This is a genomic window from Vagococcus silagei, from assembly GCF_004795745.1.
In the GTDB taxonomy this organism is placed as follows: Bacteria; Bacillota; Bacilli; order Lactobacillales; family Vagococcaceae; genus Vagococcus; species Vagococcus silagei.
The window spans coordinates 1-55,857 of record NZ_SDGV01000023.1 but is presented as its reverse complement, the minus strand read 5'-3'; the positions used below and the strand labels follow the sequence as shown (position 1 = coordinate 55,857).

Sequence of the window (55,857 nt, the reverse complement as noted above, 5' to 3'; positions counted from 1 at the left end):
TATTGACTCAAATCCAAATAAAAAAAGCACACCACAAGCAACTGTGACAATGGAAATAATGAAGAACGCAAATATTAAACTTATTCTTTTAGTCAATTTAATCATGCTTTATTCCTCCTTTAGCTTTCGAAGGAATCAAAAATTCATCATAAGTTAAATCAATTACACCATTCTCTTTTTCTTGTTGTAATTGAACGCCTAATTCTTCAGCAATTTCTTTTTGTTCATAATTATTTTTTTCAATTATATCTTTTACTTTATCTAACTTGTAATACGCAACTCTTCCTAATCGGTAAGATAATGTTTCTGGTAAATAATGTGCAAAATACAGTGCTTGTTTTTTACAATCTGAAATTAAAATAAAATCTTTAGCTACTGTCGAATATGTTTTTGATGGTGAATACTTTGTTCCCACAATATTTCCTGTGACGCTATGCTTTAGATAGTAGTTCTCTACTTGCATAAGTCTAAACGTATCCACTTCTCTTTTAATATCAGCTTTTAAAAGCTCATCAAAAGAGTATTCACCATTTACAATCGGCATCATATTCTTTTTGTCATCAACCATCATTTCAGTGACACGATAAAAATCAGATTCGCTACTCTCATCCTTTTCAATCACTGCAAATCCAACTGATTGTGCCTTTTCATGCACATATACTAATATTTCATGACTAAAATCATCTAAAGATAATTCGTTAGTCCTTACTTCGTTTTCACGTTTTTCTTCTGCTTCGCGATAAGTCATTTTCTTAACGCCATCACCAATCCAAATCCCCGCAACTAAAAAGGTAACTGCGATTATTAATATAATCATCAGCAATGTTTTTAGTTTAATTCTCCCCTTTTTTTTCAAGCTTGATCCTCCTTACTTTTTGTACAGAATTAATTATAGCGAGTGTTCATAGTGAATGCCATTCCAAAATACCGTACTATAGTATAAAAAAATCACTTTTAAAACGCCAAAAAATTAACGTTTTAAAAGTGACTCATTTCTTTAAATTATTTTGGCTCAATATTATATATTATTAAAGATATGGATTTCCATATTTTTCACAATATGCGTAGTAACCAAAGCGATACATATAGATTGTTTTCTCAATATTATCCGCAGTATCAAATTCAACAGCAGATAAAACTAATTCTGTAAAATCAAGTGCCGCTGTTCCATTTGCTGTAATCAAATTCTTATCTCGGATAGCTTGTACTTCAACAAATTCCTCACTATTCTGATACATAGTGAAATCTTGCCAAAGATAAACAGAATTACCAGTGTGTTTATATTGCGCTAGCAAGCCATTTTTTGCTAGAAAATCTACTGCACCACAAATAGCACCAACCGTAACGTTTTGACTCAAAAATTCATTAATTTTATCGACAAGTACTTGGTTTTCGAGATGCCACGCATTTCCCCCAATCATCACAAACAAATCAATATTGGCTGGTATCTCACTTAAGAGGTAATCAACTTTTGTTCTCAGGCCACCAATTGACTTGATTTCTTTTTTTAAGGAAGCTGTCTTAACTTCCCATGCAGGGTTTTGATTGAGTTGCGACATTAAGTAAGCACCTTCCCAATCCGCGTAATTCTCTAAGATAAAGATAATTGCAGTCTTCATAGTAACTCCTTCTACTAAATTATTTAAAATCATAATCCAATGTTAATTACATCCCATTTTCACATGGTTGATAAGTACCTGTTCCAATCATTCCGGCAAAATCACCAGTTTCGGTAATAATTTCGACAGATGCATGATAATTTGAATCTATAAAACTTCCAAAATCACGGTAGGTAAAACTACCCTTTCGTCCTTGGCACTCACCTGTGAAGACTGCAAAGCCTTCAAACTGACTTTCAGAGGCATGTATGTCTTCTTTATTATATGAAAAGTAGTGAATCGTATACGCCGCGTGAATCTCTCCTTCAAAACCACCCGTCATTTGATAAACTGTTTTAGCTTGAGCTAATTTTTCTTGATAGACAAATTGTTCTTGCCAGTCTACGACGTTAAAATTCCTTTTTTTCATTCCCAATACCTCACTTTCTATAATTATTTTAGCAAGGTGCTGTGACTACATTATGTCATATTGGTCAATAATTTTTTGAGCTTCATTGCGAATTTCTTCTCGCAACCATGCTGGTGAAATTACTTTTACGCCACTACCAAAACTTAAAATGAGTTCAATTAACCATGGCTCTTTTGCAAATTCGCGCGAGACAACTAAATAGTTTTCTTCATCTAGAATGACTTCTTCTGAAAAAACATCAAAAACACGACTTTTTACTTCCTTTTTAAAAGATAAACAGACATGTACCATCTCAACAGAAGCCACAAGATCAGCAAAAAAGTCGTCCAATAAATCTTGAGACATAAACAAATGATTTTCAGATATAAATTTATCATCTATTACTTCTAAATTTTGAATACGACTCATTCGAAAAAGACGAGTATCTTCTCTCAATAAACAAAAACCATATAAATACCAAACATTCCCTTTACAAACAAGATTAATGGGCTCCACAAAACGTCTTGTATCATGACCTTTGTAGTCCGTATAATCAAAATGAACAATATTACATTGATCAATTGCTTTATCTAATAGATTTAACTTCTGATCTTTAGTGCTCCATTGTGTAAAATCAAAAAAATATGGTGACGGTTTTTCATTTGAAGTCATAAAAGTACTCATCTTATGTTGTAATTCTTTCAACTGGGGTCGCTTCACAGATTTTGAAAGACTACGACTAAAATCGTAAATTAGCTTCTTCTCTGCTTCCGAAAACAGCAACGAATTCAACTTATAATTTTCATCAATATAAAAGCCACCGTCTGTTCCTTGTTGCGAATAAATTGGAATTCCAGCAAGACTTAACGTATCAATATCACGATAAATCGTTCGAGTGGATACCTGATAAATCTCAGCAATTTCTTTTGCTTTGATAAATTTTTTTGATAAAAGAGCGATTAATATAAACATCAAGCGTTCAATTTTCATAATGATCCTTTCTAGACATTATCTTTTATTTCAGTGTAAAAAATTTACTTCTATCCAAAAAGAAACTAAGGCTACAATTAAATATATAACCGGAGCATACATTAACCCTAGTAATATTCAAGATTCTTTAGGCTGTTCCTTCTTGATAATTTGTCTAATCTATACGAAGCTATTGACGATTAACAATACGGGAACAACACTCGCCATAATATTTTAAATAGCAACATTGAAATACAAAAAATTGAAATATAATAACCTATTAATAGAATCAGAGACAAAATAAATACTGATTTTTAGCTATAATTAAACTTCTCTTTATATAATTATACTTAAATCTGAGAAGAATAACTAACATAATAAATTTCTTGGATTTATATCAAAAAAATCGTATCGATAGAATTTAATCCATCAACACGATTTGATATAGAACTTCTTAGAATAATAATTACCAAAAGTTTATGATTATTTTCAATACTCTAGTCATTCCAATTAAAAAAATATTTTTTAAGGTTTGTAGTTCATAGGTGAATTAAGGGGTTTGACTATCTTGTAAAGTCCAAATGATTTTACCTTGATATGTACCGCTTAAATTTCCTGCGTCTTGTTGTAATAACAAGCCAGAATTACCTGTTTTTAAATCAATTTCACTAAACAAGTTATTATTTTCTTGAGATTCAATATTAATAGCTGACGTTCCAAGTGTTTGAGGAAGCCCTGCTTTATTTTTGTAAATTACTTTTCCGTTGAATGTTTCTTTTTTTCCTTCATTTCTAGTAATTTTATTCGGCATGGTTGCTTTCAAAGTCCAAGAACTATTTTGCATTGTGCTAATGATAGAGAATAATTTATCACTTGAATCACTCAGCGGAGAAGTTGAACTTGTTTTTGTAATTGGAATTGAACCAAACTGTAAGTTTTCTGCTGTATCTTTAAATCTTAACTGACCAGAGTATTCGTAAACAATTGTAAAATCACCACTTGGAACCTTTGTTGGTGTAGGTGTAATCTCGTGACCATCTTGATAAATTTTATAATTCGTAAGAGTTGTAGTGTCGTAACCATCATAGTTTAAGTTGAATTTACCATCAAAAATAAGTTTTCTCATGACACCTTGTAAATCATCATTGATAACTTCTTCATAAGTTTGCGAATTATCAACGGGTATTTTGTTTGCTAAATCACGATAAATTGGATCATCCGTCCCTTTATAAACTTGTTTCACTCCCATTTTTGATAAGACGTATTTTAATTTAATAGTAATATCTTGTGGCGCCTTATCTGTGTTGCTTCCTTTATTATCAGTGTAATCAAAGGTAAACATACCTTCTTCAGGCTGTGATCCTTGTTGTGTGATTTTCCCTTCAAGTAAATCTTTGTAGCTTATTTCTAAGCCTGAATACCCATCAACGTAAATTGGGGATGTTTGATTGACAAGAGGTGTCCCATCACTATTTTCTAGCGTCACTTTAACAGTCTGCTTGTCTGGATAAACATAGATTGTTGTCAATACAGGCTCTGTACCAACATTCGTTTGTTTCGGCTGCGTTTTATCGCCGAGCTCACTAGCATTTGCGTAATGATACCCATCAGGAATAACGGTGTTCGTATAATATGAACTAGTCCAATCAATTTTATTAGCATAATTAGCAGGTGCTAACGCCGTACCACTCTTCTCTTGTTCTGAATTTGGAAATTCACTTTTCAATAATTGATCCGACTTCAAATCTTTGTATTGATACTGAATACCACTTGTCGGTTTTCCGTATACATAAATGTTATAGGTGTATTCTGTCCCTTCCATTGGTACAATCGCAACAGTCGCTTGACCGAACTTGTCACCGTTATCTGCCGTTGTAGTGGAGTCTCCACCACTTTGACCATCAGCAATAGCTGAACTTTTTACCTGACTGTCTATAGCCCACATATAGTTTTCTGGCATATATGTCTTTACATATTCTTCAGTTCTGAGTTGTAAGAATTGGCCAATATAGTTATCTTGTTTATTAATTGGATACTGTTTCGACCCTAATTTTTTACCATTTTGATCAATATAGTTTACTTTAATTGTTCCTGGTGCAATCGCAGTTGTTTTTAATTCGCGTGTTTTGGTATCAATAATATCCGAATCAATTTCAATTCCATTTGGTGGTGTAACTTTAGTTTTTCCACCAATTACAGTCATTTTAGCAAATTTCTGATTGCGATTTCCTGCTGGAACTGATGTCGAACTATCACTATCTTGCCAAGTACTAATTTGCGAATTATTCATTGAAAAAGTTCCAGCTCCAGTAAATAAGGCCCCGCTACTAGGTGAGCCATCCCTGCTATTTCGAGATAAGTGGAGAGATTTTGGTGAAATGAAAGTAATCGTTGATCCTACAGTTGTGTTTACAACGGTACTTGGGTTCCATTGTTCCAAATTCAAAATAGTTCCTGCATTAAACGTAATAGTAGATTTATTTGCGGCGTAGAGCGAATTATTACCAACCGTCCTAGTTGCCGTCATATTTAAACCTTGTCCAAAAGTTACCTCACGATTTTCTCTTTTGGTTCCTGAATATCGATATAAATCTAATAACATTTGAAAACCATCTTGGCTCCACGTCACATTATCACCAATAGTCATAGAATTAAATCCCCAATAAACCAACGGATAATTATTTCCGCTAGAGGAAGCAAGCTCTTTACCAATGACTGTTGCACCATCTCCTACTTTGAAAGTATGGGCAAAACCTGTATCATCATCTTTATCTGCACTTATAGACATAAAGTAAAACATTGAAAATCCTGATGTTCCTGGCGTTCGATTTAACTCAACATGAGCATTATTTGCAATATCAACCTGACCAATTTGCATCAACTCACCTTTGGCTTCAACAATAATTTTTCCTGATAAAGTAACTTGACTGTCTTCAGCATCCAAAAGACGTCGTGGTTGAGAATTTGCTGCCCCATCCATACCTTCTGGTCCTTTTAATGTAACGTTATCGATGTTAAAATTCCAATAACCATAGCCTGCATTGACTCCAGTACCACTATCAATTACACCATCAGCGTATCCTGCATAATTTCCAGATGGAATAGCAGTTTCCCAATGAATTAAATCAATATTAGTTATTGTAAAAATTTCGCCTTTTTTATTACTTTTTCCAATATTAAAGGGAGAATCTTGCATATTGACCGTATTTCCACCACCATCAATAATAACACTTGTTTCTCGCCAACCTAGATCACGTTTCGCAACTCCTTTAGGTGCAGAAAAACTACCTAGTATTTCGATGTAAGTTATTGATTGATTTGAATATGCTTTTTTTAAGCTTTCCCAGCTAATCGCAGAAGCATATGTTCCATTATTCATCGCTTCTTTTTTGTACTTTTCTAAATTGGATATTTGATCTGATACTTTAACTGTTACTGATGAAGGCGTTTTCTGCTCAGTTGGATTATTGATACTTTGTTCAAAATCCGACCGCCCTTTATCAGGATCAGTCGCTACGTTTATCCTATTTGTGACATTGTTTGCTAAATTCTCCGGAAAAATATTTGTAAAAGAATTTGATTCTGCTTGAACCGGAACTCCACAGAGTGTAATAAGCAGAAATAGAAATAGTTCTGTTAAATAATTCCTATATCGGTTCATTCCACTTCACCTTATCTCTTATATTTTTAAACAATTAACATTAGCTATTAGAAATCAAAAGAATGTTTTGTGATTATCAGATGTAAAAACAGCTAAAATCAACCATTTATTAACATAATTTTATCAAACAACTATTAATTAATCAAACCATCAATCAAAAAAACATCTTTTTTGATTGATGGTTTTCCCTTTTCGCATTCTTTGATTAGAAATATAAAACACCATTATGCGATAGCTAAAATTACTAACCCAACCAAAAAATCATTCTCCATTAACTACTTTTTTATTTAGTCGTTTAAATTTCATACTCTTATGGCAATTTATCCTCAAATTTCGTCTCATTGTTATTAAAAAAATTTTAAAATAAATTTGACTGTGGATAGGCTACACTTGACTAGACAAGACAAGGTAAATATATCCTGTCCATTCTTAATACTTGTCTTGGCAAAATAATGTCTTAATGTATGCGGACTACATCTGATATCAGTAACACCCTCTATTTCCATACTAGCATCACTGATAATCTTTGCAATAGCAACATTTGATTTAATAGTCTCACCTGATCTAGTCAATAAAAATGTATCATCTTTAATAGCAATCTACCTAGAAGTAAAGTAGGTATTCTTCATTCTGTCATACTTCAACAATTGCTCCTGTAGATATGAACTGATAAGTACGACACGCCATTTGTTGCCCTTCCCATGAAGTTTAATGTAATTATCAAAGACAAAGTCTGTTTTGATCTGTCGTAGCTCTGTGCATCGTATACCTGTATCTACGAACAACATGACAATCAACTTGTTTCTCACACCCAAATAATCAGATTTATTGTAGTATCGAATCAATTCTTTTACCTGCTTGTCTGAGAAGGTATCAATCACTTTTTGTTCTTCCTTCAACACTTTGATTTGTTTTGGATAATTCACTGGGACATACTCTTCCTCCACCAAAGCAAAAAAAAACCCTCTAGCACAAGCTAGAGGGTGTTACGTCCGATCAGTTTTAATTCCCGTAGAATAAGCTTTATTTAAATTTTAAATTATTTGTCAGCTAAGTTGTAGAAAGCTTGAACACCTTTGTATTCAGCTACTTCACCTAATTGATCTTCAATACGTAATAATTGGTTGTATTTAGCAATACGGTCAGTACGGCTAGCAGAACCAGTTTTGATTTGACCAGCGTTAGTTGCAACAGCGATGTCAGAGATTGTAGAATCTTCTGTTTCACCTGAACGGTGAGAGATAACTGCTGTGTAACCAGCTTCTTTAGCCATTTCGATAGCTTCAAAAGTTTCAGTTAAAGTACCAATTTGGTTAACTTTGATTAAAATTGAGTTAGCGATACCTTCTTCGATACCACGTTTTAATTTTTCAGTGTTAGTTACGAATAAATCGTCACCAACTAATTGGATTTTCTTACCTAATTTTTCAGTTAAGTGTTTGAATCCTTCCCAGTCGTTTTCATCTAATCCATCTTCGATTGAGATGATTGGGTATTTAGCTACTAAGTCTTCATAAAGAGCAACCATTTCTTCTGATGTTAAAGAACGGCCTTCTGAAGTTAAGTCATACATACCAGTTTCTTTGTTGTAGAATTCTGATGATGCAACGTCCATTGCTAAACGAACATCTTTACCAGGAACATATCCAGCAGCTTCGATAGCTTCGATGATTACTTCTAAAGCTTCTTCGTTAGAACCTAAGTCAGGAGCAAATCCACCTTCGTCACCAACTGAAGTATTTAAGCCTTTGCCTTTTAATACTTTAGCTAAGTTATGGAAGATTTCAGCACCCATACGGATAGCTTCTTTAAAGTTAGCAGCGCCTACAGGCATGATCATGAATTCTTGGAAGTCAACGCTGTTGTCAGCATGTGATCCACCATTAATGATGTTCATCATTGGAGTAGGGATAACTTTAGTATTGAATCCACCTAAGTAGTGATATAAAGGAATTTCTAAGAAGTCAGCAGCTGCACGAGCACAAGCAATTGACACGCCTAAGATAGCGTTAGCGCCTAGTTTACCTTTGTTTGGTGTTCCGTCTAATTCGATCATTTTTTTGTCGATTGACATTTGGTCTCTTACATCAAAACCAATGATTTCTTCAGCGATGATGTTGTTAACATTATCAACAGCTTTTAAAACACCTTTACCTAAATAACGAGATTTATCTCCATCACGTAATTCAACTGCTTCGTATTCACCAGTTGATGCTCCAGAAGGAACCATACCGCGACCAAAAGCACCGCTTTCTGTATAAACTTCTACCTCGATAGTTGGGTTTCCACGTGAGTCTAGGACTTCGCGAGCATAAACATCAGTAATAATTGACATTGTTTTTTTCTCTCCTTTAGGTTGTTGTATTTATAGCTAAAGAATGCTGCATTTTCATGAACGCACTCTATAGTTTTATTCTAACATTTTCAAATAAAGATGCAATTAAAAACACAAGTATTTCTTGTTATTTTTTAATTAGCGATTCACCAGTCATTTCGGCTGGTTTTTCAATTCCAAGTAAATCTAACATTGTTGGTGCCACATCAGCAAGACGACCACCGTCACGTAGTGTTACACCATCTTTTGTAACGATCACAGGTACTGGCACAGTTGTATGTGCAGTATGTGGGTTACCTTCTGGTGTCACCATTGTTTCAGAGTTACCATGGTCCGCAAAAATAATTGCTGAACCACCTTTTGCTAAGATTGCGTCAACCACTCGGCCTAAACATTCATCAACAGCTTCAATTGCTTTGATAGCTGCTTCTAAAATGCCAGAGTGACCTACCATATCAGGGTTAGCAAAATTTAAGATGATTGCATCTTGTTTGTCTGCTTCAATGTCTGCTACAAGTGCGTCTGTTACTTCATAAGCACTCATTTCAGGTTTTAAGTCATATGTTTCAACTTTAGGTGAATTGATTAAGATACGGCTTTCTCCTGGGAATTCTTCATTACGGCCACCATTCATAAAGAAGGTAACGTGAGGATATTTCTCAGTTTCAGCGATTCTTAATTGTTTCAAGCCTTTGTTTGAAAGGACTTCACCAATTACATTAGTCATTGGAATTGGTTTGAAGGCAACTTCAGCATCGATACTTGGATTGTAAAGTGTCATCGTTACAAATTTAACATTTTTCGGATGATTTTTACGGGCAAAATGTTCCCATTCCAAGTCTGTAAATGCATTTGATAATTGAATAGCACGGTCAGGACGGAAGTTGAAGAAAATGATAGCATCATTGTCTTTAACTGAACCAACTGGCTGGCCATCTTTTTCGATGACGATTGGTAATACAAATTCATCCATCACTTCATTTGCATAAGATGCTTTAATTGCTTCGACTGGATCTGTAGCTGAAACGCCTTCGCCGCTCACTAGAGCTTGATAAGCTTTTTCAACACGTTCCCAGCGTTTGTCACGGTCCATTGCGTAGAAACGGCCAGAAACCGTTGCAACTTCACCGTAATTAATTTTATCCATGTAAGCAACTAATTCTGTCATATATTTAACAGCGGAATCAGGTGCTACGTCACGACCATCAAGGAAAGCATGTACATGTGTATGTTTAATTCCTTTTGCTTTAGCCATATCAAGTAATGCGTATAAATGGTTTTGATGACTATGCACACCACCATCAGATAATAATCCGAATAAGTGTAAGCTTGAGTCTTTGTCGACTGAATAAGCCATTGCATTATTTAATGGTTCATTTGTTTGGAATTCGCCATCTTCAATTGCTTTGTCGATACGAGTTAAACTTTGATACACAATACGACCAGCACCAATATTAGTGTGTCCTACTTCTGAGTTACCCATTTGGCCATCAGGTAGTCCAACATCTAGTCCAGATGCTTTTAATTGATTGTGTGGAAATTGATCCCAGTAACGATCAAAATTTGGTTTGTTTGCTTGTGCTACTGCATTCCCTGTAATTTCATCACGTTTACCAAAACCATCTAAAATAATAATAGCAACAGGTGCTTTACTCATTATTTTACAGCCTCCAATAATGCTAAGAATGATTCTGCTTCTAAGCTTGCGCCTCCAACTAAGGCACCGTCAACGTTTTCTTTTGCCATGTATTCTGCGATGTTTTCTGGTTTAACAGAACCACCGTATTGGATACGTACTTTGCCAGCAACTTCATCGTTGTAAAGTTTAGCTACAGTTTGACGTACAACGCCACAAATTTCGTCAGCGATTGTTGCATCAGCTGATTTACCAGTTCCGATTGCCCAGATTGGTTCATAAGCAATCACTAAGTTTGAAACTTGTTCAGGTGTTAAATCTTTTAAGGCACCAGTGATTTGTCCTTCGATCCATTCAGCTGTTTTACCAGCTTCGTAAGTTTCTAAAGATTCACCACAACATACGATTGGTGTCATACCATTAGCAATGATTGCTTTAGCTTTTTTGTTAATGTCTTCGTCTGTTTCATGGAAATATTCACGACGTTCTGAATGGCCGATGATAACAAAGTCCATTGCTAAGTCTGCTAATGCAGCTGGAGAAGTTTCCCCAGTAAACGCTCCTGAATTTTCAAAGTAGCAGTTTTGTGCTGCAATTTTTAAGTCAGTTCCTTTAGCAACATTTTTTAAATCTGCTAAGAATAAAGTTGGAGCTCCAATCACTGAATCCACTTTATCATTTGAAGGAATCGCTGTTTTGACTGCTTCAGCAAAAGCATGAGCTTCAGAAGCTGTTTTATTTAATTTCCAGTTACCTGCAATAATTGGTTTACGCATGTTTTTATTTCTCCTTTGTTGGTGCAATTTATTTATCTGAAATAGATTCGACACCTGGTAATTTTTTACCTTCTAAGTATTCTAATGACGCACCGCCACCAGTTGAAATGTGAGTGAATTTGTCAGCAAAACCTAATTGAATAGCTGCTGCTGCAGAGTCCCCACCACCGATGATTGTTGTTGCATCGTCTAAGTTAGCGATTGCTTCACAAACTCCGATTGTTCCTTTTGCAAAAGTTGGTAATTCAAAGACACCCATTGGTCCGTTCCAAACTACTGTTTTTGCACCTTGTAATTCTTTAGTGAATAAATCTAATGTTTTAGGACCAATATCTAATCCTTCTAAATCATCAGGAATATCACCTGAAAGAATTGTAGTTGGTGCATCATTATCAAAGTCAGGCGCACATACTGTGTCGACTGGTAAGATTAATTTATCGCCAGCTTTTTCTAAAATAGTTTTAGCTAAGTCAACTTTATCCATTTCAACGATTGATTTACCAATTTCACGGCCTTGAGCCACGCTAAATGTATAAGTCATACCGCCACCGATTAAAATTTTATCAGCTTTTTCGATTAAGTTTTCGATTACGCCAATTTTATCAGACACTTTCGCGCCACCTAAAATTGCAACGAATGGACGTTTTGGTTCATCAACAGCGCCACCAATGAATTTAATTTCTTTTTCCATTAAGTAACCAGCTGCTGATGGTAAGTTAGAAGCCACGCCTACGTTAGAAGCATGTGCACGGTGAGCAGTACCAAACGCATCGTTGACAAATACGTCACCTAATGAAGCCCAGTATTTACCTAATTCTGGATCATTTTTGCTTTCTTTTTTACCATCAATGTCTTCGAAACGAGTGTTTTCAAAAACAAGGATTTCACCAGGGTCCATTTCGTCGATTGCTTTTTCTAATTCAGCGCCACGAGTTTCTGGAACAAAAGTAACTGGTTTGTTTAATAATTCAGATAAACGTTTAGCAACTGGAGCTAAAGATTTGCCTGCTTTATCTTCTTCTGTTTTGACACGGCCTAAATGTGAAAATAGAATAGCTTTTCCGCCTTCATTTAATATGTATTGAATAGTTGGCAATGCAGCAACGATACGATTATCGTTCGTAATTTCGCCATCTTTTAAAGGAACATTAAAATCCACACGAACTAATACTTTTTTACCTTTTAAATCTAAATCTTCTACAGTTTTTTTAGCCATACTAAAACCCTCCTAAGGTATTCTTTCAATTAGAAAAAGCGGAGAAGCGTGATAGCTTCCCCGCTTCGATTAGTTTAATTCAAGACTTGTAGTTAAAATTAAGCTAATTTTGCAAAATATTGTAAAGTACGGATTAATTGAGCAGTGTATGACATTTCGTTATCATACCAACAAACAGTTTTCACTAATTGTTTTCCACCAACAGTCATTACTTTAGTTTGAGTTGCATCAAATAATGATCCGTAAGAAATACCTACGATATCAGAAGAAACGATTGGATCTTCAGTATATCCGTAAGATTCGTTAGCAGCTTTAGCCATAACAGCGTTGATTTCTTCAACAGTTGTTTCTTTTTCTAAAACTGTAACTAATTCAGTTAATGAACCAGTTGCAACAGGAACACGTTGAGCAGCTCCGTCTAATTTTCCGTTTAAGTCAGGAATTACTAAACCGATTGCTTTAGCAGCACCAGTTGTGTTAGGTACAATGTTAGCTGCAGCAGCACGAGCACGACGGAAGTCGCCTTTAGCATGTGGTGCATCTAATGTATTTTGGTCTCCAGTATAAGCGTGGATAGTTGTCATTAAACCTTCAACAACACCAAAGTTTTTGTTTAATGCATCTGCCATTGGCGCAAGACAGTTAGTTGTACATGAAGCACCAGAGATAACAGTTTCTGAACCATCTAAAATTTCGTGATTTGTGTTGAATACCACAGTCTTAACGTCATTTCCACCAGGAGCAGAAAGAACAACACGTTTAGCTCCTGCTTCAATATGTTTTTCAGCTTTGTCTTTAGAGTTAAAGAATCCAGTACATTCTAAAACGATATCTACACCTAAATCTCCCCATGGTAATTCAGCTGGGTTAGCATTCGCAAAAACCTTAACGTCTTTTCCATTTACTTTAAAGAATCCATCATGAACTTCTACTTCACCATTGAAACGACCTTGAGTTGTATCGTATTTTAATAAGTGTGCTAGCATATTGCCATCTGTTAAGTCATTGATTGCTACTACTTCTAATCCTTCAACTTCTTGAATACGGCGGAATGCTAAACGTCCGATACGTCCAAATCCATTAATTGCTACTTTAACTGTCATGTGAGATTTCCTCCTTTAGAAAATCGAAACTATATTTATTTATTTTAAAGAGTCGCCTCTTTTAAAATCTGATCACAAGCACCTTCATCGGTGATTAACCAAGTTTGCGAAGGAGCGTTTTTCACGTAGGCTTGAATTGCTTTGGCCTTACTTTTGCCACCAGCAACAGCTACTACATGTTGTACTTCTTTAAGATCTTTCAATTGAAGACCAATGCGAGGTATTTTATAAACAACTTCACCCTCTGCATTAAAAAAATATCCAAATGACTCTGCTACCGCTTTTTTGTTGGTTAACATCGCCATGTCCGTATCTTTCATCCCGCGTCGTTTCGCCATATGTAAGGCACGACCGATACTGTGAATCACACAGTCCGCATTTGAGATAAGGCCTAAAACTTTTTGGACAGTAGGTTCTTGTAAGAGAATGTCATATGTTTCCGGACTCACTTGTTCTGGAACATAGAGTACTCTAAAATCACCACCGGTTTTTTCTGCCATCATGGCACAGATTGAATTGGCCTGAATATTAATCATCTCACCAATCCCACCTCTTGCAGGAACAAATAAATTGTGTCGTGCTTCAGTTTCAAGATTGTCCATGTTTTTAGCAACAGTTGCCATTGTAGTCCCACCCATTACGGCGACGACATTTTCTCTTTCAGGTAACTCTTCTTTTAAAACATCGGTTACAATTGAACCAAATTCTTCAAGCACTTTACGATCCTGATCACTATCACCAGAAACGACAATACAATGATCAATTCCTAACGTTCGAGCTAGTGTTCGCTCTTTTTTACGCATCCCAGCATGAGCATCAATAAAGGTCTCTAATCCTCGGTAAACTGATAGACCTTCGTCTGTTAAACTCATCCCACTTTTCGACGTATCTATTAGTTGGATTTGTTTTAAGTAGTCTGTTTCAGTTCGTAAAACACGCTCTGTCACATCTAACTTCAAAGCTAACGTGCGCCGACCGACCGGCTGCATCCAATAGATATTTCTTAGGATCCGAAACCTTTCCTCAACCACTTGGATGATATCAGGAGCAATACGTTCAATCATTTCAATTTCCTGACTCATTCGCTTATTTCCTCCTCGTTGGTCATTTTGTGTCCAACGTAGACTTTTTACGACCCAAGTACTTTAAAAAGTAAAGGGAATCAAACATTATTTTGTTTATCTTTTCCCTATGCCTCTATATTAGCAGTGTTGTACTTTTTTTTCAAGTGATTTCTTGAATATTTTTTCGTTTTTACATTTAATTTTCATCATAACGCTTTCTTTTAGCAGAAGATGCGATACCAAGGGCTTCACGGTACTTAGCAACCGTTCGCCTAGATAGGTTAAATGAATTTTCTTTCAATTGTTCGACGATTTTTTGGTCAGATAATGGTTTTCTTTTATTTTCATTTTCAATTATTTTCATAATTTCACGTTTGATTTCAGCAGTGGCAATTTCTTCATCTGAATGAGCCGGTTGTTTCATGCCTGTTGGGAAAAACGATTTTAACTCGTACACACCAAAAGGACACTGTAAATATTTACCATTCACACTTCGACTGACAGTTGATTCATGAACGCCCACTTCTTTAGCGATTTGTTTCATTTGTAGTGGCACCAATGGTCGCTTGGTATCAAAAAAGAAGTTCTGTTGGTGACGTAGAATCGCTTCACCAATTTTTAAAATCGTATCACCACGTTGCAAAAGGCTTTTATGTAACCACTCATACTCTTCTTTACGGTCTTTTAAATATTTTTTAACTTCATAATCATCTGCTTGTTTCATTTGTTCAAAGTAATGTTTTTGAAATGTAAGACGCGGTTGTGCTTCTTTTGTCCGTCGTAGACTGAGCTGATCTTCCTGAATCATGACCAGTAAATCTGGAATAATGAATTGCTCATCTGTTTTTGAAAAGTGCGCACCAGGGAAAGGACTTAAATGTTGGACATAATCAAAAACTATTTGAACATCACTTAATGAAATCTGATAGGCTTTGGCAATTTTCTCCCACTTACGATTTGCAAATTCATCGAAGTATTCTTCTATTATAAGATAAGCTAGATTGGGAGATGTTTCATCGCGTTCAATTTGAAGCAAAAGACATTCTTGTAGAGAACGTGCACCAACACCCGCTGGTTCTAAAATTTGAATCAAACGTAGAGCATCTAATAGTTTTGTTTCATTTGTTTGGCTAAGGCGAACAGCATCTTCAACGCTGATTGAAAGATAACCATTTGAATCTAAGTACTCGATCAAAAAAAGGGCTAAATCACGTAAGTCTGTTTGTCTATAATTCAAATGAATCTGTTGAATTAAGAAATCAAAGAGTGAGTCATCTTGATCTGGGATTTGATTCACCCAATCTACTTCACCCGATGAATCTGTCTGGTTGGATTTAGTTGTTGAAATTGAGGTGGTCTCTAAAGGTAGTTCTACTTCAATAAGAGGATTCTCTAAGGCTTTTTGTTCCAAAAAAGAAAACAAATCGACGGTGTTAAACTGTAACATCTGAATCGATTGTTGAAGTTGGGTTGTCATGACAAGTTTTTGAGTTTGTTTTTGAGTTTGAGAAATCTGCTGTCCGAATTTCATTAGCGACTCCCTTTCCGATAATGTTAACCTTGCATATTTCTAAAAATTTGTTAAAATAGTATGGTATTGCGCCCTTAGTGTAGTGGATATCACGTAAGATTCCGGTTCTTGAGACAGGGGTTCGATTCCCTTAGGGCGCGTCTTTACACTTGATTATAGCATACAATTTGTTACAAAAAACCGGCACAATACTTATTTTGTGGCGGTTTTATTTTGTTAATCGTAAATTCAAAAATCATTTACCTACTATATTCTATTTTGCTATAATATTGTAAGGGAGTTTTTGATTATGAGTAATAAAATATCTAAGCAAGCATCTTATGTCTCATTAGGATTAATTTTTGGTGCCGCTTTTGGTATTATTTTCGATAGCATTCCAATCGGAGTTGGGTTAGGTCTCTGCTTTGGTGCTACACTTGATATGCAACAAAAGGATTCTAAACTGAAAAGGAGCTGGTATTTTGCTCGCTTTTACAATTTATATTTTGTTTAATTGTTTTGTCCTATTCCTACTTTACCAAGACTACAAAGCTAAAGTTTGGAATAGACAATCTTTAGCCTTACTTTTCATATTATTTATGTCTTTACTTAGCATTAGTGTTTACATCTTTAACTAGTAGTTACCAATTCACTAAATGTACGTATCACTTATATAAAAGAAAAAGATATTTTTGGAGGAGTAATTCATGAAAAAAGTGAAATTAATTTTGATTTCAAGTATTGCTCTGCTTGCACTTGCAGGATGTAATTCAAAAAAAGAAACAACTGTTGAATCTAAAGTAAAGAAAGATGATAAAGCGACAAAAGAATCAACAACGACTTCTGCAATTGAAGATGAAAAAGATGTCTTTGTAAAAAATGCGAAAGACGCAAGCTTTGACGGTAAAATTTTGAGAGGAAATACTTATTCAGTTCGAATCACTGATCATAAGATCATCCAACCTGGTGAACCTGGAAATGACAATGGTGAAAAAACTGTCGTTGCCTTTTGGTATGATACATTGGTGGCTCCTGATTATGACAATTCCAAACCAATAAATCCAACAATTGCTTGGATGTTTAATTTTGAAGTGGTCCAAGATAACGATCCGAATGCCGTTAACAAACTTAAAGAAACTACAACACCAGATGAAAAATTCCGCGACACGATGTCTTCTGAAATAAAACTTGGAGGCACAGTTGCTAATGAATTAACAGATGATAAAAGACCAGTCAAATTAACTGCAAAAAGCCTTCTTGGAGACGAATTTGGCAGTGCTGAATTTAAAGTTAAATAATTAATCTTGCACTTAGAGTCACACATCATGTGGCTCTTTTTTCACGAACAAAACATTTGACCTTTATTGACCAACGAGTTAAACTTCATGGTAGGTACTTTATTCAATTTATGTTAAAATAGATGAAGTAAACAGCCTTATATCACTAGGAGGAAATAAATATGAACCTTATACCTACTGTCATTGAACAGTCATCTCGAGGAGAACGTGCTTATGACATTTATTCTCGACTATTAAAAGATCGCATCATTATGTTAAGTGGGCCCATTGATGATAATGTAGCAAACTCAGTGATTGCACAATTATTATTCTTAGATGCTCAAGACCCAGAAAAAGATATCTTCTTATATATAAACTCTCCAGGTGGAAGTGTTTCTGCTGGCTTAGCAATTTATGACACAATGAACTTTATTAAATCAGATATCCAAACAATTGTTCTTGGAATGGCAGCTTCAATGGGAAGTTTCCTATTATCATCTGGTACAAAAGGCAAACGTTTTGCTTTACCAAATGCTGAAATCATGATTCACCAACCATTGGGCGGCGCTCAAGGTCAAGCATCTGAAATTGAAATTGCAGCACGTCACATCTTAAATACGCGTGACCGCTTAAACAAAATTTTAGCTGATAATACTGGGCAACCACTTGAAATCATTGAAAAAGATACTGATCGTGATAACTTTATGTCTGCTGAAGAAGCAAAAGAATATGGTTTAATTGATGACGTAATGGTTAACAGCACGCGTTTACCTAAATAAGGACATGAATTGAAAGGACGTTTCAAATGACTGATATTAACACACAAAAAATTGATTTCAAAAACGGCATTATCTTAGGTCGTGATGATGCACCTGTTAAGCTCGTTGAATTTACAAATTTAAGATGTCCTTACTGTCGCCAATGGTGGCAAAAACGTCATAACTTAATTGCAGAGTATGTCGCAGCTGGTAGAGTCCAACATGTCATTAAATTATTTGATAAAGAAAAACCAAGTTTAGCTGCTGGTGACGTGATGCATCACCATGTCCCTCAAGATGAATCTGCACCGGATGTGATTTCTTCAATTTTTGAAACACAAGATGATTGGGGAAACTTAGACACTCTTGAAGACGTTGCTGATTACGCAGTAAATACTTTAGGTCTAACTTTACAAAATTACAAAGAAATGTCGACTAAAATCAAAAACGAAACACTTGAATCTGGGGTCTTCTTCATTCCAACAATGATTGTGAATGATCAAGTCTTTGATCAAAAAATCGCTCTTGAAGATTTAAAAGCTTTGCTCAATTAAACAAACCTTAAAAGCCTGTGAAAGGGATTCGCTCTTTCACAGGCTTATTTTTTTACAAACTAAACGGTGTCACAGAAGTAGCTTCTTCGGAAATAAACCGAAAGTCACAAAAATTTGAAAAGCAATTTTCGTGATTTCCTTCTTATTTCTTGAAGCTGAACAATTCTGTCACAACCTCTTATTTTTATGTTAAATCTAGACAATTAATGAATATGGAGATTCTAAGTAATTTACAATTGATGCTAAGAATTCTGCCGCTGGGGCACCATCTATTACTGCATGATCAAAGGTTAAACTTAGCGGTAATTCTTGGACTTCAACGATTTCACGGTCATCATTGAATGCTAATTTTGTTTGCGTTGCACCAACACCAAGGATACCAACTTCTGGACTATTTAAAATTGGTGTGAAGTATTCTATACCAGCGCTGCCCAAGTTTGTAATTGTGAATGTTGAACCAGAATATAAAGCACCAGGCAAGGTACCGTCAACTGCTTGAGAGGTCGTAGTACCAAAAACTTCGCCAATTTGCGTGAGTGATTTCCCTTGCACATCTTTAATAACTGGGACAACTAGACCATCATCGACTGAAACAGCAACGCCAATTGAAACAGCGTCATGTTGTGTTAAAGTTTGTAAATCATACCATGCATTCATCTCAGGATGATCTGCCAATGCTAAACTGACAGCTTTAATCAGTAATGTATTGATACTCATCGCGCGACGGTTCAATTGACCGTTTGTCTTAACTTTTAGGTCTTTTCTAAATTCAAGTAAAGCACTAATGTTAGCTTTACGATGTAATGTTAATTGCGCACTTTGGTCTAAACTTTGATGCATACGTTGTGCAATCACTTTACGCATACCGTCTAATCCTTCGCCCACTTCAACTTTTGTCACATTTGTCGCGACAGTATTAAGTGGAATAAAACGCTCGACATCTCGTTTCGTAATCCGATTATTGCCTCCTGTGCCAATGATATCCGCTAGATCATAATTTTTGTCATTCGCCATTTTGCGCGCTAAAGGTGTTGCAAAAATGCGTTCACCAACTTGACGAATTGGTTTTTCTTGTGGTTGTTCAGCTTGAGAAGTTTCAACCGCAACAACTTCAAGCTCTTCCACCGCTGCTGGGGCACTTTCGTCATTAATTTCTTCACCAGCCGCCCCAACGTATCCAATTTCTTCCTGACAAGGAATGTCCATTCCTTCTGATGCAATAATTTTTAAAAGGACACCATCAATCGGTGACTCGACGTCATGGGTTAATTTTTCTGAACTAATGGTGACGATTGCTTCACCTTTTGCAACTGTATCACCTTCTTGTTTATACCATTGATCAATTGTGCCCTCAGTCATTGTTAAGCCTAATGTCGGCATTGTTAATTTTTCTGCCATTCTTCTTCACCTACTTTTCTATTTTAAGTCATTAATTAATTCTTGCGCTTCTTTCAACACTTTATCTTTATTTGGAAGGTATAATGCTTCTAAATTACTTGCAAATGGGACCGGCGTATTTGGTGCACAGATACATTTAATTGGTCCGTCTAAATAATCAAATGCTTTGTCACCAATAACTGATGATATATCAGTCCCTGTATTGTTGTGTGGATTTGCTTCATCAATCACAATCAAGCGACCCGTTTTCTTAACAGATTGAATAATTGTTTCTTGATCCCATGGTGCTACTGTAATTAGGTCGATAACTTCAACAGAAATACCATCTTTTGCTAATTCTTTAGCAACATCCAAAGCAACATATAACATTTTACCAATCGTGACAATCGTTAAATCAGTACCTTCTTGTTTAATTTTTGCTTTACCAATTTCAACTTTATAGTATTCTTCTGGCACTTCATCTTTCATGCCATATAATGTTTTATCTTCTGAGAAAATAACGATATTATCATCTTCAATTGCTGAAAGTAATAAGCCTTTAGCATCATATGGATTTGACGGTACAACGACTTTCAAACCTGGTACAGAGCCGAACATCCCGTAATATGAACCTGAATGTTGCGCTGCAGCTGAAGCTCCTGCACCGTGACACGTTCTAACTGTCATTGGGATTTTAGCCTTGCCACCAAACATGTAACGCATTTTTGATCCTTGTGCTAATAATGTATCAAAACAAAAACCTAAAAAATCGTTAAACATTAACTCAGGTACAGGTCTTAAGCCGGTCGCTGCCGCACCAACTGACGCACCCATATATCCCATCTCTGAAATCGGTGTATCAATCACACGATCACGACCATGTTTTTCAACTAAACCTTTAGTGACGCCAAAAACGCCGCCCCAAGCTCCTTCGTCATTTAAATGTTCAACGCCTGCGCCACCCGCAATGTCTTCACCTAATAAAATGACGCGATCATCTTTCTCCATTGCTAAATCTAAACCTTCGTTAACTGCTTGCATAAATGATATTCTTCTACTCATTTTGTTCACTCCTCATTTCACTTTTAAATTAAGCATTGACATCTGCGTACAATGCTTCTGGTTCTGGTAATGGACTTTCACTCGCAAATTTAACAGCATGCTCTGTATCTTGAATCGATTGTTTTTCAATTTCATCGGCTTTTTTAGCTGTTAACCATTTATTCTTAATTGCAACTTCTCTAAATGCTGGAATATTATCGATTGCTGCTAATTCTTTTTCTGGACCATCTTGAGCTTTATATTTTTGTTCATCACCTTCAAAGTGACCATAGTTACGATAAGTCATACATTCTAAAATAGTTGGTCCCTCGCCGCGACGCGCACGATCAATTGCTTCACCAGCTGCCTCGTAAACTGCAACAAGATCTTTACCATCAACTGTCACGCCAGGAATATTATAGGCTTGACTACGTTCAGCAATTGTTTTAGAACCTGAGGCATAATTTTGTGGTGTCGCTTCACCAAAGTGATTATTTTCGCAAACAAAAACAACAGGTAAGTTCCAAATCGCAGCCATGTTGATTCCTTCATGGAAAGTTCCTTCATTTGACGCTCCGTCACCAAAGAAACAAACCGCAACATCATCTGTTTTCAAATATTTATTTCTTAAACCAGCACCGACTGCGATTGGGAAACCTCCACCAACCATACCGTTTGCCCCTAACATGCCTTTATCAATGTCGGCAATATGCATTGACCCGCCTTTACCTTTACAAAGACCAGTTGCTTTACCGAAAATTTCGGCCATCATGCCGTCTAGGTCACAACCTTTAGCGATACAGTGTCCATGTCCGCGGTGCGTACTTGTAATATAATCTTTTGCGGTTAAATGTGCACAAACACCAGTTGCGACTGCTTCTTCACCTGCATATAAATGGACGAAACCTGGAATTTCACCCGTTGTAAAAATACGATGAACCTCATCTTCAAAGTTACGAATATCGTTCATTGTTTTGTAAATCCACTCTGCTTTTTCTTTTGATATTTTTTCCATTTGTAAATCCTCCTTATGAATTGTGAGATGTGATATAATCAGACGTCTGTTCAAACTGACATCAACAATCTTCTCAAACATCTAAATCATTTCGTTTGCTAATTCACCCATCATTTCAGACAATGTTGGATGGGCAAAGGTCATTTTCTCAATCTCTGAAAGTGTTCCTTCTGACTCTTTAATTGCTAATAATGTGTGGATCATTTCGGTAGCATTTGCACCGACAATCACAACACCTAGAATTTCATCATATTGTTTGTCAGCAATAATTTTGATAAAACCTGAAGTTTCATTCCCAGAAATGGCACGTCCATTGTTACCATAGGGAATTTTTGAAACTAAAACATCTGTGGATCTTTCTTTTGCTTCAGTTTCAGTCAAACCAAAACTTGCGATTTCTGGATGTGTATAGACACATTTTGGAATCACTTCATTTTTAAGCGGTGCTTCTGCTTTACCAAACATATGACGCACTGCCTTAATCCCTTCTTTACTTGCAGCATGAGCTAACATATAAGTATCAATTAAATCACCAATCGCATATACATTTGGTATCGATGTTTGATAATGGCGATTGACCGCAACAAATTTTTGACTGTCAACTTTTTCTAAACCTAAAGCTTCCGGTAAAGTCATATTTGCTCTACGTCCAGTTACCACTAACAATTGATCAAAGACAATTTTTTCTGAAGCTAAACAAACTTCGTGTGCCTTAACTTCTTTAATCGTTGCTTTCTCAATAACCTTTACATTCATTTGATTTAATTTTTTCCGAATCAGTTGACGCGCCTCAACGTCTTCGGTTAATAAAATTTCTGGTGCAACTTCTATGACCGTCACATCAACCCCAAGTGGAGCCATTGCAAAAGCAAGTTCAATCCCAATCACGCCACCACCGATAATTGCTAATTTTTCAGGCAATTCACGTAAATCGAAAAATGTATCTGTGGTTAAATAATCAACTGTATTAATTCCTTTAATGGGTGGTACAAAAGGTGTACTACCTGTTGCAAGTAATATTTTTTCAGCCTCAAGAATCTCTCCATTTACGCAAACTTCATTGGCATTTTTTAAAGTCGCATCACCTTCGAAATAGTCAATTTGATTAGATTTAAATAAATAGTGAATCCCTTGTTGTAATTGCGTCACAACTTGATCTTTGCGATAAACTAATTTCTCAAAATCAATATGGTTCACAGTTGTGTCAATTCCAAAATGATTTGCTTCTGAAACCGTCTCTAGCCAGTCAGCATGTTTTAGATAAGCTTTTGATGGAATACACCCGACATTTAAGCAAGTACCTCCTATACTTTTTCTTTCAATGACAGCGACTTTTTTACCTAGTTTAGTTGCTTCAACAGCTGAAACATAACCACCCGGACCAGCACCAATCACGATTAAATCATAAAACTTCATTTTTTCACCTTCCTTATTTTGTGGTTCACTTTACTATTAGCAACTAGCGTGCCAACTTTAAATATCAGTGGATTGTAAAGGCTTACTTTTTTAGTTTGTACCATTCAAACGATTTCGTATCATATTGTTGCAACAATATTTAAAAATCTTTCACAGAATAAATAAATAAAAAAATATCGCTAAGAATAATCATCTTAACGATATTTTTTAATTATTTTTCAATTGTAATTTGATATTTATCAAGTTTTCGATAAAGTGTACTACGCGCAATGCCTAATTTCTCAGCAGTTTGACTTAAATGATTATTGGTTTCTTGCAAGACTAGTAGTATTTGGTCACGCTCTGACAGCTCACCAGCTTGTTGTTTGACATAAGCTTCATTTGGTTTTACTGAACCTTGATTAATTAATTCATCAATCTCATCTGATGTTGGTGCATGGTCATGATAAAACAGGTGGAGACGTTCAACAAAATTATAGAATTCTCGGATATTTCCCGGCCACTTGTAATGTGGTACCTTACGTTTAACATCACATATCCATTCTGGGTACCAACTGTTTTTCTCACAAAATGAATCAATAAACAAATCGAAATCTTCTTCGCGTTCACGTAATGGTGGTAATCGAAGGGGTAATACAAACAAACGATAAAATAAATCAGCTCTAAATTCACCCGCTAAAACTAGTTTACGTAAATCCTTATTACTTGCTGTGACAATCCGAAAATCGACATCAATAGCAGACTCACCACCAAGAGGGACAACTTTTTTCTCTTCTAAAACACGCAACAATGAGACTTGCATACGCGGTGACATACTGTCTACTTCATCTAAGAAAAGTGTGCCTTTATCCGCTTGTCTAATTTTCCCTTGGTAACCTGATTGATTTGCCCCAGTAAAAGCACCAGAAGCATATCCAAATAATTCACTCTCTAATAAGTTTTCACTTAATGCACCACAGTTAACTGAAATCAACGGGCCTTGATTTCGCGGACTATTGTAATGAATTGTTTTTGCCGATATTTCCTTCCCACTTCCCGTTTCACCACAAATATGAATCGGTAAATCAGAATTAGCTGATTTTAATAATTGTGCGAGGAAGCGACGATAATGCGCATTTCTTGAAGGCACCCCAAAAGAAGTAAACCCTGTTGATTGCACTAACTCTGGTATTTCAAAAAGGTAAGCCAAGCCGATTTTTTCAGTTCGATTAAATAGTTGTTTCACAGTATAATTTAAGCCTTTTTGAGCGATAAACTCTTCGGCAATTCTACCTAGCCAATCTTTTTCTTGTTCCTCAAAGTCATTAGAAATTGCCATGATTTTACCAGCTTCATTACATAAAATGCAAGCATGAAAAGGTTGCTTCAACACAGTTTTCATTTGAGCTGCTTGTTCATGATAGCTTTCTTCTAACAATTTGATATGAATGCTCTTGGTAATCATTTGCAAAGCTATTTGGGTATAATTTGTTTCAAAATCTTCTTCTGTTGTCGAAACATTCAAACAAGCAATCAATTGATTTTCAGCATCTAGGACTGGCGCAGAACTACAAATAAAAGGATGAGATGCTTTAGCATAATGCTCATATTTCTTAACTGTATTGGTTTGTTTTGTTCTAAGTGTAATACCGATTGCATTTGTCCCAACTGCTTTTTCAGTCCAAACACTACCTTCACTAAAGAGAATATCATTCGCTAATTCTTTTGTCTGACGATGACCATCACGCCAAATAATCGCCCCATTTTCATCTGTTAAAATGAACAGTGGACGTTTCATATAGAAAAATTCACTATATTTTTGAATTTCGTCTTGCACCATACGGATAAGTCGGGCAAGCTTTGTACGTTGTTCTTGTAATAAATAAACACTGATTCTTTCAATTCCACGATCTGAATAAGGATTTACCTCTAACTTGGAGCAATATTGCCATGAATCTAAAATATGATGAGGTACACGGACAGATTGTGTATCATGAGATTGTACAAAATTGTACCAAACGTCTTTCGTTGTCATTTTAGAATCCTCTCCTGTGTTCTTATTTTCATGCCTTGATTATAACAGTTTTTTTGGAAAAATGTAAAAAAAGACAACGATTAATATAAAATTAACGTTGTCTTCTTATAATGTTTTATTTTCAACATGACACAGAGAATTATTATTCAGCACTTATTGGTGAATTTTTTCAGGTGTAAGTTGAATTTTTAGGGGGGGGCGGATTGAGTACCGGCCGTTGTATAGACGGGGTTCCGTAGGCAGGGATTCGGCACTAAGTATATTCTGATATTCAGGCAAAAACCGTCAGATTATCACGCTCGCCTTACTGCTCAGCCCAAACCGCTCACTACACCACCTAGATTATCGGGATTTTTGGAGCAGAGGTTCGGTCTCAAGCCGAGCTTGTGAATAAATTAAAAACCAATTTACTCACAAGCTCGCCTTGCGACTCACCTCTAAACGCTCCAAAAATCACCTATCTTTACCCTAATGTTTGTGCGAATTCGTTTAGTTTTCGCATACGGTGGTTGATGCCTGATTTGGTGATTGCTCCGGAGGGTAAGGTTTCGCCTAGTTCTTTGAGGCTAATTTCTGGATATTCTAGTCTCAATTCTGCGACTTCTCTTAGTTTTTCCGGTAGCGCATCTAAACCGACTGTTCGTTCAATATGCTGAATGGCTTCTATTTGTTTTTTGGCTGCATCTGCTGTTTTGTTCATATTGGCATTTTCGCAGTTCATTAATCGATTCACTGAATTGCGTAAGTCACGAACAATTCGCACATCTTCAAATTTCAACATCGCATTCGTCGCACCAATTAAAATTAAAAAATCAGCGATTTCTTCGGCACCTTTTAAATAGGTAATATACCCATTTCTGCGTTCAGAAATACGACCATTCAAATCATACATTTGTAACATATCACATAAATCTTGACACTGATCTTCATACATTGAATAAATCTCTAAATGATAACGGCTGGTTTCCGGATTATTGACCGAACCGCCCGCTAAAAAAGCGCCTCGTAGATACGAGCGCACTTTTTGCTCATTATTTTTAATCGTATCGGAAACACGTGTATTAAACATTAAACCATCCAAAATCTCTAAATCTGTTAATACTTCTTGTGTTTCTTGTTTTAATCTTACAATGTAAACATTGTTTTTCTTTAGCTTCATTTTACGACGGACCAATAACTCACTATTCACTTGATAATGATCCTTTAACAGCGTATAAATTCTACGTGCAATCGCAGCATTTTCAGTCTGTACATTTAAAACAAATTTTCGATTGACCAGTGAAACAGCACCATTCATTCGAATTAAGGCAGCCAATTCAGCTTTTGCATGTTCACGATGAACTTCTAGCGTTGTTAATTCTTTCTTTACTTCCGAGGCAAAAGACAAGATAAGTTCCCCCTCTTCACCTAATATTTTACATCAAAAACCAATCTAAATAATTCTTCAACTACTTTATCGCCATCGTGGAAAGCTCCACCATCACGAAGTTCTAGAAAATCAGCCGAAATTACACGACAGTCTTCATCACGCAAGCCTTGGAAATCATGCGTGACTTGAATTAAGTACTCGTCAAACTTATCAGAATTCATATATTCTTGTGGCACTTCTTCCGTATTTACAAGTACTGTATCAATAAATTTTGTTTGCAAATGACGGTGAAGCACTTGAATATGGTTCGCATCCGTAAATTGCTCTGTTTCACCTTTTTGCGTCATAATATTACAAATATAAACGACTTCAGCTGCAGACTTGATGACTGCATCTCCTAATTTTGTAATCATGAGATTCGGTAAAATACTTGTATACAGACTTCCTGGTCCTAAAACAATCATATCCGCATCTTCAATAGCACGTAATACTTTGCGCGAAGGTTCTGGGCATTCGCCGTTTTCAGCATTTGTCACATAAACGTATTCAATATTTTTGCGACATTTACCAATATTAGATTCACCAGAAATCTCTGTGCCATCTTCAAATTTAGCATGCAATGTTAATGACTCCTCTGAAGCTGGATAAACATGACCATTCACATGCATAAATTTTGCAAGTAATTGAATGGCTTCATATGTACTATTTCGCATCTCAGATAACGCGGCAATTATTAAGTTTCCAATCGTATGGTTTGCTAAAAAATCGTCTTCAGCTTTAAATCGATATTGAAAAATATCTTCAACGAGTTGTGGCATGTCAGATAATGACACTAACACATTCCGCAAATCCCCGGGCGGACTCATTTTAACGCTCTCTCGTAATAAACCGCTGCTTCCCCCATCATCAGCAACGGTTACAATTGCTGTAATATCAGCGCTTTGATCACGAAGAGCTTTCAAAATTACGGGTAGACCTGTTCCTCCACCGATAACCACTATTTTAGGTTTTCGGATCCGATACGTTTTCATGATCTGTTTACCGTTTCCTTACGTTTATGCATATCACGATGGGTAATATTAGTACGATAATCTTGTTCTAATCGATGTCCTAAGCGCTCTGTTAAAGCAACTGAGCGGTGTTGGCCTCCCGTACAGCCAATTGCAATCGTTAAACTCATTTTCCCTTCTTTTTCATAACCAGGTAAAATGCATAAAATTAGATCTTCGTATTTCGTATAAAATTCTTCCGTTAAATCTGACTCCATCACGTAGTCATAAACTTCTTTATTCGTCCCATTTAAAGGGCGTAGTTCTGCAACATAGTGTGGATTTGGTAAAAAGCGGACATCCATGACAATATCAGCATCAATTGGAAGACCATATTTAAAACCAAATGACACCATCTCAACTCTAAATGATGTACTATCTGTTCTATTGAAGTTGCCCATGATTTGTTCTCTTAATTGGCGCGGCGTTAAGTTTGTCGTATCAATGACTAATTGGGATTCAGCTTTAATTGCTGCTAACATTGAGCGTTCTTTCTTAATTCCTTCAGTCACCATACCATCCATTGCTAACGGATGCGTACGACGTGTTTCCTTATAACGTGACACTAATTCTTTGTCAGAAGCATCTAAAAATAGAATTGACGTATCGACTAACTTAGTATTTTCAAGTTCAATTAACATACTTTGAATTTCCTCAAAAAAGCCACGTGAGCGTAAATCAATTACTAACGCAATTTTTGAAATTTTTCCTGATTCTTTAATCAATTCCCAAAACTTTGGGATTAATGTAGGAGGTAAGTTATCGATACAAAAATAGCCCATGTCTTCAAAACTTTGAATAGCTACAGTTTTACCCGCACCACTCATTCCAGTAATGATGACTAATTGTAAACTATCGATTTCTTTTTCTGCCATTAAAATCACTCCCTATACTTTATTCTTCAAAATATAAATTTTAAAGGTTTATGTAGATTTATTTTAAATTTATTTCTTATATTACCCCACAATTATAACATACCTGGCGTGCCGTAAGATAGTCATTTTACGGGTCTTAAATGATTATTGGTGAAAAAGACTTAAATAGCAAGCTATATTTATGTTAAAAGGCAAAATAAAAATCTATCACTCTAAAAACGTATCATTTTAAGAGTGATAGATTTATTAAATTTTATGCTTTTGGACTATTCTTAAGCACATCTTTCAAATAGTATCCAGTAAAACTTTCTTCAACTGTTGCAACTTCTTCAGGTGTGCCTATCGTGACGATTTGACCCCCACCATCGCCGCCTTCCGGTCCTAAGTCAATAATGGTATCCGCTGTTTTAATCACATCTAAATTATGTTCAATTACAAGGACAGTGTTACCTGCATCAACTAAACGATTTAAAACACCAAGCAAACGTTTAATATCGTCTGCGTGTAATCCTGTCGTTGGTTCATCTAAAATATAGAAACTTTTACCTGAAGAACGTTTATGTAATTCACTAGCTAGCTTCATCCGCTGAGCCTCACCACCAGATAACGTTGTCGCTGACTGTCCCAACTGAACATAACCTAATCCTACATCGAGGATCGTTTCTAACTTACGACTAATTTTAGGAATGGATTTAAAAAAAGGCACCGCTTCTTCAACACGCATTTCTAAAATATCAGCAATATTTTTACCTTTATAGGTTACTTCTAAAGTTTCAGAATTATAACGTTTGCCATGACAAACTTCACATGGCACGTAAACATCAGGAAGGAAGTGCATTTCAATCTTGATAATACCGTCACCACGACAAGCCTCACAACGTCCGCCTTTAACATTAAAACTAAAACGTCCTTTTTTATACCCACGAATTTTAGCTTCATTCGTTTTAGCAAACAAATCACGTACATCATCAAAAACACTTGTATAGGTTGCTGGGTTACTTCGAGGCGTCCGACCGATTGGACTTTGATCAATATCTATGATTTTTTCAATTTGTTCATAACCGGTAATCTTCTTATGCTTACCTGGTTTGTCTGAATTTCGATTGATTTTTTGAGCTAAAGCTTTTTTAAGAATACTATTAACCAAAGTACTCTTACCAGAACCTGAGACGCCTGTCACCGCAATAAATTTGCCTAAAGGAAACGCCACATCAAGATTTTTCAAATTATTTTCAGCAGCACCAAAAACTTTAATCTCTTGGCCGTTGCCCTTGCGTCGTTCACTTGGAACAGGAATCGCTTTTTGACCTGACAAATATTGTCCCGTCAGCGAATTAGGATCTTTCTCGATTTCTTCAGGCGTCCCTGCAGCCATAATTTCACCACCAGCATCTCCTGCACCTGGTCCAATATCAATTAAATAATCTGCGGCACGCATTGTATCTTCATCGTGTTCTACAACGATTAAAGTATTGCCTAAATCCCGCATTTTTTTCATTGAATCAATTAAACGATTATTATCACGTTGATGTAAACCAATTGAAGGTTCATCTAAAATATACAAAACACCTGATAAGTTTGATCCAATTTGAGTAGCCAAACGAATACGTTGGGCCTCACCACCCGATAATGTACCGGAAGAACGACTCAGAGTTAAGTAATTCAAGCCAACATTATTTAAGAAGGTCAAGCGATCAATTACTTCTTTTAAAATTGGATGAGCGATGGCCGTTTCTTGTTCTGAAAGTGTTAATTCTTCAAAATAATGTAACGAGTCTTTAATGGCAAAATCACTAATCTCACCAATATGTTTACCTTCGACTTTGACAGATAAAGCCTGTTCATTCAAACGATAACCATGACATGTTTCACACGTTAGTTCCCGCATATACAAACGCATTTGGTCGCGGGTGTAATCACTACTTGTTTCTTTATAACGGCGTTTGATATTGATTAAGACACCTTCGAATGGAATATCAACATCACGGACACCACCAAACTCATTTTGATAATGGAAATGGAAAACCTCTTCATTAGATCCGTTCAAAACTAAATTTTGCGCTTCTTCCGCTAATTCTTCAAATGGTGTATCCATGTCAATGCCAAATTGCGTACAGGCTTGTTCTAACATTTGAGGATAATAGTTAGAACTGATTGGATTCCACGGAATCAAAGCCCCTTCGCGTAAGGTTTTAGTAGTATCCGGAATGACTAAATCAATGTCGAGTTCAAGCTTAACACTTAAACCATCACAGTCTGGACAAGCACCGAATGGCGTATTGAAAGAAAACAAACGAGGTTCAATTTCACCCACGGTAAAGCCACAATAAGGACAGGCATAATGTTCACTAAATAGGAATTCTTCGCCATCAATCACGTCAGCTATCGCATAGCCATTCGCAAGATGTAACGCAACTTCAAATGAATCAAATAAACGTGAACGAATGCCTTCTTTAATGACGATCCGGTCAATGACAATCTGAATATCATGTTTCTTATTCTTAGAAAGTTCTGGCACTTCTGAAACATCATAGATTTCGCCATCGACTTTAACACGGACAAAACCTTCTTTTTTAACTTGCTCAAAAACTTTTTTATGTTGACCTTTTTTTCCGGTAACAACTGGAGCCAAAATTTGCAACTTTGTTCGTTCTGGTAATTCCAGCACACGATTCACCATTTGCTCAACAGATTGACTAGCAATAGGCGTCCCATCATTTGGACAAATGGGATGGCCAATTCGGGCAAACAATAGACGCAAATAATCATTAATTTCAGTAACCGTTCCGACCGTTGAACGTGGATTTTTACTGGTTGTCTTTTGATCAATTGAAATGGCGGGACTTAACCCATCAATACTATCAACATCAGGCTTATCCATTTGGCCTAAAAATTGTCGTGCGTATGAAGATAAACTTTCAACATAACGACGTTGACCTTCTGCATATAACGTATCAAAAGCCAGTGAACTTTTTCCTGAGCCAGAAAGTCCTGTAATGACGACCAATTGATCCCTTGGAATTGTGACATCTATATCTTTTAAATTATGAGCTCGCGCTCCCTTAATGACGATTTTATCGTTTGCCATTCTATCCCTACTTTCCTGCTTTTAGTTCTAATAAGGTATCGCGCAGAGTTGCAGCTTTCTCGAAGTCGAGATCTTTGGCAGCTGCCTTCATTGCCAATTCCATTTCGCTTAAAAATTGTTCTTTTTCGATGCGATTCATCTTTTGATATTGTTCTAACAATGAATTGTCTTCCTCTTGCTCCGCTTCTTTAGTGATACTAATTAAGTCGCGAACCTCTTTAATAATTGTTTTTGGTGTAATACCGTGTTCTTCGTTATAAGCCATCTGAATTTCACGACGACGTTCTGTTTCTGAAATAGCATAATTCATTGAATCCGTCATTTTATCCGCATACATGATTACTTTACCATCAGAGTTACGAGCAGCACGACCAATGGTTTGCACTAATGAGCGTTCGCTTCTTAAGAAACCTTCTTTATCGGCATCTAAAATCGCCACTAATGATACTTCTGGTACATCAATCCCCTCACGTAAGAGATTAATCCCGATTAAGACATCAAAAATCCCTAGACGTAAGTCACGAATGATCTCAGTTCGCTCAAGTGTCTTAACATCACTATGAAGATACTTGACTTTTAATCCTAATTCTTTGAAGTAATCGGTCAAATCTTCTGACATTTTTTTCGTTAAGGTCGTGATGAAAACACGTTCGTTACGGTCAATACGCAGATTAATCTCACCGACTAAATCATCAATTTGACCCATAATTGGACGGACTTCAATCGTCGGATCCAGTAACCCTGTTGGACGGATGATTTGTTCAACGACAATATCCGTTTGTTCTTTTTCATACGGGCCTGGCGTTGCAGACACATAGACAATTTGATTCACATGAGACTCGAACTCATTTAATTGTAGCGGACGATTGTCTAAAGCACTTGGTAAACGGAACCCATAATCAACAAGCATTTGCTTACGCGCCCTGTCACCATTGTACATCCCTCGAATTTGTGGCATTGTGACGTGTGATTCATCAATCATAATAAGTGAATCTTCAGGGAAAAAGTCAATTAATGTATATGGCGGTTCGCCTTCATTACGGCCATCCATATGACGAGAATAGTTTTCAATCCCTGAACAATAACCCATCTCACGCATCATCTCAATATCATAATTGGTACGTTGCTCTAAACGTTGTGCTTCAATTAATTTATCATCTTCACGTAATTCTTTTAAGCGCACTTCCAGCTCTGTTTGAATTTTTTCAATCCCTTCTTCCATATAGTCTTCATTGGTCACAAAGTGAGTGGCAGGGAAAATAGCAACATGTTCACGGTCAGCAATAATTTCACCTGTTAACGCATCAACTTCTCGGATACGTTCAATTTCATCACCAAAGAATTCTACACGCAAAGCATGTTCATCTTTCGAAGCTGGAAAAATCTCAATCACATCACCACGAACACGAAAACGTCCCCGTTGGAAATCAATATCATTGCGATCAAATTGAATATCAACCAATTTTCGCAAGACTTCTTCACGCGAAATCTCCATGCCTTCACGCAACGAAAGAACTTGATCTTGATATTCTTCCGGATCTCCTAATCCATAAATACAGGAAACTGAGGCTACGACAATCACATCATTGCGCTCAAGTAATGAACTTGTTGCTGAGTGACGTAGTTTATCAATCTCATCATTAATGCTGGCATCTTTTTCAATATACGTGTCACTGGAAGGGACATATGCTTCTGGTTGATAATAATCATAGTAACTGACAAAATACTCAACAGCATTTTTAGGAAAGAACTCTTTAAATTCACTGTACAATTGTCCTGCTAAAGTTTTATTATGCGCAATAATCAAGGTCGGTTTATTAACCTCTTTGATTACATTGGACATCGTAAATGTTTTTCCAGAACCTGTCACACCAAGAAGAATTTGAGCCTTTTTTTGATCTTGAATATTTTTAACTAATGTTTCAATGGCTTCTGGTTGATCACCCGCTGGTTCATACTTTGAGACTAATTCAAAAACATTTGATGTATTTTTTTCAATCACATGTGTCACTCCCTGTCTAATAAATCGGTGATTACATTTTAACATAGCGAACATATTTTCGCCATCAAAAGATATTCTAGAATTTTATATGAACAATCATTCATATGTCTTTTCTTTTTCTAAAAAAAAGAGTACAATACGATTAGAAACTAATTAAATTATAGGAAGGTTGATTATTTTTATGAGCAAAACAATTTCAAAAGAACAAATCAAAAAGTTTAACCAGCATTTTCAGTCAAGCCAACAATTATTAAATGCCCAAAATGCAGTCATGAAAAATGGTATTTTAGCGGCATCTTCCAATCAACAAGCCTTGATTGATAACACACCAGTTTTTTCAATTGACTTAGACACTGGTAAAGTAGCAAACCAAAAACAAAGTGGTCGTTGTTGGATGTTTGCAGCGTTAAATACGTTTAGACATACTATCCAACACGATTTCAATATCAAAAATTTTGAATTGTCACAAAACTACACTTTCTTCTGGGATAAATTTGAAAAAGCAAATTACTTCTACGAAAATATCATTAACACATCAAACGACGACTTAAATAGCCGTAAAGTAGCCTTTTTATTACAAACACCTCAACAAGATGGTGGCCAATGGGATATGTTAGTGGCGATTATTCAAAAATACGGTATCGTTCCAAAAAGCGTCATGCCAGAATCATTTAACAGTTCAATGAGTCGTGAACTAAATACATACTTAGATAAAAAACTTAGAAAAGATGCGATTATTTTACGTGACCTTGTGGCAGAAAATGCATCTGAAAGTAAAATCGCTGAAACGAAAGAAAAAATGTTGAGTGACATTTATCAATTACTTTGTCTAACTTTAGGCACACCACCTACTGAATTTGATTTTTCATTCCGAGACAAAGATGATAATTTCCATGCCTATGAGAACCTAACACCACAATCATTTTACGACCAATTTATTGGTGCTGATCTATCAGAATATGTCAGCATTATCAATGCACCAACAGCTGATAAACCTTATAACGAAGTTTACACTGTTGAAATGTTAGGTAACGTGGTTGGTGGTAAAGAAGTCCGTCACTTAAACGTTGATATTAAAACATTTAAAGACCTTGCGATTGCACAATTAAAAGCAGGCGAAGCAGTTTGGTACGGTTGTGATGTCGGTCAATCTTCAACACGTGACTCTGGTATTATGGCAACCAATGCCTATAATATCGACGCCGTTTTAGATATGGACTTCCAAATGTCAAAAGCAGAACGCTTAGACTATGGTGAAAGTTTAATGACACATGCAATGGTCTTAACTGGCGTAAACTTAGTGAACGAGCAACCAACAAAATGGAAAGTTGAAAATAGCTGGGGCGATAAAGTAGGTACAAAAGGCTACTTCGTCATGAGTGACGAATGGTTGGATGAATACACTTACCAAATCGTTGTAAATAAAAAATACTTACCAAAAGAATTACAAGAGGTTGTTGCCAAAGACAACGTCACAATGCTTGACCCTTGGGATCCAATGGGTGCCTTAGCATAATAAATGAAAAGAGCCAAAATTTATTTTGTAGATAAATTTCAGGCTCTTTTCATTTTTTGGTAATGCGAATTCGTTTAAAGACTAAATATCCCGTAACACTTCCTAAAACAAGTAATGCAACAACATATAGCCAAAACCGTAGTGGATGCTCGATTGACACTTTATCCTTTTGAGAAATTATAAAAAATATCACTGCCGAACAAATAACCATCCAACGATCTAAAGATTTAGCTTTGTCTTTCATAAGTCCACCTCTTACCAAAATAATTTACTATTCTGAATTATAACATATTAAAATAAGCGTTGACTAATCACTAGTCAACGCTTGGTTTAGTTTTTAGGTTTATTTCAATTGCGATTTTAATAGATTCTGAACACGGGTTAGTTCAGCTTCTGGAATTTCTTGATATGAAACGCCATCAATCATCACGCCATCACCTTGAAGTGTTTCGTCTTCAATATGATAGAAGCTTTGACGATAGTCAGTTGCGATTTTAAACATATCATCCCATTCAAGGTCAGTTTTCATATTTTTCTCAATTGCTTTTAAGATTTGTTGATATTTAGTGATACCATTAAAACTTAACGCTTGATCTGCAATCGCTGATACAACTTGACGTTGACGATCTTGGCGACCGTAGTCACCTTTTGGATCTTCATAACGCATTCTAGTATATGCTAAAGCTTGTTTACCATTTAAAAAGTTCGGTCCTTTTTTAAAAAGATAACCATCTTGTTTGAATTCAAACGGATTATCCACTTGCACCCCACCTACAGCATCAACTAACTCTTCAAAACCTTCCATATTAATCCATACATAATGGTCTAATGGAATATCCAGTAATTTTTCAGTTGTAGCTAGTGCCATACCTTCCTTACCGAAGGCATAAGCGTGGTTAATTTTATCGACAGTTCCATGACCGACAATATCTGTACGAGTATCACGTGGAATACTCACCAATGTTGTTTTCTTTTCTTTTGGATTGACTGTTGCCACCATTAAAGTATCTGAGCGACCAGTATCAGTTCGTCCAAAATCACCAGTATCAAGACCTAATAATAAAACTGAAAAAGCTTCCCCGTCATTAATTTTATCATCACTTGATTTACCTAAAGGATATTCACGCTTTCCTTTAACTGGTTGACTTACATTGTTTGCAACTTGTTTTACATCATAGTATGTTTTTGCTAGAAATCCCCCGACTCCGACAATAAACACTACGATCAGTGCAACTAACGAAATCACTATTTTTTGAAAAATAGATTTTTTTTGTTTTCTTCTTTTTTTCCCCATATGACATCTCCTACTTAGTGATATATGAATTCTATCACAATTTAATTAAAAATGATGCCACAAAATTGGAACTTTATAAAAACATAAATTTTTTAACTTAGTGCACTAATAATGCGTTCTGCCGCTTCAGCAATATTTTCTGGTTTTGTTGCTAAATTAATCCGCACAAATCCAGCGCCAGACTGACCAAACCAATCGCCATGATTCACAGCAATTTTAGCGTCTTTTTCCATGACTTCTTCAAGTGAGCGTCCATTTAAATAAGGACTAAAGTCAGCCCAAGCTAAATATGTCGCAGATTTATCGACTACTTTAGCTAATGGTAAAGCTGCAGCCAGTTTTTCTTTTAATAATTCGTAGTTATATTCTATTACATCCAATAAGCTATCTAGCCAATCACCTGCATCTCGGTAACATGCTTCAGCTGCAACTAACCCAAAAACACTGAGCGGATAATGCGCAACTGTCTCCGCAAATTCATCATATTCAGCACGATTAGCTGCATTAGGAATCACAAGATGAGAATGCACAAGTGCTGCAATATTAAATGTTTTCGACGTTGAATTCAATACATAAAGAAATGGATAGTATTTCTCAGATAAAGCTAACGCACTGGTAAAGTTTTCCCCTTTACGAATAAAATCTTGATGAATTTCATCGACAATAATTTTCACTTGATGTTTCACCAAAATATCAAACATTTGTTCCAGTTCCTCTTTGGTCCAAATTTTTCCAACTGGATTTTGAGGCGAACAATGTAGAAAAACTTTAACATTATCACGAACAATTTGTTCTTCAAATTTTGTAAAGTCAAATTCATAGGTATTATCGACTTGTTCAAGTTCCACAACTGAAATTGGACGACCATTTTTAAGTGCCGCATCAAAAAATGGCGGATAAACAGGCGCAAAATTCATCACATGATCTGAAGTCGTCGTCAACATTTGAATTAAATAATTAAAAGAGTTCACGACACCTGAATTAAAGCGAATCCAGTCTCGATTGACTGTCACATTGTGTCGCGTTTTTTGCCAATTTTCATAAGCTTCAAAATAACTATCAGAGGCAAACGTATAGCCAAAGACTCCATGGTCAACTCTTTCATGCATTTTCTCTAAGACACTGTCTGGAACTCTAAAATCCATGTCTGCAACCCAAAGTGGTAATAAGTCATTGGAACCAAACTTCGCTTCCATCCCACTTAACCGAATTCGTGCCCTTACGATCAACATAATATTTATTACAAAATTCTGTAACTGTCATCATTTATTCGTCTCCTCTTTGATTCTAATTTATTTTTTACTATAACTTAATCTAAGCAAAACTTCTAATAATAGAAAAAGAGACCGACTTAAATCGTCGATCTCTTTTTCCAACCTAAACGGTGTCACAGAAGTAGCTTCTTCGTAAATAAGCCGGACACTTCTGTCACAACCTCTTTTTCCTATCTATAGTACGATCATTAATTTTCAACTTGATAGCCTAACTCATTAATTGTCGTACTGATTGTATCAATAGATTGAAGTGTGTCATCAAAATTAACTTTGACTTCATTCTTCTTTAATTTAACTTTGACTTTGTTGACACCAGCTAAAGCTGAAACAGCCTCTTCTACTCGTCCAGCACAGTGCTCACAGCTCATTCCTGATACATTTAAAACTTGTTTCATTTTACCCCTCCTCAATAAAGTCTCAATTTCTGTTCTCTCTATGGGTAAATACGGTGTAATAAACGAGGGAACGGACTTGCTTCACGAATATGTTCAATTCCACAAACCCAAGTTACAGTACGTTCTAAGCCAAGACCAAAGCCTGAGTGAGGAACTGCACCATATTTTTGTAAATCTAAGTACCATTCATAATCTTTACGGTCTAAACCGTCTTTTTCAATTTGTTCTAATAAGTAATCAAAACCAACCGCACGCTCACTACCACCAATAATTTCACCATAACCTTCAGGCGCAATTAAGTCGGCACGAATCACAACATCATCACGAGTTGGATGTGGCTTCATGTAGAATGGACTCATTGATTTTGGATAATTCAAGATAAAGACTGGTTTTTCAAAGTGGTTAGCGATAAACGTTTCATGTGGTGAACCAAAATCATCACCCCAAGTAATATCATCAAATCCATTTTGTTGTAACAATTCTACCGCTTCATCGTAAGAAATACGAGGGAATGGTAATTGCGTATATTTTTTCAAGATTTCTGTATCACGTTCTAAAACATCTAATGCATAGGCACAGTTTTCTAGAACATTTTCAATCATAAACGCAACATATTGTTCTTGAATTTCTAAACTTTCATCTTGATGAACAAAAGCCATCTCTGGTTCCATCATCCAGAACTCAGTTAAGTGACGACGTGTTTTCGATTTTTCAGCTCTAAATGTTGGACCAAATGAGAACACTTTACCAAACGCCATTGCTGCCGCTTCTAAATAAAGTTGTCCTGTTTGCGAAAGGTATGCTGGGTCTCCAAAATAATCCGTTTCAAACAATTCAGTTGTCCCTTCAGGGGCACTACTTGTTAAGATTGGTGGATCAATTTTAATAAAGTCACGGTCGTTAAAGAATTCGTAAGTTGCACGAATTAATTCGTTACGAACTTGCATAACAGCATGTTGTTTTGATGAACGTAACCATAAATGACGGTGATCCATCAAGAAGTCAGTTCCATGTTCTTTTGGCGTAATTGGATAATTTTGACTTTCACCAATCACTTCAAGGCCAGTAATGCCAATTTCATAACCAAATTTTGAACGTGTATCTTCACGAATTTCACCAGTAACTAAAACTGATGTTTCTTGAGAAAGATTTTTTGCTACATCAAAAAGTTCCTCCCCTACTTCATTTTTTACTAATACACCTTGAAAAAAAGCACTCCCGTCACGAAGTTGTAAGAAAGCAATCTTACCACTTGAACGTTTGTTAGCAACCCATGCACCAATTTGGACTGTTTCTCCAACATGATTTTTTGAATCGATAATATTAATTGTTTTCATATTCTATGCTCCATCCAGTTTGTTCTATTTTGATTCTATTTTTTTATTGATAAACGTTTCAATGCGTTTCACCGCAGAAAGAATTGTATCCATATCTGTTGCATAACTCATGCGAATATGTGAAGAGGTACCAAAACCTTTTCCACTTACAACCGCTACGAGTTCTTCTTCAAGTAAATCATTCACCCACGCGTCAACATCAGTATAGCCACATAATGTTAGTGTTTCCGAAATATCAGGATATAGATAAAAAGCACCTTGTGGCTTTGTAATCACAACTCCTGGTAAAGCTTCAACAAGAGGAAAAGCGGTATTTAAGCGTTCCTCGAAAACTTGTCGCATTTCTTCAACACAAGATTGATCACCTGATAAAGCTTCAACTGCTGCATATTGACTGACTGCTGTTGGATTGCTTATTGATTGTGAGGTTAATTTTGTCATCTGCTTAATAATAGCTGCATCGCCAAGTGCGTAGCCAATACGCCAACCTGTCATAGAGTATGATTTTGAAACACCATTAATGACAATTGTTTGCTTCTTAATTGCCTCAGACAAGCTACAAATTGGAGTAAATGTATGACCATTGTATACTAATTTACCATAGATATCATCTGAAACAATTAGACAATTATTTTTAACCGCCCATTCACCAATCGCTCTTAATTCAGCCTCACTATAAATCATCCCTGTTGGATTTGAAGGTGTATTTAGTACAAGTGCTTTAGTACGACTTGTTTTTGCATTCTCTAAATCCTTTACAGTAACTTTATGATGATTTTTTTCATCCGTTTCAATGATGATCGATTTACCACCAGCAAGTTCAACCTGTGCCCCATAACTTACCCAATAAGGCGTAGGAATTAAAACCTCGTCGCCTTCATTAAGTACTGCTTGGAATAAAGCATATAATAAAAATTTAGCACCTGTCCCAACAGTTACCTCATCTGCTTGATAACTTACACCTGTGTCGGCTTGTGTACGCTCAATAATTGCTTGGATTAATTCAGGAATACCTGCTGAGGCGGTATAAAAACTTGCAGAGCCATTATCAATGGAACGTTTTGCCGCTTCTTTAATATGTTGTGGCGTCTCAAAATCTGGTTCGCCAAGTGTCAAACTTAGCACATCTTTTCCAGCCTGCTTCAAGCTTTTAGCTTTAGCTGCGGCCGCCAGTGTTGCTGATGGTTTTAAATTTAGAACTCTATTAGCTAGCTCCATCTAGTAACCTCCTTAGACATTTTTTAAAGTTTGTTCGATTTTTCCAGTTTCAAAATCCAATAAATAGTAATCTATTTGATTATGTTGATTTGTCGCAACTACTTCCCAAACCGGATTCCCTTTATAAACACCTAATGTTAATTTTCGGAGTCTTTTCACTTCCTTAACATCAAGCATGAGTTGAATGGCTTCATCTTCAGTGATGCCCGCACTCCAATCCATAATTAAAGCTTCCGAACCATCTTGGGGTATGAAGACCACTTTTTCTTGGTTTTTAGAATCTCGACCAACGACTGTATAATAATTTTTTTCACGATTAAACCAATAGAACTCATCAACCTTTTGGATATCCGCTACCTCACGGGCAATTTTAGTTGATTCTTTTTTTACTTTATTAACTGGTTTAAGTCCTTGAGAAATAATTAAGACAATTAAAATAATTAACAGCATTAAAAATATCGAAAACATTTTTAAGCCTTTATTATGATTTTTACGCAATTCTTCACCCCATTCTGCTCATTCATTATATCAGCATTTGTTTCGGTTTTCATTTTTTTTTATAAAATTCTGCTATTTCTTCTACCATTTCAGAAATGCTACACAATTCGATAGGCAACTCTTGTGGCAAATATTTTTGGAGTTCAGCACCATATTTAGCTTCTGTCAACCGTTGATCCAAGACAATCATCACACCATGATCCGTTTCTTTTCGAAGTAAGCGGCCTAAACCTTGGCGCATTCGCATACCTGCTTGTGGTAAAGCTTCTTCGTAAAACGGATTTTTACCTTCGGCTTCCAAATAATCATAATATGCTTTCACCATCGGTCGTGTTGGAGGATCAAATGGAATTTTAGTCATCACAACTAATTTATAATGTTGGTTAGGAATTTCAATGCCATCCCAAAAACTCGCCGCACCTAAAATGATGCATTTTTCATTTTGTGACGCACGCTTAATAATTTTTTCATTACTTCCGGTAATATCTTGTGCTAGCAGCTCCACATCTGTTGATCTCAGTGCTGCATTTAAAGTATGATAAGTTCCTTTTAAGATATCATGTGAAGTAAAAAGTACCAACACTGATTTTTCAACTGCTCGATAAGTTTTTTCGACTGTCTCCGCAATTTTCTTGATATATTTTTTTTCATTTCCAAAATCAATTTTCTCATCCAACAACAGTAATTTAGCCTGCTTCTTGTAATCAAATAAATCTAAAGCTTGAGACTTATTCAATTGGGATAATCCAAGTCTTTTTTCAAAAAAGTTTGAATCACTATCAATTTGCAATGTGCCACCTGTGAAAAGAACTTTATCAAAATTTTGATACCAACTTGTTTGTTCAATACTAAACGCATTGAAGTTAAAGTAGTTAAGAACCAAGTTTTGATTCACTTGACTAAACCAACGTGCTTCTCCTTCAGCCATATAATTGAAAAAGTGAGCTGTCATTTGAAGTTTAGCAAGTAAGCGTTCAATTGTATCTTGATGTTCAATTTTAACTAATTGCAATTTACTATTTTTCTGAAACTGAAACTCACTCATTTCAAATTTCTTCAGTAATGATTGAAATTCATTTAACCAAAGATTAAAAGTTTTAATTGCTAGTTTCAGTTCAGGTGAAAATTGATCCTCAATTTCAGATAAATGAATATCTTGGCCTTTGTGCTTCGCTATAAACTGATTTAAGATGACATTCTCTAAATCTTCATACCACTCTTTAAATTCTTCAGCAAACAGTTGAAAATAATTCAATTGTTCACATGTCCCACGGTGATCATTTGATCTTGCTAGCTGTGCACTTGTCTCTTTTAATACTTTTACCAAATAATATATTTCAGTTAAACTGATTTGTTTTTGATTTTTTTGCTCCAGAGTTGTCATCAACTTATGTGCTTCATCAATCACCAGTACCTTACTTTGAGTTAAAAGCGACTCACGACGATGATCTTCTTCACATAAAAAAGCATGGTTCACAATGATGCAATCACTCACGGCTTTTTTCTTCATTAAATAAAACCAAAAATCATGCTCCACATAGGGGCTCGAATCCTGATACTCTTGATGTCCATCATGATGGACATGATGATAAAAGAGATGTTTTTTATTAATCTGAATTTCTTCTAAATCACCTGTTTCAGTTTCAAGTAACCAGACTAGTACCGCCATTTGGTACAATGCATATTGTTTTTGAAGTACTGGATTTTTTAAAGTTAAGACAAATTTATCTAAATCCAAATAATGACGATAACTTTTCAGTACTAAGCCTTTAAATGGATAACCTAATAATTTTTGTGCCATTGGCAAAGTATCAAGTAACATTTGATTTTGTAAAATCAAAGTCGATGTCGAAATCACAACCGGTTCACGCGATGTTTTATTTTTCAATAATGGCAATAGATAGCCTAACGTTTTTCCAGCGCCAGTTGGCATTTCAATTAACTCATTCTTATAGTCAGCTTCATTTAGGAAATATGTCACACTATCCATCATTTGAACTTGTGGCGCTCTTAATTGTAATCCTTGTGCTTCAAAAAAGGTTGTCTTCTCAGCTAGCGTTCGTGGGTAATCTTTAACTATCTGTGAACTTTTTTCAAGATAGCGATCATCCTTAACTCTTAATGCCAAATCACCAACCACTTCAATCTCATAATCAAAACTTTTAACTTTTTTTGGCGTGTCGCAACGTTCTCTTAGGGCCGCTGCTAAAAATTTTGAATTTTGAACGCCTAGTTCACATGATAATTTTACAATCTGCTCTAACGTTATCAATGGAATAGCGTTTATTTTTGCTATAATATTTAAAAAGATATCCCCCGTAGCTAAGGCATCGCTCAACGCTTCATGAGGATTCTCATGGGAAATGTTAAGGTATTGAGATAAATCTTGAACGCGGTAGCCATTTGAAAGCGGGAAAAAAACTTGTGCCAGTTCGACAGTATCTAAAACATCCGATGCTAATGGGGTTATTCCTAAACGTGAAAATTCACTATTTAAAAATGAAAAATCAAAATAAGCATTGTGCGCAACAAAAACACAATCTGATAAAAGGTTCTTTATCATTAATGCCACTTCTTCAAAAAATGGCGCTTTTACTACTTGCTCATTTGTGATACCAGTCAGTTTTTGAATCGGTAAAGGAATCACTTGACCGGGATTAACATCAATCGAAATTTGATTCACAACTTTTCCCTTTTCAATGATGACACAGGCAAATTGAATTATTTTATCCTTAGTTAGGCTTGTTCCAGTTGTTTCCAAATCAACAACTGCAAATGTCGAATTAATCATTCAGTGGACAATCTCCTTTCCTAAGACTCAATCCTTTCCATTATACTATAATATTATTTTTTTTCATTGTATTTGATAACAAAAATATGAATAATGGTAGATTGTTTTAACACACAATTTATGGTTAAATATAAGATAGGATAATAAAAAAAATGGAGTTAAACTCATGAAAAACACTAAAATAATAATAGGAAGCGTTACACTTGTTTGGTTAATCGTCTTAGCGATTACATTTTCGAACACTTTTTATTGGTATGCTTATTTAATATTAACGGGTACTGCTCTTGTTTTGAGCTTTCTTTTGTTGGTGTATTTACTAAATAATAATCATCATATTATTGAAAAAGATGAGCAAAGAAAAATTGCAAATGATGAACCTTTATCAATTCCCCATCTTTTTAACCGCATTAAAAAGAAGAAGAAAAAGCGAAAACCAAAACAACCTCCGTTAAAAATAACGACAGATCGTAACCAAGTAAAAAGCGTTGCCGATAATAATACCTTTATGACAACTAAGACAAAAATATCTTCGGTCAAAAACAAACGATACTTACATACTAAAATTCCGCAATTGTTTCAAGGTGAAACGCAAAAAACACTTTTCGAAACAATTCAACGCTTAAAAGGGCAACACTTCTTCTCGAATTTTTACGGTGATGTCACCAATGAAGAATTAGTTGATCACTTTGAGACCTATGAAAATCGATCAATTTTTGAATTATATGATCAAACTTTACCTAACACGTTTGCAAAAACATTGTATGATCCTGACACAGAAACAAATCGCATAGCAATCTTCTTATCGAGTCATGATCAGAATTCTGACGATATCATGTTAGGCTTTATCGAAATGGAAGATACTTATAAAGCAAATCTACTCATGCAGCGCTATGAAAATATTCAAGTTTTCACAACAATCTTAGGTGGAACCTACAAAAAAGTTTATCGCAATTCAAGAAATGAAGTCAAAATTATTAAAGACTTCATCAATTATGACCTAACAATTTCATTAGCTTTTTACAATTAAAAAGAAGCAAATGCTGATTACTCAGCACTTGCTTCTTCTTTTTTCGCAAAAACAGCTTTCTTAGAAATAATATAGTTGATAACAATTGCCAAAACTTGAACAAATAGGGTGAAAATAAACTCATTTAATAAGCGTTCGTTACCAATAAACATTTTTGTTAAGGGATTACTAAAAATAAACCAGTTATAATTAATGTGATCTAAGAAGAATAACTGAATGAAAAATTCAGGAAACTTCTTCACGCAAATATATGTGATAGATAAATCTAACCCAAAGACAAATAATCGTCCCACAATAAAACCGAAAAGTTGTTTCATAACTGCGATGAAACCCCATTTAGTATCTTTGAAAACAAAAATTTTATTCGTAAAATAAGCAAATAGAATTGCTGCAATTTGAGCAAGAACAACACCCAACATCGAGTTACCTGTCATTTTAATCACTGAAAAGCGTGTCACAAAATAGACAACTGTTGTCAGAACACCAAAAAAGATGTAACTGATTGTTTCACGATTTACTAATTTATTCATGCTTATGGTCCTCTTCATTCATAGGATACTCATCATTATAGGATTGAATAAAGTATAGTGGACGATCTTTCGTTTCCATAAAGATTTTACCTAAATACTCTCCCAAAATTCCTAAAGATAAAAGTTGGAAGCCACCTAAAAAAAGAATCAAGATGACAAGTGTCGGATAACCAGGAATTGGGTTACCAAAAACTAAAGTTGAAATTAGAACAACTAACATATAAATAAATGAAATAAATGAAATCAACAGACCTAAAAATGTTGAAATTCTAAGCGGAAAAGTTGAATTTGATGTAATACCGTCAATTGCTAACCCGACTAACGAAGAAAATTTCCATTTTGTCTCACCAGCAAAACGTTCTTCAGCATCAAAAAATACTTCTTTCTTACGATAACCAACCCACATATAAAGGCCTTTTGTATATCTTTGTGATTCACGTAATTTTTTAATACCTTCAATACAGACACGGTCCAGTAAGCGATAATCACCTACACCAGAAAGAACTGGAATTTTAGAAAATTTGCGTAAGATTTTGTAATAGGTCTCGGACGCTTTCTTTTTAAACCAAGACTCTCCTTTACGCTCGTTTCGTTTACCATAAACATCTTGGTAACCTTCTTCCCAATACTTAATCATTTCAAAAATGGTATGAGGTGGATGCTGTAAGTCTGCATCCATCGTGATTACAGCGTCTCCTTTGGCATAATCAAAACCAGCTGCCATAGCAACTTCTTTACCATAATTGCGGGATAAATCAATAAACTTAACACGTTCGTCCTTTTTCCGTAATTCGCGAACACGGTCTAATGAGTCATCGACACTACCATCATTAATAAATAAGAATTCAAAGTTATATTTTGGATAAAGAGGTTCCAAAGTTTGATTGATTTGTTCATAAAATGCATAAATATTTTCGCCCTCATTATACATCGGGACACAGATTGATATTAATTTCATGTTTATTCTCCTTTAAATCATAACACGTAAAATTATAGTGTATATTACCCTAAAAAACAATGTTTATCAAAAAGCTTTACGCTTTATTTTATTATTTATAGTATAGGATAAGCATCTTTCTAGCTGATCTTTTTCAAACATGCTATCCTAAAATTATAACAGATTGAAAGGATTGACTATTTTATGAAAATGGCACACACTTGTGTACGAGTTAAAGATTTAGATGCCTCGCTTAAGTTTTATAAAGACGCATTTAATTTTGAGGAAAGCCGTCGACGTGAATTCCCAGAAAATAAATTTACACTTGTTTATCTCACTTTACCAGGAGACGATTACGAATTAGAATTAACTTATAACTATGATCATCCTGGCTATGAACTTGGAGATGGATATGGACATATCGCCATTTCAACAGATGATTTAGAAGGCTTACATAAAAAACATGTTAGCGCAGGATTTAATGTCACCGAATTAAAACACCTTCCTAATGTTCCCCCTTCTTATTATTTCATCATCGATCCTGATGGCTATAAAATTGAAGTCATTCGACCTAAATAAACGACATAGCTTGGGCAAAAATTTACAATAATAAAACAAACACAAATACTGAAAAATTTGTGTTTGTTTTTTTCTCAACATTTAAAAAAAACCCTTTTTTTAAATCTCAGCCCTTAGGCGTATATAAATATCAGACAATTTATTTTATAATGAATGAAAAAGGAAAAAGGAGTATTTATATGACACGTTCTGATAAGCAAAAAATGAGTAAAAAGAAAAAAGTTTTTATTATTTTAGGGGTTGTAGTGGTTGTCCTAGCTATCCTCTACTTCGTATTATTTGGAGGAAGTAAAAAACCTAAAGAAGTTGCCCAAGAAGATTTAGGTATTGACTATTATACGGTTGAAGACGTTGAACAAGTCTTTATTAATGGTGTTGTGACACCAGTTAAATCAAAAGAATTCATTAAGGATGCCACACTAGGAAAACTTGGTGATCTCCAAGTAAAAAATGGTGATGTTGTCGATGAGGGTACTGTTTTATATCAATACGTTGACGATCAAACAAGTACACAAATAACAGAATTAAAATTTCAAATTGAGTCAACGCAAGCTGAAAAAGATAAAGCAGCTCGTCAAATGCAACTTGACTTAAATGAACTAGGCAACGCTAGTGCGCCTACTGGAGACGCAAAAGCAGGTGCTGAGGAAGGAGAAATGGCTGTTGCTCCCCAAATGTCACGTGAAAGTATTGAACTTAAATATGACTTACCTAGTTTTGATGCTAAAATCAATCAACTACAAAGTCAAATTACTGAATTAAATGAAAAACAAATCAACCAAGTTAAAGCACCTTTTAAAGGACAAGTCACAATTCCACAAGAACAAAATCGTGACAGTGCTATTCTTACTTTAAAATCAAACGATTTTTATGTTGAAGGAGAAGTTAACGAAAAAGATTTAAGTAAAATTAAAGTGAAACAACCAGCTGACGTGCGTACTATTGCCAATGATAAATTATACAAAGGAGAAATCTCTTACGTCTCTAATTCCCCAAGTTCAAAAGCGCAACCTGCAGAAGGTGGTGGCGGCATGATGGGTGGCGGCGGAGGCACAAGTAGCCTTTCAAACTACACAGTCAAATTAACACTTAAAGATGCAGATAATATTACAGATGGTTTCCACGTGCAAGCGTCAATTAAATTAGAAGATAAAAAAATTGAATTACCTCTTGCAGCGCTTAAAAAAGATAAAGAACAACAATATGTTTTAGTTGATGATTTTGGTACTGTTGTCCGTAAAGATATTCAAACTACTGATAAAGGTGCCAAAAAAGACCATGTTGTCGTTATCAGCGGCTTAGATGCATTAGATAAAGTAATTTTAAAATCAAAAAATGAATTAAAAAATGGGGATATCATTGATCCAAATCAAGCTGAAGAAGGAACGGAGGTCAAAGAATAAATGACGGATAAACAATTATCCACTTCCACTCCCCTAATTGAGCTTAAAGGTATAAACAAGTATTTTAAAATGGGCCAAGGTGAATTACATGTCTTAAAAGATTTGGATTTAACTATTCACCGAGGCGAGTTTTTAATGATTATGGGTAAATCCGGAAGTGGGAAAACCACATTAATGAATATTATCGGATTTCTAGATCAATCCAACAATGGCGAATATATTTTTGATGAACAAGATGCTTCTAAATTAACAGAAAATCAAAAGTCAGAATTACGAAATAAGTACATTGGCTTTATTTTCCAACAATTCTTCTTAATTCAATCATTGAACGTTTCTCAAAATGTTGAGTTACCAATGGTTTATGAAGGTCTAAAAAAAGAAGCACGACGACGTGAAATTGCACATGATTATCTTTCACTTGTTGGTTTAGAAGGCAAGGAACATTCAAAAGCAACTGAATTATCAGGTGGACAACAACAGCGTGTAGCAATCGCACGAGCTCTGGTTAATGAACCCTTACTAATTATGGCAGATGAGCCCACTGGTGCACTAGATAGTGAAACTAGTTCAGATATTATGAATATCTTAGCTAAACTAAATGACGAAGGAAAAACCATCGTCATGGTAACTCATGATCCAGATATGCGAAAATACGCAACTCGCGTCGTTTATATGAAAGACGGTGTTTTCTTAGAGGAGGAGGAGTTTCTAAATGGTTAAAAATTTACTACTTAGTACCTTCCTTAGCTTAAGAGCACACAAATTACGTGTCTTCTTAACGATGGTGGGTATTATTATCGGGATCACGGCAGTTGTAACAGTTTCTGCGATTGGTGAAGGTATGAAACGTTCAACAATGAAGATGTTAGACTCGACAGATGCCAATACTGTTCGTTTGATCTATAAAGAACATTCTGAAGAAGATGAAGACGACAATATGTATCAACCACCAAGTATGGATAGTTTTGCCTATTCGTCAACAGATTTAAAAATGTTACGACGATTAGAAAATGTGCAAAATATCTCCGCTGATTACAGCATGGGTATGATGGGTATGGGAAGCGAAGAAAACATTGATGCTAACTTTAAATATTTTGAGACTAGTACAAGTGGCCAATTAATTTCTTTTACAAAAGAAAACAGTAAAGTTAAGTACGGTCGGAGCTTTACACCTAATGACTTAAACCAAAATAAAATTGTCTTAACTTATGAAACTATGAAAGAATCACTAGGTATCAAAGAGCCTAAACAAATTATTGGAAAAGCAATCGATGTGGATGGGATGAAATTCCAAGTAATTGGTATTAAGGAAAAAATTGACTACGAAAGTATGACATTTGAAAGTTCACAATATTTTAGTGTTGTACCTAAAAAGTCCTTTAATGAACTGTCCAAAAATAAACCGATTAATGCTATTAAACTAAAACTTGATCCTTCAGTTGATCGAGAAATGGTTGTTGCTCAAGCAAGTGAAATGTTAAAAGAGTATCATCCAGAACTAGTAGGTAATTTTGAAGAAGACAAGAGCAACGAAAAAATGAAACAAGATATTGAGAATAGTATGCAATCTGTGATGACAGGCTTACTTTTCATTACAGCAATTTCACTTCTAGTTGGTGGGATTGGCGTTATGAATATCATGTACGTTTCTGTTTCTGAGCGTAAACGTGAAATTGGGATTCGTCGTGCAATTGGGGCGAAACCATCAAATATCCTGATTCAATTCCTATTGGAAGCTGCCTTTATCACATTACTTGGAGGTATATTAGGTATTTTACTTGGCTGGGGTATTTCAAGTCTAATCTCAGCTTTCAGCCCAATGGAAGCCTTTGTAAGTGCAAAAGCGGCTCTTATGTCCGCAAGCGTTTCTGCTGCAATTGGCTTGTTCTTCGGTGTTATCCCTGCGATTAATGCTGCAAAACTTGATCCTATTAAAGCAATCTATCAATAACGACAAAACAGTTGAGTCCAAAATGCTCAACTGTTTTTTTAACAAAAAAATCATCCGCTCGCACGGATGGTTTTTTGTTTATTTAGTGTTGCTTAACTGCCATGTTAAAGTCCCACTATATTTTCCTTTTAAGTTTGAATTAAAGATATTCATAAAAATACCTTGCTTGTTGGTCTCCGTATTTAAGGCTAATTGATGTAAAATCCGATTTGATTCAGATTTTAATACTGGTTGATAACCGCGATCAATACGTAAGGCCTCTTGATTATCATCAAAAGCAAAGAATAATTCTTTATTTAACAATAAATCATCCTGATTCATTGCCGTCGATTCTTTTACCTCTAATTTCCAAGCATTACTTTCACCAGTTGTATCAATTACCCTAACTTCATGCTCTTGATTTGGCCGAACGTCCTCAATTTTTTTAGCTCTTAGCTGCTCCGAACCAAAATTTAATTCCTCCGGTACTACCGTTAACATTTTTCCTGAATAATTCAAATATATATCAACATCTTTACCAGGAATCTTAGTAACATCAGTTACTGTAGTTGTATTTCCGTCAACCTTTAATTCGATACCATTTGGTTTTAAGTCATAACCTGTATAGATTTGTTTGATGGTACTTAAAATTTCTTTAACAAAAGTTTCGGGTTTAACAGCTTTTGTTACTGGATCGACTATCACTAACTTGTTATCCGAAGATGGTAAATTATTTAAGTCAACTTTTTTAATTGGTACTTTTTTGCCATTCTCCTCGATAATAAAATGAATTGTCGCATTCACTTCATTTTGAACATAAGCTTCTCCTTTAATCATATTTGATTGATTAAAGGTCTCACTTGTCAATTCAACATCAAATGGTACTTTTACATTATTACCTTCAAATTTATCCGGAGAAGTGATTTTTGACGTTACTGTGGGGTTGTCCCATGCAAAGTCATTATTCCTAAGATTTGAAATAAAATCATCACTATTCAATGGCTCAGTTTCAGTATTGTTTGGGAATTTTAATTCAGGTTTAATATCATCAGCTAAGTTGACATGATATTGATAGATTTGTTCCCCTTTTGTTTTCTTATTTTGAACAAGATTTTCAATATAGACAGAACCATCTTTTTTTGTCAAACCAATTTCCGCTTCATTATGAGCCTCATTTTTAAAATCAAAATAACTATCTTTCGGTACTAAATTTGTCCCTTGATAATCACTTGCTTTAAAATGATAATCTGCCATATTTTTCTCTTTATTTGTCGTATTTAAATCTGTAATCTGTTCTATTTCTAAATAATCAGCTCGAATTTGATCATTCCCTTTATGGAAGTTCCACATATCTTGCGAATTTCTCTCGCCAAAAATGATGTCCGTTGTACCCGAGTCATTATTTTCAGCTATTCGATAGTATTGATTTCCAACTGATTCTCTTTGTTCACGTCCATTTTTCGTATAAATCCGATAAACCTTATACTCAAAATGACTATAATTTGGATTAGGTTTAGTTTTAATGGTTAATTTTCGTGGTGCATATTCAGGTATGGTAACATCGACATTTTTCAAGTTTTGTCGGTATGTAACAACCTGTTTATCCTTTGTGTTTAAGTCAGGATATTTTCCGGTTTCTCGATCACCGATACGTGTGTTTTAACTTCAACATTTGGATATTTAATGTCAGGTATATCTGTCGATTTAACTGTCAATCCAAAAGAGACATTGTCTCCAGGTTCAATTGTCATATTATCATACCCAAACATCCATGCAGGATGACTATTTTTGACACCATCTATGTATCTTTGTGTTTTCGGATCTTTAAACGGTAGTATTTCTCCACGCTCTTTTTCATCTTCACCGTATAACTCTCGATTCTTATGCTGATTTAAACCGTCATATATAGGGCCATACTCATACCATATTGGTGGAAATAAGTTTTTTCGATTTCCTTCTTTTATTTCGAAAACATCAATATAATCGGGTTCTTTTACTTTTGAACTTTTTGTATCTGTTTGAAAACTTACAAAATACGGTACATTATTTGTTTTACTATTTTTTTCTGTAAAATAGATACCTTCATTATTTCCTAAAGTTCTCATTGGTGTGCTGTAGTGCATGCCAGCAACATCCATATGAACACTATAGCCTCCCATAAGATTTAAGGTAGTTCGATCTGTATTACCTACAGTAAACGTAATTCGCCCATTTCCTCGTTTTACTGGTTCATCTAATGATTCAATCTTAACTTTTAGAGAAACTGTAGAACCATCTGAGAAACTATACGTACCATAAGCAATACTTGCAGTTGGATAATGTCGATCATTAACCCAATATTCTTCTAAACTTACCGCATCTGGTACATTTCCTTTTACTGGAGTCGTAACTTGATTATTATTTGCATCAACTTTTACAAGTCCCATTCCTGAATACCTATAATGGTAATTATTACCGTCACTAGTAGCTACATAACTATATTGTAGTGGTTTTCCTTTATCTACATTTTTTTCATAAGAAACGATACGTGGAAATCCAATAGAATTCATTACATCTTTTGAATTTACAGATGCTCCAAATGTTCCCGTAGCTTTTTTAACGGTTGAAATATCTTGGATAATATCTCGATATCTAATAGATGATGCATGATTTCCAAATGTAAAATAATTTATTAAACTTGAATAATCTTCAAAATCTGTATTATCCAATTTCACTGGAAAATACTTATCCATTCTGTAATATCCCTCTAATTCTTCTTTTTCATCTAAACTAGCAAAATTTATATCTGTACCATTTTTACGCAACATACTGTGTCGATCTACAGCTTCTACTTGTTAACTACTTGATACCAGGGCTAGTCCGAAAAACAAACTCACTAGAAGTCCACTCTTAAGTCCTGATTTCATTTTTTATCCTCCCTAATTTTTATTACATAAATAACAACTTACTTAATCTACAAAAATCAAGATAAACGAACTCATTAAAATACTCATATCTGGTTTATGTATAATTAAAGTAAATAATCTACACTTAACATATAAATAGTATGTTTTCAACAAGACAATTTAGCTAGAACTTGATTCTCATATAAATATAATAAAAAGCAGAGGTTGTTGTTCGTTTAACTACCAGTAACCGAAAACATAAATTTGCTTAGTATAGCTTTTATCATAGTACATATTTCAAAGTTTAAAATAGATGAATATAAAATAACATTTTACTATCGTTATTATAATTCATACAAAAAAAACCTAATGAGACTGCAGTAAACAACAGAAGTCTCATTAGATTTTTACTTATTATTTTATTAGCAAAAGTTTTTTTATGCCCCTTACCAGAATCGAACTGATGTTACCGGGTTACGAATCCGATGTTCTACCACTAAACTAAAGGGGCTTTTAAATAACACAAAAAAGGTAAAATATACATTTTACCTTAACTGGGCTAGCTGGATTCGAACCAACGAGTGACGGAGTCAAAGTCCGTTGCCTTACCGCTTGGCTATAGCCCAATAGAATAGGCGACTGATGGGAATCGAACCCACGAATGCCGGAACCACAATCCGGTGCGTTAACCACTTCGCCACAATCGCCGTGTTATTTAATTAATTTTTAACAAAAAAATAGGCGACTGATGGGAATCGAACCCACGAGTGCCGGAACCACAATCCGGTGCGTTAACCACTTCGCCACAATCGCCATATTATTAAATTAAAAATCCCTTAGATCTAACAAGTAGATCTATACCGGCGGCCGGGGTCGAACCGGCACGCCCGTGAGGGCACTGGATTTTGAGTCCAGCGCGTCTGCCAATTCCGCCACGCCGGCATTTTATAAAAGGCGGTAACCGGATTTGAACCGATGATAAAGGTGTTGCAGACCTCTGCCTTACCACTTGGCTATACCGCCTTAATAAAAAAACTGGGCTAGCTGGATTCGAACCAACGAGTGACGGAGTCAAAGTCCGTTGCCTTACCGCTTGGCTATAGCCCAATAAAAAAATAGGCGACTGATGGGAATCGAACCCACGAGTGCCGGAACCACAATCCGGTGCGTTAACCACTTCGCCACAATCGCCATATCATAAAAAAACAGGGGTAGTAGGAATCGAACCCACGCTGACGGTTTTGGAGACCGTAGTTCTACCGCTAAACTATACCCCTATTAAAATATGGAGGGAGGCAGATTCGAACTGCCGAACCCGAAGGAGCGGATTTACAGTCCGCCGCGTTTAGCCACTTCGCTATCCCTCCAAATGGCGCAAGACAGAATCGAACTGCCGACACACGGAGCTTCAATCCGTTGCTCTACCAACTGAGCTACTGCGCCAAATACAAACGGTCCCGACGGGATTTGAACCCGCGATCTCCTGCGTGACAGGCAGGCATGTTAACCCCTACACCACGGAACCTAATATTTTTATGACCCGTACGGGACTCGAACCCGTGTTACCGCCGTGAAAGGGCGGTGTCTTAACCGCTTGACCAACGGGCCTAACAAATTAATTATATAAAATTACTTACGGAGAGTAAGGGATTCGAACCCTTGAGACAGTTATTACCGCCTACATGATTTCCAATCATGCTCCTTCGGCCAACTCGGACAACTCTCCAGATTCTTTACTCTCAAGTATTTTATAGACTCCGGCAGTAGGACTCGAACCTACGACATCATGATTAACAGTCATGCGCTACTACCAACTGAGCTATGCCGGAAAAATACAAAGCGTGGCAACGTCCTACTCTCACAAGGAGAAACCCCTCACTACCCTCGGCGCTAAAAAGCTTAACTTCTGTGTTCGGCATGGTTACAGGTGTATCCTTTTTGCCATCATTACCACACTTATTTGTATTTTCTGAGTGATCATACACTCAAAACTGGAATTGAAGTTATTCATTACATAAAATATAAACACCATTTTTGGTTAAGTCCTCGAACGATTAGTACTAGTCCGCTCCATATATCACTATACTTCCACTCCTAGCCTATCTACCTGATCATCTTTCAGGGTTCTTAC

At 35.6% G+C, this 55,857-nt stretch carries 45 protein-coding genes, 16 tRNA genes, 2 rRNA genes and 1 pseudogene; 11 read left to right on the top strand and 53 right to left on the bottom strand.

What is annotated here, in order from left to right; all coding sequences use genetic code 11:
- Positions 1-97 precede the first annotated feature (97 nt).
- The 13 genes from ESZ54_RS10440 to rpoN all read right to left on the bottom strand — a co-directional run bounded on the left by ESZ54_RS10440 (position 98) and on the right by rpoN (position 16,298).
- Positions 98-856: a hypothetical protein gene (locus ESZ54_RS10440; protein ID WP_136137601.1), complete on the bottom strand. Its 759-nt coding sequence runs from the start codon at positions 854-856 to the stop codon at positions 98-100.
- 172 nt (positions 857-1,028) lie between these two features.
- Positions 1,029-1,619, bottom strand: a complete 591-nt coding sequence (locus ESZ54_RS10435; protein WP_136137600.1) for a type 1 glutamine amidotransferase family protein — start codon at positions 1,617-1,619, stop codon at positions 1,029-1,031.
- 46 nt (positions 1,620-1,665) lie between these two features.
- Positions 1,666-2,028 carry a DUF3224 domain-containing protein gene (locus tag ESZ54_RS10430; RefSeq protein WP_136137599.1) on the bottom strand — a complete coding sequence of 121 codons (363 nt, stop codon included), beginning with the start codon at positions 2,026-2,028 and terminating at the stop codon, positions 1,666-1,668.
- 45 nt (positions 2,029-2,073) lie between these two features.
- On the bottom strand, positions 2,074-2,997 hold the full coding sequence (locus ESZ54_RS10425; protein ID WP_136137598.1) for a helix-turn-helix transcriptional regulator: 924 nt from the start codon (positions 2,995-2,997) through the stop codon (positions 2,074-2,076).
- Positions 2,998-3,526: 529 nt separating this feature from the next.
- On the bottom strand, positions 3,527-6,637 hold the full coding sequence (locus ESZ54_RS10420; protein WP_136137597.1) for a pectate lyase-like adhesive domain-containing protein: 3,111 nt from the start codon (positions 6,635-6,637) through the stop codon (positions 3,527-3,529).
- Positions 6,638-7,236: 599 nt separating this feature from the next.
- A complete protein-coding gene (locus tag ESZ54_RS12855; protein WP_420824367.1) occupies positions 7,237-7,518 on the bottom strand; it encodes a tyrosine-type recombinase/integrase in 282 nt (93 codons plus the stop codon).
- 158 nt (positions 7,519-7,676) lie between these two features.
- Entirely contained in the window at positions 7,677-8,972 is a 1,296-nt protein-coding gene (eno, locus tag ESZ54_RS10410) for a phosphopyruvate hydratase (RefSeq protein ID WP_136137595.1), read from the bottom strand.
- Between the two features lie 127 nt (positions 8,973-9,099).
- Positions 9,100-10,629, bottom strand: a complete 1,530-nt coding sequence (gpmI, locus tag ESZ54_RS10405; RefSeq protein ID WP_136137594.1) for a 2,3-bisphosphoglycerate-independent phosphoglycerate mutase — start codon at positions 10,627-10,629, stop codon at positions 9,100-9,102.
- Positions 10,629-11,384 (bottom strand): triose-phosphate isomerase, encoded by a 756-nt coding sequence (gene tpiA, locus ESZ54_RS10400; protein ID WP_136137593.1) that lies wholly within the window; start codon positions 11,382-11,384, stop codon positions 10,629-10,631. Before tpiA ends, gpmI begins: the two co-directional genes overlap by 1 nt.
- 28 nt (positions 11,385-11,412) lie before the next feature.
- Entirely contained in the window at positions 11,413-12,600 is a 1,188-nt protein-coding gene (locus tag ESZ54_RS10395) for a phosphoglycerate kinase (RefSeq protein WP_136137592.1), read from the bottom strand.
- A gap of 98 nt (positions 12,601-12,698) precedes the next feature.
- Complete coding sequence (gene gap / locus ESZ54_RS10390) at positions 12,699-13,703, bottom strand: type I glyceraldehyde-3-phosphate dehydrogenase (RefSeq protein ID WP_136137591.1); 1,005 nt, start codon at positions 13,701-13,703, stop codon at positions 12,699-12,701.
- 44 nt (positions 13,704-13,747) lie between these two features.
- Positions 13,748-14,785, bottom strand: coding sequence for a sugar-binding transcriptional regulator (locus ESZ54_RS10385; protein ID WP_136137590.1), 1,038 nt, complete (start codon positions 14,783-14,785; stop codon positions 13,748-13,750).
- Positions 14,786-14,963: 178 nt separating this feature from the next.
- On the bottom strand, positions 14,964-16,298 hold the full coding sequence (rpoN, locus tag ESZ54_RS10380) for an RNA polymerase factor sigma-54 (RefSeq protein WP_136137589.1): 1,335 nt from the start codon (positions 16,296-16,298) through the stop codon (positions 14,964-14,966).
- A 68-nt stretch (positions 16,299-16,366) separates the two neighbouring features.
- Between rpoN and ESZ54_RS10375 the strand changes: the two genes are divergently transcribed.
- From ESZ54_RS10375 to ESZ54_RS10355, 5 genes are all read left to right on the top strand, one after another.
- Positions 16,367-16,438, top strand: a tRNA-Arg gene (locus tag ESZ54_RS10375).
- A 149-nt stretch (positions 16,439-16,587) separates the two neighbouring features.
- Positions 16,588-16,791, top strand: coding sequence for a glycine zipper domain-containing protein (locus ESZ54_RS10370; RefSeq protein WP_136137588.1), 204 nt, complete (start codon positions 16,588-16,590; stop codon positions 16,789-16,791).
- Positions 16,792-16,984: 193 nt separating this feature from the next.
- A complete protein-coding gene (locus ESZ54_RS10365) occupies positions 16,985-17,575 on the top strand; it encodes a DUF5067 domain-containing protein (RefSeq protein WP_136137587.1) in 591 nt (196 codons plus the stop codon).
- Between the two features lie 161 nt (positions 17,576-17,736).
- Positions 17,737-18,333, top strand: coding sequence for an ATP-dependent Clp endopeptidase proteolytic subunit ClpP (gene clpP / locus ESZ54_RS10360; protein ID WP_136137586.1), 597 nt, complete (start codon positions 17,737-17,739; stop codon positions 18,331-18,333).
- 26 nt (positions 18,334-18,359) lie between these two features.
- Entirely contained in the window at positions 18,360-18,866 is a 507-nt protein-coding gene (locus ESZ54_RS10355) for a thioredoxin domain-containing protein (protein WP_136137585.1), read from the top strand.
- Between the two features lie 69 nt (positions 18,867-18,935).
- Here ESZ54_RS10355 and ESZ54_RS12800 read toward each other — a convergent pair.
- The 11 genes and pseudogenes from ESZ54_RS12800 to uvrB form a co-directional block, all read right to left on the bottom strand.
- Positions 18,936-19,016, bottom strand: a pseudogene (locus ESZ54_RS12800) (DUF3788 family protein); the annotation flags it as partial.
- Positions 19,017-19,061: 45 nt separating this feature from the next.
- On the bottom strand, positions 19,062-20,264 hold the full coding sequence (locus ESZ54_RS10350) for a dihydrolipoamide acetyltransferase family protein (RefSeq protein ID WP_136137584.1): 1,203 nt from the start codon (positions 20,262-20,264) through the stop codon (positions 19,062-19,064).
- A gap of 18 nt (positions 20,265-20,282) precedes the next feature.
- The gene (locus ESZ54_RS10345; RefSeq protein WP_136137583.1) at positions 20,283-21,305 is read right to left on the bottom strand and encodes an alpha-ketoacid dehydrogenase subunit beta; all 1,023 of its coding nucleotides are present in this window, start codon (positions 21,303-21,305) and stop codon (positions 20,283-20,285) included.
- Between the two features lie 28 nt (positions 21,306-21,333).
- Positions 21,334-22,299 carry a thiamine pyrophosphate-dependent dehydrogenase E1 component subunit alpha gene (locus ESZ54_RS10340; protein WP_136137582.1) on the bottom strand — a complete coding sequence of 322 codons (966 nt, stop codon included), beginning with the start codon at positions 22,297-22,299 and terminating at the stop codon, positions 21,334-21,336.
- An 81-nt stretch (positions 22,300-22,380) separates the two neighbouring features.
- Positions 22,381-23,715 carry a dihydrolipoyl dehydrogenase gene (lpdA, locus tag ESZ54_RS10335; RefSeq protein WP_136137581.1) on the bottom strand — a complete coding sequence of 445 codons (1,335 nt, stop codon included), beginning with the start codon at positions 23,713-23,715 and terminating at the stop codon, positions 22,381-22,383.
- A gap of 211 nt (positions 23,716-23,926) precedes the next feature.
- On the bottom strand, positions 23,927-25,729 hold the full coding sequence (locus tag ESZ54_RS10330) for a sigma-54-dependent Fis family transcriptional regulator (RefSeq protein WP_136137580.1): 1,803 nt from the start codon (positions 25,727-25,729) through the stop codon (positions 23,927-23,929).
- Positions 25,730-26,192: 463 nt separating this feature from the next.
- Positions 26,193-27,116 carry a DNA-binding protein WhiA gene (gene whiA / locus ESZ54_RS10325; protein WP_136137579.1) on the bottom strand — a complete coding sequence of 308 codons (924 nt, stop codon included), beginning with the start codon at positions 27,114-27,116 and terminating at the stop codon, positions 26,193-26,195.
- A gap of 20 nt (positions 27,117-27,136) precedes the next feature.
- Positions 27,137-28,129 carry a gluconeogenesis factor YvcK family protein gene (locus ESZ54_RS10320; RefSeq protein WP_136137578.1) on the bottom strand — a complete coding sequence of 331 codons (993 nt, stop codon included), beginning with the start codon at positions 28,127-28,129 and terminating at the stop codon, positions 27,137-27,139.
- Positions 28,126-29,022 carry an RNase adapter RapZ gene (gene rapZ / locus ESZ54_RS10315; protein WP_136137577.1) on the bottom strand — a complete coding sequence of 299 codons (897 nt, stop codon included), beginning with the start codon at positions 29,020-29,022 and terminating at the stop codon, positions 28,126-28,128. The genes ESZ54_RS10320 and rapZ overlap by 4 nt, the downstream gene beginning before the upstream one ends.
- Positions 29,023-29,275: 253 nt before the next feature.
- Positions 29,276-32,110 (bottom strand): excinuclease ABC subunit UvrA, encoded by a 2,835-nt coding sequence (gene uvrA, locus ESZ54_RS10310; RefSeq protein ID WP_136137576.1) that lies wholly within the window; start codon positions 32,108-32,110, stop codon positions 29,276-29,278.
- 7 nt (positions 32,111-32,117) lie between these two features.
- Entirely contained in the window at positions 32,118-34,112 is a 1,995-nt protein-coding gene (uvrB, locus tag ESZ54_RS10305; RefSeq protein WP_136137575.1) for an excinuclease ABC subunit UvrB, read from the bottom strand.
- A gap of 181 nt (positions 34,113-34,293) precedes the next feature.
- Between uvrB and ESZ54_RS10300 the strand changes: the two genes are divergently transcribed.
- Positions 34,294-35,628, top strand: a complete 1,335-nt coding sequence (locus tag ESZ54_RS10300; protein WP_136137574.1) for a C1 family peptidase — start codon at positions 34,294-34,296, stop codon at positions 35,626-35,628.
- Positions 35,629-35,677: 49 nt separating this feature from the next.
- On the opposite strand, the gene ESZ54_RS10295 is transcribed toward ESZ54_RS10300, so the two are convergent.
- The 8 genes from ESZ54_RS10295 to ESZ54_RS10260 all read right to left on the bottom strand — a co-directional run bounded on the left by ESZ54_RS10295 (position 35,678) and on the right by ESZ54_RS10260 (position 44,435).
- Positions 35,678-35,872 carry a hypothetical protein gene (locus tag ESZ54_RS10295; RefSeq protein ID WP_136137573.1) on the bottom strand — a complete coding sequence of 65 codons (195 nt, stop codon included), beginning with the start codon at positions 35,870-35,872 and terminating at the stop codon, positions 35,678-35,680.
- A gap of 99 nt (positions 35,873-35,971) precedes the next feature.
- Positions 35,972-36,922, bottom strand: a complete 951-nt coding sequence (locus ESZ54_RS10290) for an LCP family glycopolymer transferase (protein WP_136137572.1) — start codon at positions 36,920-36,922, stop codon at positions 35,972-35,974.
- 92 nt (positions 36,923-37,014) lie between these two features.
- Positions 37,015-38,154 carry a MalY/PatB family protein gene (locus tag ESZ54_RS10285; RefSeq protein WP_136137571.1) on the bottom strand — a complete coding sequence of 380 codons (1,140 nt, stop codon included), beginning with the start codon at positions 38,152-38,154 and terminating at the stop codon, positions 37,015-37,017.
- A gap of 230 nt (positions 38,155-38,384) precedes the next feature.
- Positions 38,385-38,591, bottom strand: coding sequence for a copper ion binding protein (locus ESZ54_RS10280; protein ID WP_136137570.1), 207 nt, complete (start codon positions 38,589-38,591; stop codon positions 38,385-38,387).
- A gap of 38 nt (positions 38,592-38,629) precedes the next feature.
- Entirely contained in the window at positions 38,630-39,928 is a 1,299-nt protein-coding gene (asnS, locus tag ESZ54_RS10275; protein WP_136137569.1) for an asparagine--tRNA ligase, read from the bottom strand.
- A gap of 24 nt (positions 39,929-39,952) precedes the next feature.
- A complete protein-coding gene (locus tag ESZ54_RS10270) occupies positions 39,953-41,146 on the bottom strand; it encodes a pyridoxal phosphate-dependent aminotransferase (protein WP_136137568.1) in 1,194 nt (397 codons plus the stop codon).
- Positions 41,147-41,158: 12 nt separating this feature from the next.
- Positions 41,159-41,644: a cell wall elongation regulator TseB-like domain-containing protein gene (locus tag ESZ54_RS10265; protein WP_136137567.1), complete on the bottom strand. Its 486-nt coding sequence runs from the start codon at positions 41,642-41,644 to the stop codon at positions 41,159-41,161.
- Between the two features lie 49 nt (positions 41,645-41,693).
- Positions 41,694-44,435: a helicase C-terminal domain-containing protein gene (locus ESZ54_RS10260; protein ID WP_136137566.1), complete on the bottom strand. Its 2,742-nt coding sequence runs from the start codon at positions 44,433-44,435 to the stop codon at positions 41,694-41,696.
- A 166-nt stretch (positions 44,436-44,601) separates the two neighbouring features.
- Here ESZ54_RS10260 and ESZ54_RS10255 point away from each other — a divergent pair, with 166 nt between their 5' ends.
- Positions 44,602-45,462 carry a hypothetical protein gene (locus ESZ54_RS10255; protein ID WP_136137565.1) on the top strand — a complete coding sequence of 287 codons (861 nt, stop codon included), beginning with the start codon at positions 44,602-44,604 and terminating at the stop codon, positions 45,460-45,462.
- A 17-nt stretch (positions 45,463-45,479) separates the two neighbouring features.
- On the opposite strand, the gene ESZ54_RS10250 is transcribed toward ESZ54_RS10255, so the two are convergent.
- Positions 45,480-45,992: a GtrA family protein gene (locus ESZ54_RS10250; RefSeq protein WP_162615165.1), complete on the bottom strand. Its 513-nt coding sequence runs from the start codon at positions 45,990-45,992 to the stop codon at positions 45,480-45,482.
- Positions 45,985-46,950, bottom strand: a complete 966-nt coding sequence (locus ESZ54_RS10245) for a glycosyltransferase family 2 protein (protein WP_136137563.1) — start codon at positions 46,948-46,950, stop codon at positions 45,985-45,987. Before ESZ54_RS10245 ends, ESZ54_RS10250 begins: the two co-directional genes overlap by 8 nt.
- A 183-nt stretch (positions 46,951-47,133) precedes the next feature.
- Here ESZ54_RS10245 and gloA point away from each other — a divergent pair, with 183 nt between their 5' ends.
- From gloA to ESZ54_RS10225, 4 genes are all read left to right on the top strand, one after another.
- Positions 47,134-47,508: a lactoylglutathione lyase gene (gene gloA, locus ESZ54_RS10240; protein ID WP_136137562.1), complete on the top strand. Its 375-nt coding sequence runs from the start codon at positions 47,134-47,136 to the stop codon at positions 47,506-47,508.
- Between the two features lie 179 nt (positions 47,509-47,687).
- The gene (locus tag ESZ54_RS10235; RefSeq protein ID WP_162615164.1) at positions 47,688-48,911 is read left to right on the top strand and encodes an efflux RND transporter periplasmic adaptor subunit; all 1,224 of its coding nucleotides are present in this window, start codon (positions 47,688-47,690) and stop codon (positions 48,909-48,911) included.
- Entirely contained in the window at positions 48,912-49,631 is a 720-nt protein-coding gene (locus ESZ54_RS10230) for an ABC transporter ATP-binding protein (protein WP_136137560.1), read from the top strand.
- Positions 49,624-50,862 carry an ABC transporter permease gene (locus tag ESZ54_RS10225; RefSeq protein ID WP_136137559.1) on the top strand — a complete coding sequence of 413 codons (1,239 nt, stop codon included), beginning with the start codon at positions 49,624-49,626 and terminating at the stop codon, positions 50,860-50,862. The genes ESZ54_RS10230 and ESZ54_RS10225 overlap by 8 nt, the downstream gene beginning before the upstream one ends.
- 78 nt (positions 50,863-50,940) lie before the next feature.
- On the opposite strand, the gene ESZ54_RS10220 is transcribed toward ESZ54_RS10225, so the two are convergent.
- From ESZ54_RS10220 to ESZ54_RS10130, 19 genes are all read right to left on the bottom strand, one after another.
- Entirely contained in the window at positions 50,941-52,416 is a 1,476-nt protein-coding gene (locus tag ESZ54_RS10220; RefSeq protein WP_136137558.1) for a hypothetical protein, read from the bottom strand.
- A 38-nt stretch (positions 52,417-52,454) separates the two neighbouring features.
- Complete coding sequence (locus tag ESZ54_RS10215) at positions 52,455-53,648, bottom strand: hypothetical protein (RefSeq protein WP_136137557.1); 1,194 nt, start codon at positions 53,646-53,648, stop codon at positions 52,455-52,457.
- Positions 53,649-54,166: 518 nt separating this feature from the next.
- A tRNA-Thr gene (locus ESZ54_RS10210) sits at positions 54,167-54,237 on the bottom strand.
- Between the two features lie 43 nt (positions 54,238-54,280).
- Positions 54,281-54,352, bottom strand: a tRNA-Gln gene (locus ESZ54_RS10205).
- Between the two features lie 8 nt (positions 54,353-54,360).
- Positions 54,361-54,433, bottom strand: a tRNA-His gene (locus ESZ54_RS10200).
- A 33-nt stretch (positions 54,434-54,466) separates the two neighbouring features.
- Positions 54,467-54,539, bottom strand: a tRNA-His gene (locus ESZ54_RS10195).
- A 45-nt stretch (positions 54,540-54,584) separates the two neighbouring features.
- A tRNA-Leu gene (locus tag ESZ54_RS10190) sits at positions 54,585-54,668 on the bottom strand.
- 10 nt (positions 54,669-54,678) lie between these two features.
- Positions 54,679-54,749 (bottom strand) — tRNA-Cys (locus tag ESZ54_RS10185).
- A gap of 12 nt (positions 54,750-54,761) precedes the next feature.
- Positions 54,762-54,833: transfer RNA gene (locus ESZ54_RS10180), tRNA-Gln, on the bottom strand.
- A gap of 11 nt (positions 54,834-54,844) precedes the next feature.
- Positions 54,845-54,917, bottom strand: a tRNA-His gene (locus ESZ54_RS10175).
- A gap of 15 nt (positions 54,918-54,932) precedes the next feature.
- A tRNA-Trp gene (locus tag ESZ54_RS10170) sits at positions 54,933-55,003 on the bottom strand.
- Positions 55,004-55,012: 9 nt separating this feature from the next.
- Positions 55,013-55,093: transfer RNA gene (locus tag ESZ54_RS10165), tRNA-Tyr, on the bottom strand.
- A gap of 3 nt (positions 55,094-55,096) precedes the next feature.
- Positions 55,097-55,169: transfer RNA gene (locus tag ESZ54_RS10160), tRNA-Phe, on the bottom strand.
- Between the two features lie 9 nt (positions 55,170-55,178).
- Positions 55,179-55,251 (bottom strand) — tRNA-Asp (locus ESZ54_RS10155).
- A gap of 11 nt (positions 55,252-55,262) precedes the next feature.
- Positions 55,263-55,334: transfer RNA gene (locus tag ESZ54_RS10150), tRNA-Glu, on the bottom strand.
- A gap of 28 nt (positions 55,335-55,362) precedes the next feature.
- Positions 55,363-55,452 (bottom strand) — tRNA-Ser (locus ESZ54_RS10145).
- A gap of 29 nt (positions 55,453-55,481) precedes the next feature.
- Positions 55,482-55,555, bottom strand: a tRNA-Asn gene (locus ESZ54_RS10140).
- A 10-nt stretch (positions 55,556-55,565) separates the two neighbouring features.
- Positions 55,566-55,681, bottom strand: a 5S ribosomal RNA gene (rrf, locus tag ESZ54_RS10135).
- A 79-nt stretch (positions 55,682-55,760) separates the two neighbouring features.
- Positions 55,761-55,857, bottom strand: a 23S ribosomal RNA gene (locus ESZ54_RS10130); the annotation flags it as partial.

Bases quoted from the DNA above. Each gene is read 5' to 3' on its own strand.
- ESZ54_RS10435 (WP_136137600.1), bottom strand. From the start codon at position 1,619: ATGAAGACTGCAATTATCTTTATCTTAGAGAATTACGCGGATTGGGAA.
- ESZ54_RS10430 (WP_136137599.1), bottom strand. From the start codon at position 2,028: ATGAAAAAAAGGAATTTTAACGTCGTAGACTGGCAAGAACAATTTGTC.
- ESZ54_RS10425 (WP_136137598.1), bottom strand. From the start codon at position 2,997: ATGAAAATTGAACGCTTGATGTTTATATTAATCGCTCTTTTATCAAAA.
- ESZ54_RS10420 (WP_136137597.1), bottom strand. From the start codon at position 6,637: ATGAACCGATATAGGAATTATTTAACAGAACTATTTCTATTTCTGCTT.
- eno (WP_136137595.1), bottom strand. From the start codon at position 8,972: ATGTCAATTATTACTGATGTTTATGCTCGCGAAGTCCTAGACTCACGT.
- gpmI (WP_136137594.1), bottom strand. From the start codon at position 10,629: ATGAGTAAAGCACCTGTTGCTATTATTATTTTAGATGGTTTTGGTAAA.
- tpiA (WP_136137593.1), bottom strand. From the start codon at position 11,384: ATGCGTAAACCAATTATTGCAGGTAACTGGAAATTAAATAAAACAGCT.
- ESZ54_RS10395 (WP_136137592.1), bottom strand. From the start codon at position 12,600: ATGGCTAAAAAAACTGTAGAAGATTTAGATTTAAAAGGTAAAAAAGTA.
- gap (WP_136137591.1), bottom strand. From the start codon at position 13,703: ATGACAGTTAAAGTAGCAATTAATGGATTTGGACGTATCGGACGTTTA.
- ESZ54_RS10385 (WP_136137590.1), bottom strand. From the start codon at position 14,785: ATGAGTCAGGAAATTGAAATGATTGAACGTATTGCTCCTGATATCATC.
- rpoN (WP_136137589.1), bottom strand. From the start codon at position 16,298: ATGAAATTCGGACAGCAGATTTCTCAAACTCAAAAACAAACTCAAAAA.
- ESZ54_RS10370 (WP_136137588.1), top strand. From the start codon at position 16,588: ATGAGTAATAAAATATCTAAGCAAGCATCTTATGTCTCATTAGGATTA.
- ESZ54_RS10365 (WP_136137587.1), top strand. From the start codon at position 16,985: ATGAAAAAAGTGAAATTAATTTTGATTTCAAGTATTGCTCTGCTTGCA.
- clpP (WP_136137586.1), top strand. From the start codon at position 17,737: ATGAACCTTATACCTACTGTCATTGAACAGTCATCTCGAGGAGAACGT.
- ESZ54_RS10355 (WP_136137585.1), top strand. From the start codon at position 18,360: ATGACTGATATTAACACACAAAAAATTGATTTCAAAAACGGCATTATC.
- ESZ54_RS10350 (WP_136137584.1), bottom strand. From the start codon at position 20,264: ATGGCAGAAAAATTAACAATGCCGACATTAGGCTTAACAATGACTGAG.
- ESZ54_RS10345 (WP_136137583.1), bottom strand. From the start codon at position 21,305: ATGAGTAGAAGAATATCATTTATGCAAGCAGTTAACGAAGGTTTAGAT.
- ESZ54_RS10340 (WP_136137582.1), bottom strand. From the start codon at position 22,299: ATGGAAAAAATATCAAAAGAAAAAGCAGAGTGGATTTACAAAACAATG.
- lpdA (WP_136137581.1), bottom strand. From the start codon at position 23,715: ATGAAGTTTTATGATTTAATCGTGATTGGTGCTGGTCCGGGTGGTTAT.
- ESZ54_RS10330 (WP_136137580.1), bottom strand. From the start codon at position 25,729: ATGACAACGAAAGACGTTTGGTACAATTTTGTACAATCTCATGATACA.
- ESZ54_RS10320 (WP_136137578.1), bottom strand. From the start codon at position 28,129: ATGAAAACGTATCGGATCCGAAAACCTAAAATAGTGGTTATCGGTGGA.
- rapZ (WP_136137577.1), bottom strand. From the start codon at position 29,022: ATGGCAGAAAAAGAAATCGATAGTTTACAATTAGTCATCATTACTGGA.
- uvrA (WP_136137576.1), bottom strand. From the start codon at position 32,110: ATGGCAAACGATAAAATCGTCATTAAGGGAGCGCGAGCTCATAATTTA.
- ESZ54_RS10300 (WP_136137574.1), top strand. From the start codon at position 34,294: ATGAGCAAAACAATTTCAAAAGAACAAATCAAAAAGTTTAACCAGCAT.
- ESZ54_RS10295 (WP_136137573.1), bottom strand. From the start codon at position 35,872: ATGAAAGACAAAGCTAAATCTTTAGATCGTTGGATGGTTATTTGTTCG.
- ESZ54_RS10290 (WP_136137572.1), bottom strand. From the start codon at position 36,922: ATGGGGAAAAAAAGAAGAAAACAAAAAAAATCTATTTTTCAAAAAATA.
- ESZ54_RS10285 (WP_136137571.1), bottom strand. From the start codon at position 38,154: ATGTTGATCGTAAGGGCACGAATTCGGTTAAGTGGGATGGAAGCGAAG.
- ESZ54_RS10280 (WP_136137570.1), bottom strand. From the start codon at position 38,591: ATGAAACAAGTTTTAAATGTATCAGGAATGAGCTGTGAGCACTGTGCT.
- asnS (WP_136137569.1), bottom strand. From the start codon at position 39,928: ATGAAAACAATTAATATTATCGATTCAAAAAATCATGTTGGAGAAACA.
- ESZ54_RS10270 (WP_136137568.1), bottom strand. From the start codon at position 41,146: ATGGAGCTAGCTAATAGAGTTCTAAATTTAAAACCATCAGCAACACTG.
- ESZ54_RS10260 (WP_136137566.1), bottom strand. From the start codon at position 44,435: ATGATTAATTCGACATTTGCAGTTGTTGATTTGGAAACAACTGGAACA.
- ESZ54_RS10255 (WP_136137565.1), top strand. From the start codon at position 44,602: ATGAAAAACACTAAAATAATAATAGGAAGCGTTACACTTGTTTGGTTA.
- ESZ54_RS10250 (WP_162615165.1), bottom strand. From the start codon at position 45,992: ATGAATAAATTAGTAAATCGTGAAACAATCAGTTACATCTTTTTTGGT.
- ESZ54_RS10245 (WP_136137563.1), bottom strand. From the start codon at position 46,950: ATGAAATTAATATCAATCTGTGTCCCGATGTATAATGAGGGCGAAAAT.
- gloA (WP_136137562.1), top strand. From the start codon at position 47,134: ATGAAAATGGCACACACTTGTGTACGAGTTAAAGATTTAGATGCCTCG.
- ESZ54_RS10235 (WP_162615164.1), top strand. From the start codon at position 47,688: ATGACACGTTCTGATAAGCAAAAAATGAGTAAAAAGAAAAAAGTTTTT.
- ESZ54_RS10230 (WP_136137560.1), top strand. From the start codon at position 48,912: ATGACGGATAAACAATTATCCACTTCCACTCCCCTAATTGAGCTTAAA.
- ESZ54_RS10225 (WP_136137559.1), top strand. From the start codon at position 49,624: ATGGTTAAAAATTTACTACTTAGTACCTTCCTTAGCTTAAGAGCACAC.
- ESZ54_RS10215 (WP_136137557.1), bottom strand. From the start codon at position 53,648: ATGTTGCGTAAAAATGGTACAGATATAAATTTTGCTAGTTTAGATGAA.